Raw genomic sequence first — 57671 nt, 5'->3', positions numbered from 1 at the left:
TCGACGACCTCGCGGGCGGGCAGGGAGGCCACGGCCTCGTCCAGGCCCACGATCCGCCCCCGCCAGATGCCCAGTTCGCGGTCGGCCGGGCGGTCCGGATCCATGGTGACGATGTTCGCGTTCGTCAGCCTCGTGCACAGCATGGGCAGTCCGTCCGTTGCGGGAGGTCTCGACCGGGCGCCGGGCGGTCGTCCGGGGACGCCGGCCCGCGGTGGCGCCGGGCGGTCGTCCGGGTCAGGCGTCGGCGGCGACGGCGAGGGAACGGGGGCGCAGGTCGGTCCAGTTGGCCTCGATGAACTCCAGGCACGCCTCGCGTGTGGTCTCCGCGAGGGCCACCGTCCATCCGCCGGGCACCTCGGCGAAGGACGGCCAGAGGGAATGCTGGCCCTCGCCGTTCACCAGGACGAGGAAGCGGCCGTCGGCATCGTCGAAGGGGTTCGTGCTCATCGTGTGGTTCCTCCTGGAGCCCGGCGTACCGGTCCGTGCCTCGGGGCGCGCAGACGTGCACTCCCGAGGAGGGGGCCGTGTCCGGGGGATGGTGCATCGGGTAGGGGAGCGGCGAGAAGAGGGCCAACTACTTAGGTTAGGCTCGCCTAATTGGGAAGCTTAACGTTTCCCCCTCTCCCTCACAAGGAGGCACCGATGCGTGCAGACCCCTTCGTCGCGTTCGGTCTTCCGGGCCCGCCCGGCACCGACGGCTTCTGGGGGGCGGCTCCGGCTCCCGCCTACGCCCCTTCCGGCGACGGCGGTTGGGTCGCCCTGTTCCTGTGGCGCGGCAGCCCGGCGGCCGTCGAGTTCGAAAGCTGGTCCGAACCGGTGCAGCTGGTCCGGTGGCGCGACACGGACTGCTGGTACGCGGAGGTACGCATGCCCGCACGATTCCGGGTGACCTACCGGTTCCGCGCGGGAGACGGGTCGTACGCCGATCCGCTCAACCCGGTCGGAGCGGGCGGTGAACGGTCCATCGCGGCCACCCCGGACGCCCCGCCCCAGCCGCACTGGCCGTCCGTCGGCTCCGACGACGTGCTGCCCCTGCCGCGCACCCGCGTCCGCTGGACCAGCGAACGGCTCGGCGGACGACGCACCGTCCGGGTCCACCCGGTGGCCGGCGGCGGACCGGTGGTCCTGCTGCTCGACGGGGACGACTGGCTGCACCTGCACCCGGCCATGACCGCCTTCGACGCGGCCGCCGCCGCCGGCGACATGCCCCCGGCCACGCTGGTCTTCGTACCCGCCAAGGACCGCCTCGCCGAGTTCGGGTGCCGGCCGGAGCTGTGGGAGGCGATACGCGACGAACTGCTTCCCCTCGTCGCGGACTGCGGGGTGACGGCGGACCTGGACCGGTTGACGGTCGCCGGCCAGAGCCTCGGCGGGCTGAGCGCGCTCTACGCCGCGCTGGAGTTCCCGGACCTGGTGTCCCGCGTCGCCTGCCAGTCGGGGTCGTTCTGGTGGACGCCGGAGGCCGCGGCTTCGCCGGACCCCCTGGGCGGCCCGGTCGGCGGCGCCACCGCCACCCGCCTGCGGGAGCGCCCCGTCCCGCCCGGACTGAGGATCGCCTTCGACCTCGGCGAGCACGAGAACCGCATGCGTCCCCACTGCGAACTCGTCGAGGATCTCACCGAGAAGGCCGGTGCGACCGTGCGGATCTCCAGATCCGCATCGGACCACGACCGGGCGGGCTGGCGACAGGCCTTGCTCAGGGACATCGCCTGGGCACTTGCCTGACGCGACATAGGGGCCCGCGGCCCGGAGGATCGCCGGGCCCCGGGCCCCCTTTGACGTGTCGTCACCCGGTCATCTGGTCACGGCCAGGCAGTACGCCTCGTCGCCGGCCAGCAGCCCGCGGTGGGTGCCGTCGGCCGTGACGACGCCGTCGTCGAGGACGAGGACCCGGTCGGCGGCGTCGAGCAGGGCCGGACTGCTGGTGATGACGACGGTGGTACGGCCCCGCCGCAGCTTCGCGATGTTGCGCGCCACGAGCTGTTCGGTGACCGCGTCCACGGCCGTCGTCGGATCGCGCAGGACGAGCACGTCACTGTCGGCCGCCAGGGCCCGGGCCAGGGACAGCCGCTGACGCTGGCCTCCGGAGAGGTTCGCACCGCGGTCGCGGACCTCGTAGTCGAGTCCCTGCCGGTGCAGGGCGACCACGTCGGTCAGCATGGACGCCTCGACGGCCTCGGGCACCATCCGGCTCGTCCCCGACGGGTCGATGTTGGAGCGGAGCGTGCCGGCGAAGATCTCCCCGTCGTAGGGGTTCACCAGAAGGTGCTCGCGGACCGACTCGACCGAGAGCTCCGCGAGCCGCTTGCCGCCGACCCTCACCACTCCCTCGTAGGCGTCCGGGGGGACCGACAGGGCGAGGACCGACGCGAGTTCGGCCGCCGCCCCCGGCTGGTAGGCCGTGATCGCCGTGAACTCGCCGGCCGGAACGTGGAACTTCACCCCCTGCAGGGCCCCGTACCGGACGCAGTCGATCTCGAGGTCCCCGCCCGGGGCCGGACGCTCCGTCCCGGGGGCCGCCGCCGGCGCGGCGGACAGCACCAGGGCCATCCGCTCCGCCGAGGCGCGCGCCGTCATCACGTACTTCGGCATGTCCGAGAACAGCCTGAGCGGCTCCATGATGAACTGCGCCAGGCCCACGGCCATGACGAGCTCACCGATGCTGATCTGTCGGTCGAAGGCCAGCCAGCCGGCCGTCAGGGTCACCGAGGCCGCGAGGGCCGCGTTCAGTCCCAACGCGGTGCCCGCGTAGGCGCCGTTCACCCGGGCGACGGTGACCGCCTGCTCCTTCGCCTCCGTGCTGACCTTGCGATAGGACCGGAACGCCGCGTGATTGCCTCCGAAGCCGTGCAGCGGGCGCAGGCCGGCGATCAGGTCGGCGACCTTCGCCCCCGCGCGCGCCACCCGGGCCTGCTGCTCCTTGGTACTGCTGCCGATCCGCTTCGACATGACGCTGAGGACCGAGAGGATGGCGACGGTCCCCACCATGACCAGCAGTCCGAGCGGCAGGCTCGCCATGCTCAGCGCGACCGCCGCGATCAGCACCGAGACCATGGAGCTGATCAGCATCGGCACCACCTCGACGATGTCGGCGGTCTGGTCGGCGTCCTCGGTGGCGATGGTGAGCACCTCCCCGGACTTCAGGCCCGTGTCCCGGGCCACCGGCTGGAGGCCGCAGGCCGCGACCCGCACCCTCCAGCGATGGGCCTCGGTCGTGTTGGCCTTCTGCAGGATGCGCATGCCGAACCGCCACGACAGCGACACGATCGTGATGAGCACGGCCAGCGCCCCGATCGACAGGGCGAGCGAGGCCGGGCTCCGCTCCGTCATCGTGTGCTCGACGATCAGGCCGAGCGCGATCGGGAAGGCCGTCTCGCCCGCCTGGTACAGGCCCATGAGGACGGTGCCCCAGACCATGGCGCCGACGTTGCGGCGTACGGCCGTCCGGAGGATGTCGGATCCCGGTCGACGGGATCGCTGCGCGTCAGGAGTTGTCATCGATGTGGCCGGCAATCGCTTCCGGGGTCCGAAGGGTGAACAGATCACGGATCGTGATCACGGGGCCGAACTCCCGGCGCAGGAGTCCGACCAGTCGTACGGCCAGCATGGAGTGTCCCCCGAGGGAAAGGAAGTCGCCCACCGCGCTCACCTCGTCGTCGTCCAGGTCCAGGGTCTCCGCGAAGAACTCGCAGACCACGGTCTCGGTCTCGGTCTCCGGGCCGCGCTCACCCGAAGTGGTCAGCGCCCCCAGCGGCTTGGGCTCGGGGAGGGCCTTGGTGTCGGCCTTCCCGTTCACCGTGAGCGGGATGCGGTCGACCTGGGCGTAGTGCGTCGGACGCAGGAAGTCCGGCAGCCCGGCCCCCACCTCGGCGGCGACCGCCGCCAGGCCGGAGCCCTCCAGCACGAGATACGCGGCCAGCCGGTAGGCGCCGTCGACCTGAGGATCGGGCTGGGCGACGGCGGCGGTGAACCGCACCGCCGGGTGCGCCGTGAACGCGGCCTCGACCTCGCCCAGCTCGACCCGGTGCCCGCGGATCTTGACCTGCTGGTCGGTGCGGCCGAGGTACATCAGGTTCCCGTCGGGCCGGCGGACCACCAGGTCGCCGGTGCGGTACATGCGCTCGCCCGGCTCACCGAACGGGGACGCGACGAACCGGTCCGCGGTCTGGCCCGACTGGCCGAGGTAGCCGCGGGCGATGCCGACACCCGAGACGTAGAGCTCACCGGGAACTCCGTCCGGCACCGGCCGCAGCCACGGGTCCAGCACGAACACGTCGGTGTTGTCGATGGCCACGCCCACCACCGGGTCGAGGCAGTCGAACGTCCCGACGCCCAGGGTGTTGATGGTGTACTCGGTGGGTCCGTACAGGTTGTAGCCGACCGTTCCCTCGGTCTCGGCGAGCCGCTGCCACAGACCCGAGGTGACCGCCTCGCCGCCCAGCAGCACCAGCGCGGGGCGACGGGCCGGCTTGTCCAGCAGGCCCTCGGCCACCAGCTGCTGGGCGTACGTCGGCGTCACGTTGACGACGTCGATCCCGTGCTCCAGGCAGTACGCCACGAGCCGGGGCGCGTCGCGGCGCAGCTCCTCGTCGCAGACGTGCACCTCGTGGCCGTCGGCGAGCCACAGCAGCTCCTCCCACGACATGTCGAAGGCGAAGGACACGGTGTGGGCGATCCGGAAGACCCGGTTGCCGTGCGCGGCCAGGACCGGTGCGAAGATCCGGCGCTGGTGGTTGATCAGCATGTTGGTCAGGCCGGCGTACTCGGTGACGACGCCCTTGGGCCTGCCGGTCGAGCCGGACGTGTAGATCGTGTACGCGGGGTGGCGCAGCCGCCGCGGGTCGTCCGGGGAGAACGTCGTGAACGGCTCGGCCGCCGGCAGGGGGCGGTCCAGTTCGATCAGCTCACCGGTCAGCCGCGGCGACACGGCGCTGACGGTGAGGGTCACGTCCGGCCGGGCGTCCGCGACGATCGACGCGATCCGCTCGTCGGGGTGGTCCAGTTCCAGCGGCACGTACGCGGCTCCGGTGCGCAGCACGGCGAACAGGGCCACGATCGAGTCGAGCGACCGCGGGATCGCGAGACCGACGGTCCGCTCGGGGCCGATCCCGCGTCCGGCGAGCACGCCCGCCAGCGTCCGGCTGCGGTCCCGGAGTTCGGCGAAGGTCATGCTCCGGCCGTGGGAGACGAGCGCGGTCCGCTCCGGGGAACGGTCCGCCGCCAGGTCGAACCGATCGACCACGGTGTCCGTGCCGATGTCCGTCCGGACGCCGGGCTCGGGTACCGGGCCGAGGCCGCGCAGGGCGCCGACCGGGCCGGCCGAACCGGCGAGGTCCTCCAGTACGCGCACGTAGTCGCCGAGGAGGCGGCGGGCGCTGTCGCCGTCGCCGTGGCGGTGTTCCAGCTTCACCGTGAGCCGGTCGCCGGGCGTGACGACCCAGGTGAACGGGTAGTGGGTGGAGTCGTCGGACTTCACCGCCGTGATGCCGTGGCGGGCGTTCATCTCGGTGAACGCGTCCATGTCCAGGAAGTTCTGGAGCACGAACAGGTTGTCGAACAGGGTGTCGTGGCCGCTGGCCCGCTGGATCTCGCCGAGCCCCAGGTGTTCGTGCTCCATGGCCTCGACCCGCACGGCCTGCACGGCCGACAGGTAGTCCCGGACGGTGTCGTCCGGCCGCGCCCGGGTCCACATCGGGACGGTGTTGAGCAGCACGCCGACGATGTCGGACAGGCCCTCGCCCTCGCGGCCGGAGACGGTCATGCCGAACACCGCGTCGCTGCGGCCCGTGTGGGCGCCGAGGAAGAGGCCGAACGCGCCGGTCAGGACGGAGTTCAGGGTGACGCCGTGTGCCTTGGCCGCCTCCCGCAGCAGGTCCGACTGTTCTGCGGAGAGCGTGTGGACGAGCGCGGGCGGAAGGTCCTCCGTGAGCATCGGCGCAGGTCCGGCGAGCAGCGTCGGGCCCGGGAGACCGGCCAGCTGTCCGGCCCAGAAGCGCTCGGCGACCGCCGGGTCCTTCGCGGCGAGCGCCCGGGCGTGGTCCTCGAAGGAGGGCGTGGCCGGTCCGTTGTCCGGCTGCGCGCCGGCGAGGACGGCCTCGTACGCGGCGAACAGGTCGCGCAGCACGATCTCGCGGGACCAGCCGTCCCACAGCAGCAGGTGGTAGCTGAAGAGCAGGCCGTCCCGGCCGTCCGGCAGCCGGACCACGGTCAGCCGGATCAGCGGCGGTTCGCTCAGGTCGAACCCGGTGTTCCGGTCCCGGACGCGGAGCGCCTCCACCTCCGCGTCGCCGGACAGCTCGACCGTACGGACGCCGATCCGCCGGCCCGCCTTGAGGACCTGGACGGGGTTGCCGTCGTCGTCGGTGGTGAATCCCGCTCCGACGACGGGATGCCGGGCGATCACCGCGGCCATGGCCTCGGCCAGCGCGTCGGTGTCCAGACGGCGCTCGAAGGCGAACCAGTTCTGCGCGACGTAGTGTCCGCCCGTGCCCGCCATCTGGGCCTGGAAGAACAGGCCCCGCTGCAGCGGAGTGACCGGTGCCGTGCGCTCGGCCGTCACGGCGGCGTCGGCGATGGCCTCCAGGGCGCGCAGCCAGTGCCCGGTGATCTCGCCCGGGATCTCCTCGGCGAGGGTGAAGGCGGCGTGCAGGCTGCCGGTGGCCGCGTCGGTCCATGCGTTGACCTCCACGGCGTACGGGCTGCCCTGGTCTCCGCCGGTGATGTGCGGCACCCGGGACTCGCTGCCCCGGCCGAGGTAGTTGAACAGCACCTGCGGCTGTGCGGTCAGCAGCGGCGCCGTCTGCGGGTTGAGGTACCGCAGCCGGCCGTAGGCCACGTGCCCGGCCTCGTCGGGCTGCCGTTCGGCGACCTCGCGGGCGGCCGTGACGGGGTCGGTGTGCGGGGTGAGCCGGACGGGCGCGACGGCCGTGAACCAGCCGACCGTACGGGAGTAGTCGTGGTGCTCCCGTGCCGGGACGCGGCCGTGCCGTTCCAGCTCGATCGCGAGGTCGGTGGGCGACTCCTGGACCTGGGTGAGCGCGGTGCGCAGGGCGCCGCACAGCAGCTCGGTCAGGGCGACGCCGAGTGCGGCGGGAGCCGTGCGTGTCACCACGTCGCTCACGTCGGGCGGCAGCACCGCCGCGGTGTCGCGCGATCGGCCGACCGCGGGCAGCAGCGGGGGCGCCTGGAGGGTGTCGGTCCAGCGTCCGAGGTCACCGGCGCCGGCGGCGGCCTGGAGGGTGAGCGCCTCCGCGTACTCGGCGTAGGAGGTGGTGGCCGGTGCGAGGGCCTCCCCGCGCAGGGCGGCCGCCATGTCGTCCAGCAGGATCAGCCAGGACACGGCGTCGACCGCGAGGTGGTGCACGGTGATCACCAGGGTGCCGGTCGTGGCGAGCCAGGTGAACGCGATGACCTCACCGGACGCGGGGTCGAGCCGTCCGGCGGCCTCGTTCGCGGCGGCCGTCGCGTCGGACGTGCCGGCGCGGACGACCTGGGCCTCGCGGGCCGGTTCGGTCCGCAGGGTCCACACGCCGTGCTCGGTGTCCAGGCGCATCCGCAGGGCGGGGTGGGCGGCCAGGACGGCGTTCGCGGCGCGTTCGACGTCGGCGTACGCGGTGCCTTCGGCCACCTCCAGCGTCCGGGCCTGGGCGAACCGGGCCAGGGAAGCGCCCAGTGCGCGCTGGCGCAGGATGATCGGGGTGGGCACGACCGGGCCGTCCTCGCGGCGTGCCGGCGCGGTCGCCGGGCGGGCCGCGGCGGGCCGCGGCGCGAGCGTCCCCAGATGCTCGGCGAGCGCCCGCGGCGTCTTGCGCAGGAACACGTCGCGGGGGGCGATCGGCAGACCGAGTGCCCTGGCCCGGTTGACCACGGTGATCGCGATGATGCTGTCGCCGCCGGCGCCGAAGAAGTCGGTGTCGGCGTGAGCGTCCGGGTGGCCGAGCGTCTCGGCGAAGATGCCGATGAGCGAGGTCAGCACGGAGTCCGTGACAGGCACCGGGGTGTCGTCGCCCTGGGCGGCCCGCGTGATCAGGGCCTTGCGGTCGAGCTTGCCGTTGACGGTCAGCGGCAGGGCGTCCACCGTCAGGACCCGGCCCGGCACCATGTGTACGGGCAGCTTGGCGGCGAGGAGTACGGACAGGTCGCCGGGCACGCGGCCCACGACGTGCGCGACCAGGTGGTCGCCGCTGTCCGCGACGGTGACGGCCACGTCGACCACGCCGTCGAGGTCCCGGACCGCGGACTCGACCTCGCCGAGCTCGATGCGGAAGCCCTTGAGCTGGACCTGGTCGTCGGCGCGGCCGGTGAACTCCAGTTCGCCGTCGAGGGTCCGGCGGGCGAGGTCTCCCGTGTGGTACATGCGGGAGCCGTCGTTCGCGAACGGGTTCGCCACGAACCGGCCGGCGGTCAGGCCCGGACGGCCCAGGTAGCCGAGGGACACCTGGTCGCCCGCCACGTAGATGGCGCCCTCCCGGCCCGGCGGAACCGGCCGCAGCCGGTCGTCGAGGAGGTGGGTGACCAGGCCGGGGAGGGGGCCGCCGATGGGGCTGACGTCGGCGCCGGAGCCGAAGTCGTCGTGGGTCAGCACCCGGTGGGTCACGTGGACCGTGGTCTCGGTGATGCCGTACATGTTGACCAGCTCGGGCGAGGCGGCGCCGTGGCGCTCGACCCAGCCGCGCAGCCGTCCCAGGTCCAGCGCCTCGCCGCCGAAGACGACACGGCGCAGGGCGGGGAGGGGTTCGCCGGCGTGCCGGTCCGCTTCGACGAACTGGTAGAAGGCCGACGGGGTCTGGTTGAGCACGGTCACCCCGCGCTCCCTGACCAGCCGGTGGAAGTCCACCGGGGAACGGGTCAGCCCGTAGTCGGGAACGAGCAGTTCACCGCCGTGGGCCAGTGCGCCCCACAGCTCCCAGACCGCGAAGTCGAAGGAGTAGGAGTGGAACTGGACCCACACGTCGTGCGGTCCGAAGGCCATGTCCGGCTGGGTGTTGGCGAGCAGCGCCACCACGCTGGAGTGCGGGACGACGACGCCCTTGGGCTTGCCGGTCGAACCGGAGGTGTAGATCACGTAGGCGGGGTCGTGCCAGGTGACCGGGGCCGCGGCGGCCTCGGTGGCGTCGCGCGGCAGCTCGTCGCCCTGGACGAGGACGCGGGCGGCGACGCCGGCCCGGTCCAGCAGCGTCGCGAAGCGCTCCCGCTGGTGCGGGTCGACCAGGACGGCCTGCGGCGCGGCGTCCGCGAGCACGTACTCCAGCCGCTCGTCCGGGTAGGCCATGTCCAGCGGTACGTACGCGCCGCCCGCGCTGACGATCGCGACCAGGGCGATCACCTGCTCGATCGTACGGGGGACGGCGACGGCGACGCGCCGGCCCGGTCCGACCCCGGCCGCGCGCAGGGCGGCGGCCAGCTCGTCCTTGGCGGCGGCCAGTTCGCCGTAGGTCAGCGACCGAGTGCCGCCGTCGAGGGCGCACTGGGTGACGGCGGTGGCCGACGGGTCACGGCGCGCCGCGGCGTCGAACAGCTCGCCGAGGGTGGTCGGGGCGATCCCGGCCGGGCTCCGGGTGCCCTGGGGCACGAGCGTGCCGACGGGGGCGTCGGGGCTCTCCAGCAGGCCGGTGAGGGTGTGGGCGAAGCGGCGCAGGATGTCCTGGGCGCCGCTCTCCCGCAGCAGTTCGCCGTCGTAGATCAGGTTGAAGCGCGGGCGCCCGTCGAGGGACCGCTCCACGACCAGGGTGAGCGGGTAGTGCGGGGCTCCCTCGTTGACGAGGCCGGTGACGCGGAGGGAGTCGCCGGGACGGGCGAGTGCGGCGACGTCCGTGGCCACGTCGAACACCACGAGGGTGTCGAAGAGCGAACCGACGCCGGCCTGGCGGCCGATCCGGGCGAGCGAGACGTGCTGGTGCGGCAGGACGGCACCCTGGTGCTCGCGCACCGAGGTCAGCAGCTCGCGGGCCGTGGTCCCGGAGGTCCACCGGGCCCGCAGCGGAATGGTGTTGATGAACAGGCCGACCATGTCCCCGATGCCGGGCACGTCGGCGTCGCGGCCGGAGACGGTGGAGCCGAACACCACGTCCTCGGACCGCAGGACGTCGCCCAGGGTGAGCGCCCAGGCGCTGTGCACGGCCACGCTCAGGGTCACACCCGCCGACCTGACGGCCGCGTCGACGTCGTTCGTCGGCTCGACCGAGGTGTCGGCGAACCGGTCGGACGGGGTGTGGTCCGCGGCCACCAGTGAGGGGCCGGGCAGGCCGGCGAGCTCGGCGCCCCATACCCGGTCGCTCTCGTCGGCGTCGCGGCCGGCGAGCCAGCCCACGTAGTCGGAGAAGCCGCCCGGCGGGTAGACGGTGCCGGGCGCGTGGTACTCGGCGAGCAGCGCACGGAGCATCGGCGGGACCGACCAGCCGTCGGCGATGATGTGGTGCACGGTCTGCACCAGGACGTTCCGGCCGGACTCGGGGTCACGGAACAGCGTGAACCGCATCAGCGGTCCGGTGGCCAGGTCGAAGCCGGCCCGGCGGTCCCGCTCGGCGTGGTCGCGGATCTCCTCGTCGGTGATCCCGGGGCGGACGGTCGTGGTGAACGGCGCCACCGCGCCGCTCTCGAGGACGGAGACGACCCGGCCGTCGGCGAGGGCGGTGAACCGCGCGGCCAGATTGGGGTACAGGGCGAGCAGTCGGGTGGCGGCCGCCGCGAGCCGCTCGGCGTCGACGTCGCCCTCCAGGGTGAGCAGCTGCTGTTCGACGTAGCTGCCGGCGGAGTCCGCGTCGAACACCGAGTGGAAGTAGAGGCCTTCCTGGAGCGGGGTGAGGGGGAGGACGTCGCGCAGGGCGGGGCCGTCCAGGGCGTCGACGTCGGCCTGGGTCAGCCGCACGAGCGGGAAGTCGCTGGGGGAGTGACCGCCCTGGTCGAGCGCGGCGAGCCCGGTCAGTGCGCTCCGGAAGTATCCGCCGAGCGTCTCCACGTCCTCGTCGTCGAACATCCCGTCGGGCCAGGAGAGGGTGGTGACCAGCTCGTACGCGCCGGTGGCGGCGGGTTCGGCGATCGCGTTGAACTCCAGGGTGCGCGGCAGACGCATCCGCGGGTCGCGCTTCTCGCCCAGCTGCCCGGTGGTTCCCGAGAGCTGCCAGTCCCCCGAGGCGCCCGCGTCGAAGCGGCCCAGGTAGTTGAAGAGCACCTGGGGTACGGGGGCGGTGAAGGCGGAGTCGTGCAGGTATTGCAGGGCGCCGTAGGAGACACCGTTGCCCGGCACCCGGGCGAGGTCCTCCTTGACGGCCTTGAGCGCGGCGGCGAGGTAGTCCGGCGCGGTGAAATCGTCGGTCGTGCCGGGGTCCACGGTCACCGGGAACAGCGTCGTGAACCAGCCGACGGTCCGCGACAGGTCCGGCTCCAGGCCGACGGCGGCGGCCACGTGGCGGCCTTCGCGTCCGTGGCCCTCGAGCTCGATGTGCGCGAAGGTCTGCTCCTGGCCGCGGTCACGGCGCCAGCGGGCCAGAGCGACGGCCAGCGCGGTCAGCAGGACGTCGTTGACGCCCGCGTGGAACTTCGCGGGGACCTCGCTCAGCAGCGCGGCCGTGAGGTCCGGTCCGACGCTGAAGGTGCGCTGCCGCTCCCGCTCGACCGTGTCGGCCTCGGACAGCGTCCGCCTGCCCAGGGGTGCGTCGGGGCCGGGCAGGGGGCGTTCGAAGGAGGCACGGTCCTCGTCGAAGGCCGCGCTTTCGAGCAACTGCGTCCAGCGGCGGAACGACGTTCCCACCGGGGGAAGCCGGATCGCCTCGCCGGCGGAGTGCTGGCGCCACGCGGTGGCCAGGTCGTCCATCAGGACGCGCCAGGACACGCCGTCGACGACCACGTGGTGGACGACGACGACCAACTGGCGTGCCGCACGGCGCCAGACGGCCCGCAGCATCACGCCGTTGTCCGGGTCCAGCCCCTCCGTGGCGAGGGCCACGCACGCGTCGAGCGACTCGTCGCTCTCCTGCCGGCATGCAGTGGTTCCGCCGGCCTCCGGGATGTCGAAGCTCCAGCGGTCCCCGCGCACGAGCCTGGCGCGCAGCATGTCGTGCCGGGCCACGACGGCGGTGAGGACGGCGTCCAGGCCCTCGGCGGTGAGGTCCGCGGGGGTGTTCAGGACGACGGACTGCACGAAGCCGTCGATGGCGTCCGTGGTCCGCCCGAGCCACTGGACGATGGGCGAGCCGACGACGGACCCCGTCGCCACGTCGCCGTGGTCCACCCGGGTCGCGTCCTCGCGGCCGGCCACGGCGGCCAGTGCGCCCAGGACGCTGTGGGCGAAGATCTGCCCCGCGGTGACGTAGAGGCCCGCTTCGCGCAGCGCGCTCAGCAGCGAGATGGCGAGGATGCTGTCTCCGCCGAGCTGGAAGAAGTCCTGGTCGACGCCGACCTCGTCCAGCCGCAGGACCGAGGCGACGGCCGCGCACACGAGGCGCTCCTCGTCGGTGGAGGGCCGGACGAAGGAGCCCGTGACGATCTCGGGCTCGGGCAGCGCGCGCCGGTCGAGCTTGCCGTTGGGGGTGAGCGGGAACTCCCGCATCACGACGATGTGGGCGGGCACCATGTACTCCACCATGTGCCCGGTGGCCCAGACCTTGACCTCGTCCGCCCGCAGGTCGGCGGCTCCGGCCGCGGGGATCACGTACCCCACGAGGTAGGTGCCGCCCGCGCTGTTCTTCTTCGCGACGACGCAGGTGTGCCGTACCTCGGGATGCTCGGCCAGGCCGGCCTCGACGTCCTCGAGTTCGAGCCGCATGCCGCGGATCTTGATCTGGTTGTCGGCCCGGCCGAGGAAGTCCAGCGACCCGTCCGGGGCGAACCGCGCGAGGTCCCCGGTCCGGTAGAGCCGCGAACCGTCGTCCGAGAACGGGTTCGCCACGAACCGGGACGCGGTCAGGCCGGGCGCCCCCACGTACCCGCGGCCCAGGAGGAAGCCGCCGACGTACAGTTCGCCGCCGACCCCGACGGGGACCGGGCGCAGTTCGTCGTCCAGGACGTAGAGCCGGGTGTTGGGGTTGGCCTTGCCGATCGAGGTCGACAGGCGCTCCGCCTCACCGCGGTAGATGACGTGGGAGACGCCGATCGTGGTCTCGGCAGGGCCGTAGCCGTGGTACATCGGAACGCCGCCGAGCTTGGTGCGGAACCGCTCGTACAGCTCGGGGGTGAGCACCTCGCCGCCGCACCACACGTGCCGCAGGCTGTCGAGGCGTCCGGAGTCGCCGGCGATCTCCAGGAGGACGTCCAGCATGGACGAGACGAGGTAGGTGAAGGTGACGCGCTGCTCGGCGATCACGCTCAGGAGGTGGTGCGGGTCCCGTTCGCCGCCGGGGCGCAGGACCACCAGCCTGCCGCCGCACACCAGCGGCAGGAAGACCTCGTTGATGGATATGTCGAAGGACAGGGGCGCCTTGAAGAGCGAGGCGTCTCCGTCACCGAAGCCCAGGATCTCGTCGACCTGCCACAGCAGCCGCTCGCTGATCGCCTCGTGCCGGATCATGGCGCCCTTCGGGCGGCCGGTCGAGCCGGAGGTGAAGATGACGTAGGCCAGGGAGTCACCGTGGACGGTGACCCCGGTTCCCTCGACGGGGTGGCTGCCGTACTGCCAGTCGCCGAGGTCGACGGCGACGGCGGCCGGTTCGGCGGGGTCGTGCGCGCCGGACTCGTTGAGCTGGACCACGACCTGCGCGTCGTCGATGACGACGGCGCGGCGCGCGGCGGGCCACTGCGGATCGAGCGGCACGAACGCGCAGCCGGCCTGGAGGACGGCCAGCAGACCGATCACCATGTCGGCGGAGCGGCCCAGCGAGATGCCGACGACCTGCTCGGCGGTGAGCCCGCGTTCGATCAGGTGGTGGGCCAGCTGAGCCGACTTCTCCGCCGCCTCGCGGTAGGTGAGCGACCGGTGTTCGTCGACGATGGCGACCGTGTCCGGCCTGAGCCGCGCCTGCTCGCGGAACATCTCCACGATGGTCGGCCGGACCCGGTCGGCATCGGTGTCGTTCCACCGGGCCAGGGTCTTGAGTCGCTCCGCCACCCCGGACGGGCCGACGGTGCCGAGGGGCCGGTCCGGGAAGTCCGCCAGGTCGTCCAGCGCGAGCTGCGCTTCGGACGGCAGGACGCCCTCGGGCACGGTGATGCGCACGCCGCCCGAGGCGACTTCTGCGACCTCCCAACCGCACGGCGCGCCACCGCCGTTGTCGGCCCATCCGAGCACGTCCGCGAACATCACGCCGGGGGAGAGGTCGATGCCTTCGGGGCTCTGGCCCGTCGCCCAGTAGGACAGTCCGATGGCACAGGCCTCGGCGATGGTCCGGTCGGAGTGGTCACCGGTGCGCCGGCGTACGTCGGCCAGGCGCGTGGGGGAGATCAGCACGAGACGAGCGCTCGGTTCCGTCATTGAAGACTCAACACCCTTCTGAGGTACTAAGGGAAGCCTAGCCTAAGTAAGGGGACCCTAACTACCGTTCTTCCAGGCCTGCCAGAGTTTCGCGTAGCGACCGTCCAGGGCCACCAACTGCTCGTGGGTGCCCTGTTCCACGACGCGCCCCGCGTCGAGCACGGCGATCCGGTCCGCCGCCATCGCCTGCGTCAGCCGATGGGCCACGAACAGCGTGGTGCGTCCGGCGCAGGCGGCCTGGACGGCCCGCTCCAGTTCGGCGGCGCCCTCGCTGCCCGCCTCCGCGGTCGATTCGTCGAGCACCACCACCGGCGCGCGGCCCAACACCAGCCGTGCCAGGGCGATATGGGCCACCTTGGTGCCGTCCAGACGCTCACCGCCCTCTCCGACCGCGGTGTACAGCCCGTCGGGCAGCGACTCGACCCACCGATGGGCACCCACGGTGCGCAGCGCGTCCATCAGCTCGGAGTCGGTCGCCTCCGGCGCGGCCAGCCTCAGGTCGTCGGCGAGAGGCCCGGAGAACACATGAGTCTCCTGGGTCAGGACGCTCACCAGCGCCCTCGCCTCGACCTCGTCCAGATCGGCGAGCACGGTCGAGCCGACGCGTACCGACCCCACCTGGGGGGTCTCGATTCCGGCGATGAGGGCGGCCAGCGTCGTCTTGCCGGCGCCCGTCGCGCCCACGAGGGCCAGTGAACTGCCGGCGGGGATGGTCAGGCTGACGTCCTGGAGGACCGGCTCGTCGGCGCCGGGGTACGTGAACGTCAGACCGTCCACCGTCACCGGGTACGGGCTGCCGCCCTGCGGCGCGGCAGCCGAGTCGCCCACCAGTCGCTCCGCCGCGGGCTCCGCCAGTACACCGACGAGCCGCGTCAGGCTCGCACCCGACTTCTGGGCCTCGTCGAAGGTGAACATGATGGCGCCGAGCGGAGTGAACAGGCGATGGAAGACCAGCGGCGCCGCCGACACCTCGCCGAGGGTGGCGGACCCGGTCTCCAGCAGGACGTAGCCGACCAGGAGGATCAGGACCAGGCCGATGAACTCCGCGCGGTTCTCCCGGCCGACGAACCGGCCGAAGAAGTGGAAGACCTTGATGCCGAGGTCCCGCACCCGCCGCGAGTCGGCGTCGACCTTGTCCCGGAAGGCCTCTTCCAGGCGGTACGCCCGTACCGTGTCGATCCCGTTGAGACCGCTGATCAGGGCCTGGGCGCGGTCGGCCTGGGCGGCCCGCTGCTCGCGGTAGAGAGGGGCGGACCGGGGCAGGTACCAGCGCAGGGCCAGGGCGTAGGCGGGCAGCGCGCACGCTCCCGCCAGGCCGAGCCGCCAGTCGAGCCCGAACATGCCGATCGTGGCGACGGCCACCAGCACTCCCGCGGAGAACACCGTGGGAATGGCCGAACGGATGCCCCTGGACAGGACGGCGACGTCGTCGCCGACCCGGGAGAGCACGTCGCCGCGGCCCACCTGCTCGACGCGGGCACTGGGCATGCCCAGGACGGCCCGGACAGCGCCTTCGCGCAGCTGCGCGAGCAGTTCGGCACCGAGCCGCCCGATCAGGTACGTGGACAGCGCGGTGGCCGCCGCGCCGAGGAGCGCGGCGGCCACCATCAGCACCCCGGTCGAGACCAGGGCCGAGCGCGGTTCGCCTCCGACGACCCCGTCGACCACCTTGCCGATCAGGAGTACCGGGAGCATCTGCAGCGCCGCCCCGGCCACCGTGCTGAACACGGTGGCGGCCGTCAGCCACGGGGTCTCACGGCTGTGTGCCGCGACCCATCGGGCTGCCTCACGGCCGGTCGTCGTGCGCAGGGTGGCCGGGGCGAGGCGCGTTTCCGTGGTGCTCACACCTGGCCGACCGACTTGACGAGCTCGTCGATGGCGTACGGCAGGGAGAGCAGGGTGGCCTGCGAGATGGCCGCACCGGCCGCCGGGCCCTCGCTGTCGAGGAGGTACGAGACCTTGTTGTTCTTGGAGACCTTGAGGTTGGTGAAGAGGTCGAACCTCTTCAGCGCGTCCGTGTCCGCCTTGTCGTTGATGACGAACACGCGGTCGACGTCGACGAGGTCCATGCGCTCCGGGGAGAGCGCGGTGGAGAAGCCGCCGCCGGCGATCTTGTCGATCTCGGTCTGGCCCTTGAAGCCCATGCCCGTCAGGAGCTGGCCGCGCACGTCGGTGGTGGTGAAGGGATTGACCGCGTCCTTGTACCAGGACAGGGCGACGGCGGTCTGGCCGGCGAACTCCGGGTGCGCCTTCTTGACCGCGGCCAGCTTGTCGTCGATGCCCTGGATCATCTTCCGACCCTCGTCGGCCTTGCCGAGCGCCTTGGCGATCTGGAGGGCGTTGTCCTGCCACGGAGCGCTGAACGGCTCCTTCTCGGCCTTGGTGCGGCCCACCGTCGGGGCGATCTTCGACAGCTTGTCGTAGGCGGCCTTGTCGACCTCGGAGTAGACCGCGATGATCAGGTCGGGCCGCAGGGCGGCGATCTTCTCGTAATTGGGGCCCGCGTCACCGTTGTTCATGATGACCTCGGGCCTGTCGTCGCCCCACTTGTCCTTGACCCAGGGCCACTGGGTGTTGATGTCGGGGCTCTTGCCCGCCGGGTTCGGGTACTGGTCGACCATGCCGACCGGCTTGATGCCGAAGGCCAGGACGGACTGGTCGTCGGTGTAGCCGACGGTCACGACCCGCTGGGGGGCCTCCTTGACCGTGGTGGATCCGAACGCGTGCTCGACGGTCACCGGGAACGCGCCCGTGGCGGCAGGGGCGTTGGCGTTGTCGCTCTTCTTGTCCTTGTCCGCCGAGTCGGAACCGCACCCCGTCAGGAGGGCTACGCCGAGGGCGGCTACGGACACGGTCGCCGCCACTCGCCGCCAGGGCTTCATGCGCGTCGTTCGATCGAGGAGCATCCGGATTCCCTTGCTTTCGTGCTGTCCACTGCGGCCCTATGTAAGGACAGGCAAACCTTACCGTGGGCTAGTGAGGTAAGCCTAGCCTAAGTCGAATGGGCTCCCTCTCAACTGCCCGGAATCTGGACATGAGTTCGGCCGATCGGCACGATGAGCGGACGGTCGCCCACCGGGTCGTCGATCACCAGGGCGCGCAGGCCGAAGGCCTCGTGCAGCAACTCGGCGGTCACCACGTCGCGCGGGTGCCCCTGGGCCAGGACCGAACCCGCCTTCATCACGATCAGGTTGTCGCTGTAGCGGACGGCCAGATTGAGGTCGTGCAGCACCATGACCACCGTGCATCCCGACTCGTGCAGGTCGTCGACCAGGTCGAGCACGTCGATGGCGTGCGCCAGGTCCAGATACGTGGTGGGCTCGTCGAGCAGCAGCAGATCGGTGCCCTGCGCGAGGGTCATGGAGATCCAGACGCGTTGGCGCTGGCCGCCGGAGAGCGAGTCGACGGCGCGGTCGGCGAGGTCGGCGACCCCGGTCATGGCCAGCGCGCGCTCCACGACGGAGACGTCGTCCGAGGACCACTGCCGCAGCCAGCTCTGGTGGGGGTGCCGGCCCCTGGCGACGAGATCGGCCACGGTCAGGCCCTCCGGTGCGACCGGTGACTGCGGCAGCAGGCCGAGCTTCTTCGCCACGTCCCTGGTCCTGAGCCGGACGATGTCCTCGCCGTCCAGGACGACGGAACCCCGGGTCGGCCTGAGCAGCCGGGACAGGGTGCGCAACAGGGTCGACTTACCGCATCCGTTGGGGCCGATGATCGTGGTCACCACCCCCGGGGGGATCTCCACGTCGAGTTCGTCGATGACGGTCCGGTCGCCGTAGCCGACCGTGACGCCCCGGGCTGACAACCGCGGGACATCCGCCCCGGACTCGATCTCGGTGATGTACTGAGCGACCAAGGCTCCCCCTTAGTTAGGCTTGCCTAACCTTTCTATCATCTAGCGTCGATTCGCCCGCACCAGAAGGTAGATGAGGAAGGGACCGCCGAACGCGGCCGTGACCACACCCACCGGCAGAGTGATCGGCAGGGCGGTCCGCGCGACCAGGTCGGAGCCGATCAGCAGGAGGGCTCCCACCATGCCGGAGGCCACGAACGGGGGCGTCGGGAATTTCGTCAGACGCATCGCCACCTGTGGCGCCACCATGGCGACGAACGGGACGGGCCCGGCCGCTCCCACGGCCACTCCGGCCAGGAGGACCGCGCACAGCAGGAGGACCCCGCGCACCAGCGCGTACCGCACCCCCAGCCCCGCGGCCACGTCGTCCCCGAAATGGAGGGGCTTGAACTGGAAGGCGACGCACGCGACGACGGCTATGAGGACGAGAGTTCCCCAGAGCGCCACCCGCACCTCGTCCCAGGACCGGTTGTCCAACGAGCCGACCAGCCACGCCTGGGCCCGCGCCACGTCCCTGATGTCGGCGCCGGCCAGCAGCCAGGTTGTGATCGCCTCCATCGCGGCGCTCACCGAGATGCCGATGAGGACGAGCCGGAACCCGTCGATCCCGCGTCGCCACGCCAGGAAGTACACCAGCAGTCCCGTGCCGAGACCGCCCGCGAGCGCCGCCGCGGGCAGGCCGACGGAGCTGACGACCGCGGTGGCCGCCCCGCCCGACAGCGTCACCAGGGACACGGCGACCGCGCCGGCGCCGCTGGTGATCCCCAGGATGTCCGGGCTGGCCAGGGGGTTGCGGGCGATCGACTGGGTGAGCGCCCCCGACACGCCCAGCGCGATCCCCACGACGAGGCCGGCCAGGGCCCGCGGCATGCGCAGGTCCATGATCACGAACTCGTCGACCCGCTCACCCCAGCCCAGGATCGTGGCGATCACCTGGGGCAGGCCCATGGGGAAGTCACCCACGGCGATGGACAGGCAGAAGGCCAGGAATGCCGCCCCTGCCAGGAACAGCGTGACCAGCGCGATCCTGGGCCGCCATACGAAGGACACACGGCCGAGCCTCACGCCCGGCGCCATCGAACTCTTCGCCACTGTCACGTTCATGCGCTCTTGAACTTCCCTCGCCAGACCAGGACCGCGAAGAACGGGGCGCCGAGGAGGGCCACGAGGATGCCCGCCTCCAGCTCGCCCGGCCGCACCACCAGACGCCCGACGACGTCACAGACCAGAAGGACGACCGCGCCCAGCAGGCCGGCGTAGGGAACCAGCCAGCGGTAGTCGGGCCCGGCCAGGTACCGCGCCACGTGCGCCACCATGAGCCCGAGGAACGCGATGGGCCCGCACGCGGCCGTGGCCGCGCCCGCGAGCAGGGTGATGGCGACGATGCCGACGGTCCGGACCAGCGTGATGTTGACGCCCAGTCCCCTTGCCACGTCGTCACCCAGGTTGAGGAGGTTGACGGAGGGCAGGGTGGCCAGGGCCGGCACCAGACCGACCACGATGAAAGCGGTCACCGGCCAGATGACGCCGAAGGGGACGCCGGCCACCGAGCCGGCGTTCCAGAACCGCAGTGCGTTCAGTGCCGCCTTGTCCGACAGGGCGACCGCCGTCGTCATGGCCGCGAGGAACACCGTGACCCCCTGCCCGGCCAGGGCGAGCGTCAGCGGATTGCCGGCGCCCCGGCCGATGCTCGACAGGCCGAAGACGACGACACCGGCGAGCGCGGCGCCCAGGAAGGCGAACCAGACGTACTGGAACGGGTCGGTGAGCCCGAACAGGGAGATCGCCGCCACGACGGCGAAGGAGGCACCGGTGTTCACCCCCAGCAGACCGGTGTCCGCGATGGGGTTGCGGGTGTATCCCTGTATCAGGGCCCCGCCGACCCCCAGGGCGACGCCCGCCACGATCGCGAGCACCGTCCGGGGAACCCGTACGGTCTGCACGATGAGTCTGGTCTCGGTGAGCTTCTGATCGGGGTCGGGCCCCGCGAACAGCCCGTGCCAGACCTCGGCGGGACTCAACGCCCGCGCGCCGACGGCGACGGAGACCACCGCGGCCACCACGAGGACCGCGACGATGATGCCCAGACCCAGGATGCGTCGCCGCCGGGCCCCCGCGATCCGCGAAGGCGCCTGACGTTCGACTGTGGTCGCGCCCATGGCGCCGGAGGCCATCCCGGCGCAACTGCCGTCCCGCTCGGGTGAGTCGCGCTCGCCGAGGGGCGGGCCGCCGGTGTGACGCCGAGTGTCAGGAGGCACGGGCGTTCCTTTCGTGTGCGTGGCTGTACATGCCGCTGCCGTGCCCGTGGTGCATGCGCACCACGGGCACGGCAGCGAGCCGGAAGGGCTGCTAGCGGACGGCGCTCTCGGCGCCTTCCGGCACGGCCTGGGCCGACCCGGGGGAGCGCTCGAGGCCGCGGTCGAGGATCGAGTCCAGGATCTCCCCGACCCGTATCGCCGTGTTGGACAGCAGGGAGGAGGTGATGCCGTGGGTGTGCTCGGTTCCGCCCTGGAGGTAGATTCCGCAGCGGAGTTCTGGGTCGGTCGCCACGCGGTAGTCGCGCTCGACACGGACCCGGCCCCGGTCGTCGCGGTGGCACCGGTCCGCCACCTCGCCGAGCAGGCCCAGGCCGTCGGCCTGCATGTACCCCGTGGCGCAGACGACGACGTCGGCGTCCAGGAGACGCTCCTCGCCGGTGATCAGGGACGTGACCGTCGCGCGGACGCCATCGGGCGTCTCCTCGACGGCGGTGAGGCGCGAGACGTTGAGGAAGTGCAGGCGCTCGGTGCCGAGCACCTTCTCCTGGTACGCCTGCCGGTACAGGTCGTCGATGAGGTCGATGTCCACCACGGAGTAGTTGGTGTTGCCGTGGTAGTCCATCAGCCGGTGCTTGACGTCCTCGGGCGCCGTGAAGTACTCGTCGACGGCCTGGGGGTCGAAGATGCGGTTGGCGAAGCTGCTGTCGTCGGCGGGGCTGTAGCCGTAGCGGGAGAAGACCGCGCAGACCTCGGCATCCGGGAAGCGGCGGTGCAGGTAGGCCACGTTCTCGGCGGCGCTCTGGCCGGCGCCCACGACGACGAAGCGGGTGGGCTCCGCGCCCTCCAGGCCGTCGACCTTCGCCAACAGGTCGGAGTTGTGCCAGACGTGGTCGGTCCGCTCGATGCCCTCGGGCATGACCGGACGCAGTCCGGTGCCGATGACGACGTTGCGCGCCCGGTGGACGACGACCTCGTCCCCGGACCTGGCCGTCACGTCGAGGTACTCCACCACGCCGTCGCGCACGACGGGTTCGACGGCGACGACCTGGTGGCCGTACGACACCATGTCGTCGACCTTCGCGGCGGCCCACTCGAAGTAGTCGTGGAACTCCACCCGGAGCGGGAAGAGGTTCTTGTGGTTGACGAAGTCGATCAGGCGCCCCCTGCTCTGCAGGTAGCAGAGGAAGCTGTACTCGCTCGTGGGGTTCCGCAGTGTCACCAGGTCCTTCATGAAGGACACCTGCATCGTCGCGTCGTCGATGAGCATCCCGCGGTGCCATCCGAAGCCGGGCTGCCGCTCGAAGAAGTGGGCGGTGACCGCCTCGTGCCTTCCCACACGTGCGTTGTGCTCGCTCAGCGCGATCGCCATGGCGACGTTCGACGGCCCGAAGCCGATACCGATCAGGTCGTGGATCAGTGGGGTGTCGCCAGGAAGAGCCTGTGACATGTCACTCCCATTCGTGCTGGACGGTCGCCTGTCGGGCGTCCTGTCGTGGGGTGGGGAAAAGGGGGAGTCCAGGCGCACCGGTGATCGGCAGCCGAGCGGAACTTAGGTAAAGCTAACCTGACCCAGTCGAGGCTGTCGACAGGACGAAGTGGGCAAATCGAGCCACCCTCCGCTCAAGCGGCCCTGAAATCAGGGTCGTTGCGTTGTTAGGTAAGCCTTGCTTTACTTGCGTCTGTCATTTCGCTCTTCCGAGGAGGAACCCCCATGCGGGTCGTCATGTTCGGCTATCAGACCTGGGGCCATCGCACCCTGAAGGCGCTCCTGGACTCCGAGCACGACGTCGTGATGGTCGTGACGCATCCCAAGAGTGAGCATGCCTACGAGAAGATCTGGAGCGACTCGGTCGCCGAACTCGCCGAGGAGAACGGCGTCCCGGTCGTCATCCGCAACCGTCCCGACGACGAGGAGCTGTTCCAGCGGCTCAAGGAGGCCGATCCGGACATCATCGTCGCCAACAACTGGCGGACCTGGATCCCGCCGCGCATCTACGCCCTGCCGAAGCACGGCACCCTCAACGTCCACGATTCGCTGCTGCCCAAGTACGCGGGCTTCTCGCCGCTGATCTGGGCCCTCATCAACGGCGAGTCCGAAGTCGGCGTCACCGCGCACATGATGGACGAGGTGCTCGACGCCGGCGACATCGTCGACCAGCGCGCGGTCGCCGTCGGCCCGACCGACACCACCACCGACCTGTTCCACAAGACGGTCGACCTGATCGCTCCCGTGACCATCGGCGCCCTCGACCGGATCGCCGCCGGCGAGACCGAGTTCACCCGGCAGGACCGGTCCCAGGCCAGCTTCTTCCACAAGCGGGCCGACGAGGACATCCGGATCGACTGGGACTGGCCCGCCGACGTCCTGGAGCGTCTGGTGCGCGCCCAGTCGGCCCCGTACCCGGCCGCCTTCACCTTCCACAAGGGCAAGCGCCTGGAGGTGCTCTCCGCCGTCGTGTCCGAGGGCCGGTACGGCGGCACGCCCGGCCGCATCTTCTACCGCGAGGGCGACGGCGTGGTGATCGTCGCCGGTGCCGACGCCCGTACGGGCCGCAATCACGGCCTGGCCGTCACCCGGGTGCGGACGGAGGACGGCCGGGAACTGCCTGCGACGGAGTACTTCTCGTCCATGGGGGGCTACCTCACCGACCGCCCCTGAGGTCGGAGCGGCGCGGGCCGGGGTCCGAGCTCCGGACGGTCCCGCACGGGCCGGCGCCCACCGCCGTGCGGATCCTCGATGCGCACGGCGTGGGGTGTACATGCTAATGAGGGTAGGCTAACCTAACTTCCGTGCGATTGTTAGGAACAACCATGGACCAGTCCTTCTCCGCCACGGCCCGAGACGCGTCCGGATCGGCCTTCGCCATCGTCGGCATATCCAGCCTCCCGACGGACTGGGTGCAGGTCTTCAAGGCCCTGGCGGGCACCGAGTTGACGCTCGACGCCCCTCCCGCAGGGGTGCCTGAGGCAGACGCCGGCTCGTCCCGCTCGCCGTCGGCGCGGGGCGGAGGGGGCGGCGAACCGGTCGGACTGCTCTCGGAAAGCATGACGCCGCCCAGCGTCCTCGGCCTCAACGCCTACCTGCTCTACGCCATCGGCAAGACCGCACGGCGCAGGCTCTCGGACAAACTCACCGCCAGGGGGCTGCGGTTGTGGCACCTGACGGTCATGGCGATGCTCAACGACCTGGGCCCTCAGATGAAGACCGGGCTCGCGAAGCGGCTCGACATGAATCAGAGCGACCTCAGGAAGATCGTGGACGACCTGATCAAGGCCGGCCACGCCGAGTCCTCCCGGGACCCCGGCAACCGTCGCCGCGTCATGGTCCGGCTCACGCCCGCCGGCAAGACGGCACTGGCCGAGTGCAATGCCGACATCGCCACGACGGACGAAGACTTCCTGGCACCCCTCGACGCCGAGGAGCGCGACCTGCTCGGCTCCCTGCTGCGGCGCGTGCACAGCCGATCCGGGTAGGCCCTCGCGGCGGCCGTCATGACCCTTCCCGCAGCGGTACGCCATTGGCGCGCAGCACATCGCGGACGTGGAGGATGAGCGGGAACACCTCGTGATTCCGGTCCTCACCCTGTTCGTCCCAGGCACGCTGCTCGGCCTCGACAGCCATCCTGTCCTCGGCGAACACCCGCTCGGTGAAGCGACGGATGAAGGGCCAGGCGACATGGATGAGGCCCGGCACCGGTGGCCGCGCGATCGTGAGGAGACCGTACGTGTGGTTCCTGCGCTGCTCGGCATCCTCGGGTACATAGGCGACCCAGAGGGAGAAGGCGGGCTGCTCGTCCTTCACCGGAGCGGCTTGCAGGGTCTGATACGGGTACTCGGTCCGTACCGTGATGACGTCGGGGGACGAGCTCCCCCCGAACCCCTCGGCCGACAGCAGGCCGGCGCCCCGGTCCTTCTTGCCGCCTCCGGGGACGAACAGGTAGCGGGCCTCGACGAAGTGCGGCCCCGTCTCGTAGCCGAGCAGCTCCGGCTTGATCCTGCCGAGAACGCCCCGGTGCAGGAACTGATGGTTCATGTCGAGGAGGTTCTCGTGCATGAAGGAGTAGTGGCAGCGCACGGTCCGCGAGAACGTCATGGTCCTGTGCGTCGGTGCCGCGAACTGCGGCAGGTCGGGCAGGGGCGTGGACTCCGCCCTCTCCGCGTCTCCGGGGAAGACGAACACGAACCCGTACCTCTCCCGGACCGGAAAGGCCCGCACGCCAGGAGGCGGCCGGTCGACGCCTTTGGGTAGATACGGGATCTGCGAGAGGCGACCGTTCCCCCGGTACGCCCACGCGTGGTAACAGCAGCGGAGCGTCTCGCCCTCCACGACGCCCATGCTCAGGGGCACCTGCCGGTGGGCGCAACGGTCCTCCAGCGCGAAGACCGTACCGCTCTCGGTCCGGTACAGCGCGATCCGCTCACCCGCGAACACGGCGGCGAAAGTCCTGCCGCGGGGGACGTCCTTGGACCGGGCCACGGGGTACCAGAAGTCCGGATGGATCCCGACCCGCCGCAGGTCCGTCCCCGAGGTGCTCTGAGGGTGCCGCTGTCCGGAGTGAGCCTCCGTCATCTGACCTCCACGGTCCGAAAGCCGGTGCCTGTACGCATGAGACGGATGCTCCGTATGAGATGTCGGGCCGCTGATTCTTCCGATAATGCAGCATTTCACCGCACATCAGACGCACGCGCGCCGGTCGAGGCGCTGTTCACCCGGACAGGCCGCGCCGGCCATACCGCTCCCCGAACGGCCCACGGCGTCGGAGACTGGTGGAGAGACGAGCGGAGGTCCGTGGGTGGCTGAGCGGGACGAGCGGATGAGATCGGTGGTGGAGCTCGCGCAGGAGCTGATCCGCCGATCGAGTCGCGGCGGGGTCGACGACTACGGTCCGGTTCTGGGCGTCCTGGAGGACTGGCTCACCACCAGGAAACTGCCGCACCGTCGCCTGCGCGACGCCGACGGGGTGGTGGTCGGGCTCCTGGTCGAGGTCTCCGGAGACCGGCCCGGGCCGTGGTGGACTCTCGACGCGTGTGTCGACACCGCCCCCTACGGCGACACCACACGCTGGTCGTTCCCCCCCACCTCCGGGCAGGAACGCGACGGTTGGCTGCTCGGCCGGGGCGCGGCGGATTCGAAGCTCGCCGCCGCCATGTTCTGCCACCTCGCCGCCCACCTCGTCCCCCGCGCCCAGGAGTTCGCCGGCGGCCTCGCCGTGCTCCTCGACGTCGACGAGCACACCGGGAACTTCGGCGGCGCCCGCGCCTACCTCGCCGACCCCCATGCGGCGCGCCCGGCCGGGGTGATCATCGGCTATCCCGGGATGGACGAGGTCGTCGTCGGCGGCCGCGGCCTGTGGCGGGCGACGATCGCCGTGCACGCGCCGTCCGGGCACTCGGGCTCCAGCCGCTCCGTCACCGGCGCGATCTCCCGGGCCGCCCGCCTGGTGCACCTGCTCGACACGGCGGAGCTCCCCGGCCCCGACGCCTCGGGCTTCCCGCTGGGACCGAAGCTGACCGTCACGGCCTTCCACGGCGGCGAGGGGTTCTCCGCCACCCCTGACCGGGTCGACATCAACGTCGATGTCCGTACGACCCCGTCCTTCGGAGCGCCCGACGCCGAGTCACTCGTCCGCAAGGCGGTCGCGGAGCTCGACGCCGAGCTGCCCGTCCCGACGCCGACCGCGATCGCGGAGGTGGCGGCCTGGCCGGCGTTCCGTCTCGACGAGGGCGAGCAGCCGGCTGCCGCACTCCTGTCCGCTGCGCGCGAGTCGGACCTCGACGTACGGGCGAAGACGGCGGGCCCGTCCAACATCGGCAACCTCCTCGCCGGTCACGGCATCCCTGCGACGGCCGGGTTCGGGGTCCCGTACGAAGGCCTGCACGGCATCGACGAGCGCGCGTCCCTGGCCGAACTCCCGACGGTCTACGCCGTCCACGAGCGAGCCGTCCTGCGGCTGTTGGGCCTCCGGTGACGGACGCTCCGTGGTTGCGTGCTCCACGAGAGACTCCAGCTCTGCGAGACCCGCCCGCTCCAGGGTCACTTGGGGCGACTCGGGCGGGTCGCCCCTCGTGTGCTGCCGTCAACTCCGCAGGTGGGAGGCTCCGTTGAGGTCCAGGATCGTGCCGGAGGACCATTCGGCGGCGGGGGAGGCGAGCCAGAGCACGGCCGCCGCGATCTCCTCGGCCGAACCCACCCGGCCGAAGGGGCTCTGTTCCAGGATCGCCTTGCCCTCGGGCCCCTCCAGGCGAGGTGCGACGCGCTCCGTGGCGAAGAATCCGGGCGCGACCGAGGCGACGCCGATGCCGTAGGGAGCGAGCGAGACGGCGAGCGACTGGCCCAGCGCGTGCACGGCGGCCTTCGTCGCCCCGTATGCCGGATGGTCGGGCTCGCCGCGGAAGGCGCCGCGGGAGCCGATGTTCACGATCCGGCCTCCCGCGCCCTGCTCGATCATGAGCCGGCCGGCGAGATGGCTCAGGTTCGCCGTGGCGAGCAGGTTCACCGCGACGTGTTGCTGCCAGACCGCCACCCATTCCTCGTACGGGGTCTCCGCCAGGGGGTGGCGGATGTTCACCGCCGCGTTGTTCACCAGGACGTCGATCCCGCCGAGCCCCTCCGCCGCCATGTCCACGACGGCGGCCGCCTCCGCCGGGTTCGAGAGGTCCCCGCCGACCAGTACATGACCCGTGCCGGTCAGCGACTCGAAGGTCGCGCGCGCCTCGTCGACGCGTGAGCCGAAGTGGACGGCGACCCGGTCGCCGTTGGTCGCGAACGCCTGGGCCACCGCGCGCCCGAGGCCACGCGACGCGCCACTGACGAGGACGCGCCTGCCTGTTGCGGGCAGAGTCATGAGGATTCCTTTCGAACGGCGATCAAGAGGAGACCGTAACGCCCCTTCCGCCCCGTCCTGAGCATCCGGCCGGAGCTCCCGTACGACGGTCACGACGCGGTTCGGCCGTCCGCGCGGGGCGTCGGTCCCGCTGCCGCAGGAGATGCGCGGGACGTGCGTGCCGGTGTCGATGTCGGAGGCGACGGAAACCGGCCGTCCGGCGGTTTCGGCGATCGCGGTTCGGAGGGTCGCGTGCGCGATAGAACGTCAGGTCACCGAGTCCGCCCCCGAGCGGCCGTGGGAAGGGTGGGCCTTCTGGGGCTGGAGTGACGGTCAGTTGCTGCGGGCCGTGATGTCGCCGTAGGAGGTGGTGGCGTGGAGGGAGAGGGGGGCGTCGGCGCCCTGGGTGTTGGTGAGGGTGTTCGTGATGCGGCCGTAGGCGGTGCCGGCGTCGAGGGTCGCGGAGGTGCCGCGGGTGGTGCCGACGGTGATGTCGCCGTGTTCGGTGCGCAGGGTGACGGTGCCGCGCTGGGCCTCGGCGATCTGGAGGGTGCCCTTCAGGGTGCTGATCTCGGCCGAGCCGCCGAGGCGTCCGACGGTGATGTCGCCGGCCTGCACGGTGAGGTGGGCACCGGCGGTCTCGTCGAGCTTGACGGTGGCCTGCGCGGCCTCGAAGGTGACGTCTCCGAGGCGCCCGACGCCACGCAGTTCCGCGAGGGCGGCCTTGGCCTCGACGCGGGAGCCGGCGGGCAGCTGGACGGTGATCTCGACGGAGCCGGAATCGCCGAAGAGCCGGTTCCTGGGGGCCGGGGCAGCGATCCGCAGGACGCCGTCGGTGAAGTCGACCTCGACCTGCTCGGCGGCCTTCGCATCGCGGCTCTTGGAGGCGTTGGCGGGCCGGACCTCGACCGTGGTGTTGTCGCGGTCGGCGGCGATGAGCCGGATGTGACCGGAGGGGATGTCGAGGAGGGCGGTGATCGCGGCGGTGGTGGCGAACTTCTGCATCGTTCTTCTCCCTACATCTGCGGCGGACTCTCTGGCGGCCCGTCGTTTCCGATAGAGGAAAAGCTACGTTGCGTTCGATGGCGTGGCAACTTCGATGCTGCGCGAATGGTCGATAAGTGCAGGTCAAAGGCAAGATTTCATTGCAATGGTTGCGGGTTTAATGCAACGTTCTGCGGTCAATCCATTGCAATGGGATGAAAGTGAACGCGATGGTCCGGTCCGGAAGAGCTTTCCCCTCCGAGAGAGCGGGCGGCCTCAGCGCGGTGCCGGTCGGACCGTTCGGCTCCAGACGCCCTTCCAGCGCTCCTCCCGAGCCAGGAGCACCGACCTCTCGGTGGCGGTCTTCTCCGCGCCGAGGCTCACCCCGCACCTGGCGCACAGGCGGTACAGAAAGTGCCCGGAGCTCCAACGAACCGCGCTTCCACTCCCGTCGCAGGCAGGGCAGGAGGGGGACTCCGATCCGGGCGGGACGACGGAACGCAGTACGCGCCCCACCACCTCCGGCAGGGGGTCGGTGGGGTGGAACTCGGGATCGGGGCAGTAGGCCAGGCTGCCTTGCTCTCCGCGCCCCTGGTCCCACCAGCTGCCGTCAGGCCGGGGGTGGCGAAGGCCGAGTGCCTTCTCCTGGCGGCGGCGTGCCACGAAGGCCGCCTCGCCCGCCAGCCACAGTCGGCGGGCCGCGTGGAGTTCCTCCACGGCGCGGACCAGTGAGGCCGGATCCTGCCCCAGATCGGCGGGAATGCGTGCGCTGCGGCACAGGTGGTGGTAGGTGGCGCGGAACCCGTAGGGGGCGAAGGCGACGACACACGTCCGGAACGCGGCATGACGAGCACGAACGGAAAGGCCCGCGTCGTGAACCCGTCGGCGATGCGTCTCGAAGCTGGCCACCCGCGCGAGCCTACGGGCCCGTCCACCAGCCCCGCACCCGACTTTCGGCGACACGCGGGCGCGCCGGCCTCCGGCCGACGATCCCACAGACTGCGGTCCATCAGTGTGATCCTGTTGAGCGGAAAGGCACGGCAGCGCATCCCTCGGCCAGGGTTCCCGCGAAGCATGCTCAGACGTTCGGAGACCGCCCACGGCCGGCACAGGCAGGAGGGTGGCCCGTACGTGTGAATCCGAGGAAACGGAATACTCCATGGTCACGCCTTCGGCATCATCAGACGTCCTCCGCTGCCTGGTCACCGGTGCCAGCGGTTACATCGGCGGCCGGCTCGTCCCCGAGCTGCTGAGCCAGGGACATCAGGTCCGCTGCCTCGCCCGGACGCCGTCCCACCTCGAAGACCTGCCCTGGGCCGAGCGGACGGAGGTCGTCCAGGGTGACGTCACCGATGCCGACAGCCTCAGGCCCGCGATGCGCGACATCGACGTCGCCTACTACCTCGTCCATTCCATGTCCTCGGCGGCGGACTTCGAGCGTGCCGACCGCCTCGCCGCCCGCATCTTCGCCGCCGAGGCCCGCGCTGCCGGCGTGAAGCGGATCGTGTACCTGGGCGGCCTCACCCCTCCGGACATCCCCGTGGAGCAGCTCTCCCCGCACCTGCGCTCACGGACCGAAGTCGGCCGCATCCTGCTGGACTCCGGCGTACCCACCACCGTGCTGCGCGCAGCGGTCGTCATCGGGTCGGGCTCGGCGTCCTTCGAGATGGTCCGCTACCTGACGGAACGCCTGCCGGTGATGGTCACCCCCAGCTGGGTCGGTACCCGGATCCAGCCCATCGCCGTGCGGGACGTACTGCGTTACCTGGCCGGCAGCGCACGGATGCCGGCCGATGTCAGCCGGACCTTCGACATCGGCGGCCCCGACCTCCTCACCTACCGGGAGATGATGGTCCGCTACGCGGCCGTCGCGCAGCTGCCCAGGAGGCTCATCCTCCCCGTCCCCATGCTCACCCCTCGCCTCTCCAGCCACTGGATCGGGCTGGTCACGCCCGTGCCCGCCTCCTTGGCCCGCCCGCTGGCGGAGTCCCTGCGCTACGAGGTCGTGTGTTCCGAGAACGACATCAAGCGGTACGTCCCCGATGAGCCGGGTTCGCCGATGGGCTTCGACGAGGCCCTGGAGCTCGCGCTGCGGCGCGTACGCGACGCTCAGGTCGACACCCGCTGGTCCTCGGCGTCCCTGCCCGGCGCGCCCAGCGACCCGCTGCCGACCGACCCCGACTGGGCCGGCGGCAGCCTGTACACCGACGCACGCTCCCGCACCGTCGATGCCGGCCCGGACGCGCTGTGGCGTGTCATCGAAGGTGTGGGGGGCGAGAACGGCTGGTACTCCTTCCCCCTGGCCTGGGCTGTGCGCGGATGGCTGGACCGCCTCGTGGGGGGCGTGGGCCTGCGTCGCGGCAGGCGTGACGCCGCACGGCTGAGGGTCGGTGACGCCCTGGACTTCTGGCGGGTCGAGGAGATCGAACGCGGGCGGTTGCTCCGTCTGAGGGCCGAGATGCGCCTGCCCGGTCTCGCGTGGCTGGAGATGATGGCGGATCGCGACGACGACGGGCGCACGCGCTACCGCCAGCGCGCACTGTTCCACCCCCGTGGCCTGGCCGGCCAGGTGTACTGGTGGAGCGTCGCGCCCTTCCACGCGGTGGTCTTCGGTGGGATGGCGAGGAACATCGCACGGACCGCCGAGAAGTCCGTCGAGAGCGGGCGCACGCGGTAGGACCGAGGCCGCGGCGCGCGCGGTAGGACCGAGCCGGCCGGGCCCCGTACGACAGGGGTCAGCCCGATGTCTCCATCACCCGGCGCAGCGCCTGGAAGCCACGGCGGATGTGGCTCTTCACGGTCCCGAGAGGGAGCCCCGTCTCCCGGGAGATCTGCACCTGCGTCATGTCGCCGTAGACGGACATGCCCACCAGACGTCGCTGCACGGGGGACAGGAACATCAGTTTCTGCAGCACCAGGACGCGGTTGAGGGCCGCCTCGCTCTCGTCGCCGCTGTGGCGCCGGACGGATTCCTCCTGTGACCGGGCGACAGCTCGTTCGGTGTCCGCCCGTCGGGTACGCGTGGCCAGAGTGTCGACGACGACATGGCGGGTGATGCCCACGATCCAGCCGGTGAGTGTGCCGCGCTCGCTCCGGTACCCCGAGCGTCCGCGCCACGCGGCGAGGAAGACCTGCTGCGTGACGTCCTCCGCGTCCTGGACGTTCCCGAGGGAACGCCAGGCCAGCGTGTACACCAAGGGACTCAGTTGCCTGTACGCCGCGGCGAGGGCGTCCTCGTCCCCCGCGGCGAAGCGGGCCGCGATCTCCTCCGGCGGCGGGCCCGTGCCCGATCCGGCGGACGAGCTCCTCTGTACTGCATGATCGGCGCTCGTAGGTGAGCTGTGCCGAGCGGCGTTCATGGCCGGCTCCTCAGTCGGATGGGCACCTACCAGCACGAACTTCCACCCCGGAGCCGTATCGAGACAACGTGCATCGAAGGTGCATTGAAAAGGCGCCTCGCCGGGTCACTGATTCCTGCCCCTCGTTCGGCCGATTCGGGCGCATCCGTTCAGCCCGCGGCCGCGGAAGACACTCCTAGCTCAGTGGTCGGCCGGCTGGGCTTGCCTCGTCGGCTCGGCGGCCGGTTTCCAGGAGTGCGTCATGAGTGTTTCCGTGGTCTTGTTCACTTCGGACCTTCGGGTGCATGATCATCCGCCTTTGCGGGCCGCCGTGGAGGGCGCGCACGAGGTCGTTCCGCTGTTCATCCGGGATCCCGCCGTCGACCGGGCGGGTTTCGCGGCCCCCAACAGACTGGCCTTTCTCGCGGACTGCCTCGCCGATCTGGACCGGGCCCTCCAGGACAGGGGCGGTCGGCTCGTGGTGCGCGGCGGCGACACGGTCGCCGAGGTGTGCGCGGTGGTCCGGCAGGCCCAGGCCGACGAGGTGCATGTCGCGGCAGGCTGCTCCGCCTTCGCCCAAGCACGGCAGGAGCGGCTCCGGCGCGCGCTGGAGGCGGACGGCTGCCGCTTCTACGTGCACGATGCGGTGATCACGGCCGTGCCGCCCGGCGACCTCACTCCGCAGGGCTCCGACCACTACGCCATGTTCACCCCCTTCTACCGGCGTTGGTGTGCGGAACCCCTGCGCAAGCCGTTCATGGCTCCCCGCGAGGTGAAGGTGCCGCACACCGTGCGTTCCGAGGACCTTCCCGCACGCTCCGCGGTGGAGGGAGTGTCCCCGGGGCTGGCTGCCGGAGGCGAGAGCGAGGGCCGGAGACGGCTGGCGTCCTGGCTGTCGCGGCACGGCGACTCCTACGGCGAAGGGCATGACGACCTCGCCGGCGACGCGACGTCGCGGCTCTCGCCCCATCTGCACTTCGGGGCGGTCTCGCCCGTCGAGGCGGTGCAGCGAGCGAGAGCGCGCGGGGGAGCGGGAGCCGAGGCGTTCATCCGGCAGCTGTGCTGGCGCGACTTCTTCCATCAGGTGCTGGCCGCCCGCCCCGAGGCGGCGACGGAGGAGTACCGCTCCCGGCGCGACGACTGGCGGCGGGACGAGGACGCGGAGGCCGATCTCCAGGCGTGGCGCGAGGGACGAACCGGGTACCCGATCGTGGACGCGGCCATGCGGCAGCTCGCCCATGAGGGATGGATGCACAACCGGGGGCGCCTCGTCACTGCCTCGTTCCTGACCAAGACCCTCTACATCGACTGGCGTGAGGGCGCCCGCCACTTCCTCAGTCTCCTGGTGGACGGCGATGTGGCGAACAACCAGCTGAACTGGCAGTGGATGGCGGGCACGGGCAACGACACGCGACCCAACCGCGTCCTGAACCCGGTGCGGCAGGGACTTCGCTACGACCCGGACGGCCGCTTCGTCCGCCGGTGGGTCCCGGAGCTCGACGGCCTGCAGGCGCCCGCCGTGCACGAGCCGTGGACGCTCACCGGCTTGGACCGCGCCCGGTACGACTATCCCGATCCGCTCATCGTGCTTGCGGACGGCTTGGCGCGTTTCCGTCAGGCCCGGGAAGCCGGCTGAGCGGTCGCGCGACGCCGCCGTACACGGCAGAGCGACCCCTGGGCGGTCTTTCGACGCGCAAACGATGCGAGTTGTGAGGCCTTGTCGGCCCGGAAGAACCTTGAGGGGCAGGGGCGGGGGAAGCGAAGCCACAGCGGCGTCGGCGTCGCCCCGCCTCGGTCGTCGAGAGACCCCGCGGGCCGAGGCCCGTGGAGGGAGGGGTGGAGACATGAACCGCCGCAACATCGCCGTGGTGGGGGCTGGAGTCGCCGGGCTGACGGCCGCCCACATTCTGGCCCGCGCGCACGACGTCACCCTGTACGAGGCCGACGAACGCCTCGGAGGCCATGCCCACACCCATGAACTGCCCCTGCGCGAGGGCGGCGTCGTCCGCGTCGACACGGGCTTCATCGTCCACAACGAACGGACCTACCCGCACCTCCTGAGACTCTTCCGTGAGCTGGGCGTGGCAACCCAGGACGCGGAGATGAGCATGTCCGTCCGCTGCGACGGCTGCGGACTGGAGTACGCCGGCGCCCGGGGCCCGGGAGGTCTCCTGGGCGGCGGGAACCTGCGGCGCGCATCCCCTCTGCGGATGCTCGCGGCCGTCCCACGATTTCACCGGGCCGCACGTCGCCTGCTGGAATCCGACGACAGGACGACGACGTTCGGCGACTTCCTCCGAAGGCACCGCTTCACGCCCTACTTCGTCGGCCACTTCGCGATTCCGCTGGTCTCGGCCGTATGGTCCTGCGCGCCGGACACCGCGCTCAGGTATCCCGCGGCGTACCTCTTCCAGTTCCTGCACCACCACGGACTGCTGGCCGTCACCGGGTCCCCGCAGTGGAAGACGGTCACCGGGGGCTCCGCCGCCTACGTCGAACGCGCGGCCAAGGGACTCACCGCCGTCCGGACGGCGACACCGGTCCGTACCGTCGTACGAGGCGCCGACCACGCGCGCGTCGTCACCGAGGACGGCGAGTCGACCACGCACTCCGCGGTCGTCCTGGCCCTCCACCCCGACCAGGCCCTGCGACTGCTCGCCGACCCGACCGGGCAGGAACGGCGCGTCCTCGGAGCGTTCACCTACTCCCGCAACCCGACGGTGCTGCATCGAGACACCTCCCTGCTGCCCCGACGCCTCCACGCGAGGGCCTCCTGGAACTACTGGCTTCCCTCCTGCACCGCCCGCCCCGGAGCGGTCCAGGTCAGCTACGACATGAACCGCCTGCAACGGCTGACCTGCGACGAGCCCCACATCGTGACGCTCAACCCCGGCGAACGGGTCGACGCATCCACGGTGCTGGCCCGGATGACCTACGAGCATCCCGTGTACACACCCGAATCCGTCGCCGCCCAGGGCATGCTCCCGGAGCTCAACACCCCGGTCACGGCCTACGCGGGCGCCTACCACGGCTGGGGTTTCCACGAGGACGGCTGCCGCTCCGGAGCCGAGGCGGCCCGGTCTCTCGGGGTGAACTGGTGACCAGCAAGCGGGCCGCGACCGCGACCGGACCGGACGTCATCACCCGCCCCGCCACGCCCGGAGAGGGCGGCACCCTCCCTCGCGTCCCCGCCCTCTACCTGAGCGAGGTCGTGCACACACGGGTCACCCCCGTGCGGTACGGGTTCCGGCATCGCACGTACTTCTGGCTGGTCGACATCGACGACCTGCCCGACCTCCCCCGCCTCCAGCGTCCCCTCGCCCGCTTCGACCCCCGCGACCACTTCGGCGGCACCGCACCCACCCTGCGCGCCGGCCTGGACCGCTTCCTCACGGCCAACGGTGTGCCCGACGCCGACGGCCCGGCGCTGATGCTCGGCCACGCGCGGGTCCTGGGCCACGTCTTCAACCCACTCACCCTGTACTGGTGCCACAACAGCGCCGGTCGCCTCGTCTGCGTCGTCGCGGAGGTGCACAACACCTACGGTCAACGCCACTGCTACCTCCTGCGGCCCGACCCGCAGGGCCGTGACGAGATCCCCAAGGACTTCTTCGTCTCGCCGTTCCTCGACGTCGAGGGCTCCTACCGCATGCGTCTCCCGCTGCCCGGCGACCGTCTGGACCTCACCGTCCAGCTCCGCCAGGCGCGAGGATCCCGCCCCCTGACCGCCACCGTCCGGGGCACCCGCCGTCCGGCAGGGACGCGGACGCTCCTCGCCGCGGCATCGCGTCACCCGTGGTCGACCGCCGCGGTCTCGCTCGGAATACGCCTCCACGGAATCCGCCTCTACCTCAAGGGACTGCCGGTCCGCCCCCGGCCCACCCCTCCCACTCAAGAAGGAATGCTGTGACTCTCCTGCCGCCCGCGGTCGTCCCACCCGACGGCGCCACCCGCCTCTATCCGGTCGACGCCGAACGATGGCCGGACGTCGCCCGACGTCCCCGCGCCTCCGCCCCGCGCACGGCCGTCGCGCGCACCGTCGTGGAGCGCGCCCTCACCCGGCTGCCGGTCCGGATCGTCACGCCGTACAACGCCCGAGCCGCGACAGAGGAGGCGCAGGGCCCGGGGACCGCGCCGACGCTGACACTCCACGACCCCCAGGCCTTCTACCGAAGGATCGGCGCGGACGGCCTCATCGGCTTCGGCGAGTCCTACATGGCCGACGAGTGGGACAGCGAGGACCTCGTCGCACTGCTCACGGTCCTCGCGCGGCACGTCGACGACCTGGTCCCGGCGCCGCTGCGCCGTCTGCGGGGCGCGTGGGTGCACCGCAGACCCCGGCACGACCGCAACTCGCTCGACGGAGCACGCCAGAACATCCGCCGCCACTACGACCTCTCCAACGACTTCTTCGCGCTCTTCCTCGACCCCAGCCTCACCTACTCGTCCGCCGTCTTCGACGCCCTGCCGGCGAGCGGCGCGAGCCTCACCGCCGCCCAGCACCGCAAGATCGACCAGCTCCTCGACCTGGCCCGGGTCGGTCCGGGAACCCAGCTCCTGGAGATCGGCACAGGCTGGGGCGAACTCGCCCTGCGCGCCGCCGCCCGCGGGGCCCGCGTCCGCACCGTCACCCTCTCCGCGGAGCAGCAGAAGTCGGCGGCGGAGCGGATCCGGGCCGCCGGATGCGCCGACCGCGTCGACGTCGAACTGCGCGACTACCGCCAGATCACCGGCCGCTACGACGCCGTGGTGAGCGTGGAGATGATCGAGGCGGTCGGCGCCGAGTACTGGCCCGCCTACTTCGCCGCCCTGCGACGGCTCCTGGCTCCCGGCGGCCGCGCCGTACTCCAGGCCATCACCATGCCGCACGACAGGATGCTCGCCACATCCCGCACCCACACCTGGATCAGCAAGTACGTCTTCCCCGGCGGACTCGTCCCCTCCCCGGAAGCCATCGGCCGGCACAGCGCGGAGGCCGGACTCCGCATCGTCCACGACCAGGGATACGGCCGGCACTACGCCGAGACGCTCCGGCTCTGGCGCGAGAAGTTCCTGGAGGAGGGCGAGGCCGTCGAGGCACTCGGCTTCGACCGCGTCTTCCGCCGGATGTGGGAGCTCTACCTCGCCTATTCGGAGGCCGGATTCCGGGCCCAGTACCTTGACGTCCGCCAACTCGTGCTCACCGAGGACGGCCGGCAGGAGACGGAGAGATGACTCTGAACCCGGTACGGGGAAAGGCGAGCGCGTGACGGTCATCGACACGCACGCCCTCGCGCTCGTCCTGACCGCCTCGGCCGGCACGGCGATGACGGTCATGCTGATCGCCTTCGCCATCGGCCGTGCCAAAGGCCTGCACCGGATCGTCGACATCGCGTGGGGCATCGCCTTCGCCGCCGTCGCCTCGGTCTCCTGGCTCCTCTCCGACGGATACGGTGACGACGGCCGCAGGGCCGCCGTCGCGCTCGCCACGCTCGTGTGGGGGACGAGGCTCTCCGTCCACATCGCACGGCGGAGTCGTGGCCACGGAGAGGACCCGAGGTACGCGCGGATGCTCGCCCGAGCCACCGGCAATCGCAGCCTCTACGCCCTGCGCAAGGTCTACCTCCTCCAAGGCGCCCTCGTCTGGCTCGTCTCCCTGCCCGTCCAGGTGGCCCCCCTCCTGCCGGAGCCCCTCGACGCGACGGCGGCCGTCGGGCTCGCGCTGTGGGCGGCCGGGGTGTTCTTCGAAGCGACGGGAGACCATCAGCTCGCCCGATTCAAGGCCGACCCCGCGCACAAGGGCCGCATCATGGACCAGGGACTGTGGAGCTGGACCCGCCACCCCAACTACTTCGGCGACTTCCTCGTCTGGTGGGGCCTGTACCTCACCGCGTGCGCCACCTGGCAGACCGCCGCGCTCACGGTGATCTCCCCCGTGGTGATGAGCGGCCTGCTCATCTTCGGAAGCGGCAAGAGACTGCTGGAGAACCACATGGCACAACGCCCCGGTTACGCCGCCTACCGCGCACGAACGAGCGGCTTCTTCCCGCGTCCCCCACGCAGACCCGCCGGCGCGCCGCAGCCCCGGAACTGATGCCGGGGAGCGCGGCGTTCACACCTCGGTGGCGTGGACGGGGTCCCGGTAGACGGTGGAGATCACGTCGAGCGCCTCGCGCAGCCCTCCGGGCCGCAACAGACCGTCGCCGGGCGGCGGGCCCGCCCACCCGGGGCCCGCCAAGAGGACGAGCGGTGCCGTCCGGGCACCTCTCAGCCCGAACGACGTACCGGCCACGTGCCGGGCCAGCGCGTGACTCGCCGTCGAGCGCGCCTGGGACCACAGCACGACCACGGCAGGACCGGAGCGGCGCACCGCGGCATCGAGGGCTTCGGCGGGAACCGCGCCGCCGAACATCCGTACAGGCAGGCCTCGTTCGGCCAGTCCCGCGGCAAGCGCCTCCAGAGGCAGCGTGTGGGCCTCCGACGGCACGCACGCCAGTACGACGGGAGGCCTCTTCGCCGTCGAGGCCTTCGCGACCGCCGCCCGCCGCAGGGCGGTCGACACCTGCCACGAAAGGAGGTGCTCGACCTCGACGTACCGGTCGTCCGAGGACTCCCACTTGCGCCCCACGGCATGGAGGGTCGGCACCATGACCTCCTCCCAGGCCGCGACCAACCCGTGCTCATCGATGACCTGCTGCAACAGGGCCTCCATGGAGGGGGCGTCGAGCCGAACCGCCGCACGGGCCAGACCCCGGCACTCCTGCCGGACATCACCGAGGGGCAACCCGTTGCCCGAGCCCGGCTCACGCCCCTCACCCTGCGACACCTCATCCGCCTCGGCGACGGAAGGGGCTGGTGTCTCCTCGCGGAGCGCGTCGGGCTGCTGTCCGAGCACCACCCGCGCGGCCTCACCGGGAGGCACTCCGGTCGCCGTCAGACGACACATCTCCTCGAGCAGCGCGATGTCCTGCGGCATCCACCGCCTGTGCCGGCCGCTCGCGCGCACCGCGGGGCCGATCCCGTACCGCTGCTCCCAGGAACGGACCGTGGTCGGAGACACGCCCAGGCGCCGGGCGACGGCGCCGGTGGTGACCCCGTGGGTCGCTTCGGACATACCCTCACTCTACGACGCACGAACGCTGCGAGCGGGCTGGGACGTCGGCACGCGGACCCGGTCACGGTCGCGTCCGCTCCCCGCGCTCACCCGCTTCCCTCGACCGAGCGGGCCGTCCAGCCCGGCATCGAGGAACCGCCCGGGAGGTGTCCGGTGAGCCGGAACGGCTCCGACGCGTCGGTGCCCACGGCGAGGACCTGTCCCCGCACGCCGGCCTTGACCGCCCCCTCCGCGCCGATGCCCAGGACGCGCCGACTGCCCGCGGCCAGGAGGTACCGCTTCCCGGTGGGCGCCGACCAGTACGTCCCGGCGAGGACGTCCTGACCGAAGCGTCCGCAGGCGGCGGTGGCCCGCACCGTCGTGACGGGGACGGCGCGGCCGGGCACCTCCACGGTGACGTCCGCCCGGCCCGTCCCCTCCCAGGTGTCGGCCCGGGAGCAGATCCACAGCGCGCGTCCCGCGTGTTCGGGAAGCGTCTGGGCGGCGAACTCCCACCTGTTGACCGAGCGGACTCCGCTGTCACGCAGGAGCGGGAGCGAGCACGCCGAGTGCGACCAGGCGGCCAGTCCCAGCGGCCCCGTGGCTTCGTGCGGGCGGCGTGCCGGGCTTCCGGGAGAGGGGAGGGGCGTCCAGGTCAGGTGGGCCGGGCTGAGTCCGCCCAGATCGACGAGGAGGAAGGCGTGGTCCTCGACGATGCGCGTCGACGAGCGCAACTGCAGCGCGGTCACGCCGGGGCAGCCCCCCGGGCCGGACCGCGACCCGGGGTCCGTCACGGGCTCGGTGGCTCCGTCGGCCGTGACGCGTAGGGGCCGCGCGGCGGCACCGGGCTTCCCGAGGTCGCGCACCCCCGCCTCCGTGATCCACGGGGCGAGGAGGTACCGCGTCCGGCCCCCGGCCCGCGCGAGGACCACGGCGGCCGCGGTCGTGACATCACTGTCGTCGGCCCGCGTCTCCACGAGCGAGGTACGGGGGAGACCGGCGCCCGACTCGGTGTAGCGGACGAGCGTCCGGCCCGTGTGCAGCAGGACGACGTTCCGTCCGTCGACGGCGCCCGCGTACAGCAGCGAAGGCGGTTCGGACACGGCCGCACCGGGTGAATCGCCCTTCCACGCGGCGGACGCTCTCCGGAGCAAGTCCTCGTCGGTGGCCCGGTCGCCTCGGGCCGGCCAGGCCGTGAAGTCGACCCGCGAGGTGTCGGCCCACCGCTCGGCCGGGACACGTACCGGCACGACGTCCTCGGGTGCGGCGGACACCACCGGCCGCGGGGGAGGCTCGGGCTCCCTGCCCAGGGCTACGGCGGTCCCGGCGAGCAGCACCAGGACGCCGGTGAGAGCGGCGAGCCGGACGCGCCTGCGACGGCCCAGGAGATCGGTGGGCCGCAGATGGACCGTGCAGGGATCGAACTCCGGCCCCCGCAGCAACTCGGCGGCGTCGGGCGGGCAGTTCGCGCGCAGCCGCGCCGCGCTGTCCACGGCCTGCCCGGGAGCGGCGACGCCGGCCGCGTGAAGCAGGGCGATGACGGACGAGGGAGCGAGACCCTCGAGTGCCGTCAGGGCGAGGGCGGCTCGGGTCGCGGGCTCCGCCGCGGCGAGCGCGCGGTCGAGGGCGAGTTCGTCCGTACCCCCGGCCCGGGGAAAGACGCGCAGGCCGAGCGCCTTGGGCAGGGCCACCCCCGTCGACACCGTGAGAGGCGGCCGCAGGGCCCCGCGGACGACACGGGCGCGGAGCCAGTCGTGGGCGGAAGGCTCAGGCGCCTCGGCCGTACGGGGCGGGGGGACGGCAGGGGCGGCACCGCCGCTGTCCGTACCGGCGCGGGCTCCTCGGCTCCTGGCGAGGCTGCGCTGCACCAGAGCGTGGGCCGCCAGCACCCGGCGATGGCGGCCGAGTGCCGGGGACAGGATGAGATGGGCCAGCCGGACGAGCGCGGGGTAGTGCTCGACCAGTGCCGCCTCGGCCGCGTCCCGGGAAGGCGACCGCGGGGCGGGTATGGAGGCGGGGCGGTCGGGAGCGCCGTTCGTCTGAGGGATACGCATACTGAGGAAACGACCCTGCGTGGACGACGTCACCCCGGATCTCTGACCGAGCCCGGCCCGCGCAGCCACGAGTCGAGCGCCGCGTAGTCGTCGTCGGTGAGGCCGACGCGGGCATCGACCCGGTGGAGCAGGGCGCGCCCCGGATGGTGGGCAGCGACCCAGGCCCGATCAGTATCGGTGACCTCGTCATCGACCCAGACGAAGGGGCGCCCCGCCGCCCGTGCCACGAGGGTACGGGTCTTCCAGTGCAGCCCGTCGCGTGCGTCCCGCTCATCGGCCTCCGACGGTTCCGGCCAGACCACCACGTCCAGCTGCGGCAGACCGATCAGCGGAGCGATGCACGCATTGGCCTCATCCATCCATGTCGTGGCCCAGACGACTTCGCACGCGAGCGCGGCCAGCTTCGCCCCGTGCTCCGGATCGATCCTGGCCAGGAGCGGATTCGCCCCGGCCTCACACAGATCGAGACCTGTCTCGTAGGTCCGATACCGCTGCGGCTCCCCACCGAACGGGATCAGCGGTCCATCGACATCGAGAAACAGCAGCGGAAGCAGCGGAAGCCGCACAGAGCCAGTCACAGCGGCTCAGGTTAGCGGCGGACACCGCGATCGCCTGCCCCGCTGAGCCGCTCCATCCAGTGCGCGGACCTGCCGTGCCGTCACGACACATAAGACGCGAGGCCTTTGCGTCGGTGTGAGTGCGGATGGGAAGGCCGTTGCCCGCCGTTGAGCCCCCGTGAGAGCATCATGGTCAACAGTCCGATTTCGAGCAATCCAGCCGCAATACGCCCGAAATCCATCAAGGTCCGCGAAGGGCAGGTGCCGTTTGATGAAAGCAGCAGAGCCGACCGAAGCCTGCATCGAGGACGCGAGCAATATCTTGGTCGCGCCTTCGACTTCGCAGCACCATCACGCGATCAGGGGCTTCTTCGGTTCCGTCATCACGCCCGAGGACCTTGCTTCCGGTGCGCCCGACCTCGCGCAGAAGACCGTCTACCTGTGTGGCGACATATCCAGGATCAAGGGCCGTCAACTGGATTCCGCTGCAAGGGTGTTCGTCATCCGCGAGCTCTCGCATGGCTACAGCGAGGGCGACGGCGCCCCTTGGACTCTCGTCGACGTCGGCCGAGTTCCCCTCCGCGTACACGGCGCCGGCGTGTACTACCGCCGCTTCTTCGCACTCGACGCCGATCACTTCGGACGGATCCGTGCGGAGCACGCCTTCCAGTCCCTGACGGAGTCCACCAAGCCCGGAACCGCCCATCGCAGCGGAATCTATCTGACGCCCGTCACGCAAGACGGTGACGAACTGCACTTCCGCCTGCTCCGGTGCTCGACGAATCTCTCGGGGCCGACCGAGAGCTTTCGCCCGACCGACACCGGCATCGTCGAGGCTCTGAACCGCGAGGCAGCCACCGTCTTCCGGCACCAGGCACCGCTCAATCACGTCCTCGCCCAGATCTACCACAACACCCGTGCCACGGCGGAGCGCAAGCAGTCCAAGGCCAAGATCTCGGCCCATGCCGACAAGACCAAGGACATGCCCGTCAACGGCATCATGGCCTTCTGCACCTTCTACGACGGGCTCGACAAGCTCCAGCCCCGGGCCGAAGACGCCTTCGACTACGGCGTGAAGGGCGCCAGCGCGCTGACCACACTCCGCTTTCGCCTCAAGGAGCCGATCGAAGAGCACGACGGCGTCGAGCTCCCCTCACAGTTCACGCTGACTCTCTATCCCGGCTCCGTCTTCTTCATGCCGCTGTCCACCAACCGCCTGTACACCCACGAGATCCGGCCCTCGACGCTGGACGCCGCGTCGCTCCCGACCCGCCTCGGGTACGTCGTGCGCTGTTCGAACGCCGAAGCGGTGCACAAGAACGGCCACACGTTCCTCAAAGTGGCCGAAGAGCTGGTGGAGCTGGAGCCGCCCACACCGGCCGGCATGGACGAGCTGCGCAGGCTGTACGCCGAGGAGAACAGGACCTCGTCCTTCATCGACTACGGCGAAGAGGTCCTCTTCAGCATGAACACGGGAGACTACGTTGCCCCTCGGGTCTAGGATCTCGGACGAGATCCTCTCGTGCACGCTGCCGACCGACGAGGACCTCTTTGCGGAGCTGTCCGCATCGGCCCTTCTGGAAGACGTCGGGAAGGGCCGGCGAGGCGCCGTGCTGACCAGGATCGACGAGGCGGGTGGTGTGCCCCTCGTCCGTACGACCACCCGATACGACAGTCCGCCGCAGCGTTTCCGGGCCGTACACGAACGGCTGGCGCAACGGATTCAAGAACGTGCGGCGCTCTCGGTCGGATTCAACAACGCTCTCATCGAGAGCTACACGAACGCCTACACCACCATGGGAAGTCATTCCGACCAGGCCCTCGATCTGGCCGACGAGTCGTTCATCGCCGTCTTCTCCTGTTACCAGCACCCCGAAGCGGGCCCGCCGAGGAAGCTGGTCTTCGAATCGAAGGAGGGCGAGGGCGAGAGGTTCGAGATCCCCCTCGCCCACAACAGTGTCGTCGCGTTCTCGGTCGGCTCGAATCGGCGACTCAAGCACAAGATCGTGCTGGACAGACCTGTCCAGGCGGCAGACAACCAGTGGCTGGGTGTCACCCTTCGGACATCAAAGACCTTGGTCCGGTTCCGTGACGGCCATGCGTATCTCCCGCAGGGCGTGCGCCTCACGTCGGCCGACGATGAGCAGAGGCGAGAGTTCTACCGACTGCGACGCCGCGAGAACAATGAAACGGACTTCAGCTACCCCCTGCTGGCGTACACCGTCAGCGAGAGCGATCTGATGCCGCCCGTCTGACCAAGAGGGCTTGCGAACAGCCCTCTTGGTTCACTTCTTCTTCGCCGCGTCTTTCTTCCTTCCCGAAGGGGTCTCGCCCGAAGCCTTCTTCGCGGCTGCCTTCTTCGCGGTGGCCTTCTTGGCCGTGGCTGCCTTCGGTGTGGTCTTCTTCGCCGGGGCGGCTTTCTTCGCCGTCGTCTTCTTTGCCGGAGCGGACTTCTTCGTCGGCGCGGTCTTCTTCGCCGCGGTGGTCGATGTCGCCGAGGCCGACTTCTTCGCCCCGGCCGGCTTCTTCGCGCCGTCCTTCTTCTTCCCGGCCTTCTTCGCTGCGGCCGGCTTGCTCTCCACGGGGGGAGAGCCGACGCTCACCGCACTGTCGACGATTGCTTCGAGAACCGCGTCCAGCGCTTCCTCTGCCTGCCTCCGACTGCCGAGCCGCTCGGCCACCGCGGTGACGAGGGCAGACCGACCCTCGAAGCTGACGCCCGTCCAAGGCCCGACGTCGCCCGTCGCATTCGGCCCCGTCCAGGGAGGGACATCCGTGGGGTCCTGCTTCCGGTCCTTGCTCATCGCCATTCGTCCGATCGACTCGTCTAGGGTTGCGCCACGAGGGCGCCGGTGAGGACGGCGGCCATCTCGAGTCCCAGGGCGAGAACGCCGCCCCGGAACCAGTTGGCCTTCCTGTTGATGATCTGGTCGTTGTCCTGCAGCGCCTGCAGATGGCCACGGACGATGCCTCGGTGGAGGCTCTTCTCCTCCTCGCCGGCGACCTCTTCCTCAAGAAGGACTCCGACGGGGTGCGCAGCCGCGTACGACCACCCCTTCACCGGCCACAGCACCACGAGAGCGCAGACCAGGACGACCACCAGGCTCGCCATCATCCAGATGAGATAGCCGAGAGGCGGTGGATGGTCCTTGGCGATGAATCCGACGTTCGAGGAGAACGCGGCGATCAAGGCGGCAACCGTGAACAGCGCGGTGGCTCGGTTGCGATAGTTGGCCAGCGTGGTGTCCTGCAAGGCCATGATCTTGATGACGGACTCGTAGGCGATCTTGAGTTTCGCCGCGCTGGCCGAGTCCGCCGCCGCCTTGGCCCGGGTCAGTACCTCGCACCATGTGCGTACCTCAACAGAGCCCATGGGCCTCTCCCAGTCGGCAGGCGAGATCAGACCACGAAGCATCTCTGAGGCCTCACAGAAGAAGCCTTCCGACACGTCCCGCTGCTCCATGCGCACACGAGGAGTCACACCGCGGGGTGAGTGGCGTGCCCTTCAGGCCGATCGGCGTGTCAGCCACCCAGAGTGATCAGGGCCGCGATCGCCGGACCGAAGGCGCCGCCCAGCTGGTAGCAGAGGTTGAACAGGCCGATCGCCGTGGGGCGCTGGCCGGCCGGAGCCGCCTGGGTGGCGTAGACCGCGAGCGTGGCCTGGCCCGCGCTGGTCGTGAAGACGGCCAGGGTCGCGACGGGCAGGAGCAGCGGCGCCCAGGGGGTCAGCAGGGCGGCGAGGGGGGCCAGTGCTCCGACCGCGAGCAGGATCGTCAGGACCCGGGGGCGGCCCAGCCGGGCCGAGGACGCGGCCAGCACCATGGAGAGCGCGGACCCCAGGAGGAGGGCGACCAGCTGGCCGGTGCCGATCGTGGAGGTCGACCAATCGGTGCGGTCGCGCAGCAGCTGCGGGACGGTGAAGAGCAGCGTGAAGTACGAGGTCGCGAAGGTGCAGGCGAGGAGTGCGGAGAGGACGAAGGCCCGGGTGCGCAGCAGGGCGGCGGGGACGAAGCCCGTGGGGTGGGAACGGACGTGCAGGGCGAGGAGAGCGGCCGTCAGTACCGAGGCGGCCAGTGCCGGGAGGGGGTGGCGGGGGATGAGTACCAGGGCCGTCGCCGTCAGGACCAGCAGGGCGGCGCCCCGGCCGTCGAAGGGGGTGCTCTGCCGGGGCGCGGACAGGTCGGCGCGGCGCATGACCGCGGGCAGGGCCAGGAGGGCGACGGCCCCGACGGCGAGGGAAGCCCGCCAGGAGGCCGCGCCCGCGATGGCCGAGCCGAGCAGCGGTCCGACGGCGCCCAGGGTCCCGAAGCCCGCCGTGATGACCCCCATGCGGCGGACCGAGCCCGCCAGGCTCATCGCCGCGGTGATCAGGCCCGCGCCGCCCGCCGCCTGGGCCGCCCGGCCCGCCATGGCCAGCGGCAGCCAGGGCGTCACGGCGATGACGGCGGTGCCGGCGACGATCAGGGCCGCGCTCAGGCGGAGGGTGGTGCCGAGGCCGCGGCGGCGCAGCAGGCCCGCCATCAACGGGGTGCCGACGGCCATGGCCCAGGCGAAGACGGTGACGAGCCAGGTCGCGGTGGCCGTACGGATGCCGAGCGAGCCGGCCATGTCGGGAAGGATCAGGACCGGGCTGTTGGCGCTCGCGGCGACCGGCGTGGCGAGTAACGCCAGCCATATGGCAGGGACGTGGCGGGGGGCCGCGGTGGCGGGGGCCTGCGCCTGCGCGGCGGGGCGGGGGAGGTGGCGGGAGAGCAGGGACATGGCGGGCTCCAGAAGAAGACGGGGGCGGCGTGGAGGGCTCGGGAAACCGGAAGGTCAGGAGGGCGGAAGGCCGGGCGAGCGGCTCAGACCGTGGTGACGACCTCGTGGTAGGCCAGCCGCGGCGAGCGCGGGTACCAGGCGTCGGCTCCGGGGCGGCCGATGTTGACGACCATCAGAGGCGTGTGGTCGTCGTCCAGGAACTCCTTCCGCACACCCGCGAAGTCGAAGCCGGTCATGGGCCCCGCTGCCAGTCCGGCCGCGCGCACGCCCAGGATGAAGTACCCCGCCTGGAGCGCCGCGTTGAGCAGTGCGGACTCCTCGCGGACCGGGCGGTCGGCGAAGAAGAGCTCCTTGGCCCGGGGGAAGTGCGGGAGCAGTGCGGGGAGTTCCTCGTGGAACTCGTTGTCGGCGGACAGGATCGCGGTCAGCGGCGCGGTGGCGGTCTTGCGCCGGTTCCCCTCGTCCATGAGGTCCACAAGGCGCTCGCGGGCCTCGTCGGACCGGATGAGGGCCACCCGGAGCGGCGACTGGTTGAAGGCGGTCGGAGCGTACTTGACCAGGTCGTAGATCGCTCGGACCTGATCCTCGGTCACCGGCTCGGTGGTGAAGGTGTTGGCGGTGCGGGCCTGGCGGAAGAGGAGGTCCTGGGCGGCGGGGTGGAGGGCGAGCTCGGACATCGGCGTGCTCCTGTCGTTCAGCCTTGATAATCTCAACGTTGAGATAAAAACAGCTCGACTCTCTCAACGTCAAGTGTCTTAACGTTGAGAAGATGTCCATTGAGAGGAGTGGCGGCGATGAGTGATGCCGTGGACGCGATCATCGGGCAGTGGTCCGAGGAACGCCCCGACGTGGTGGAGGACCTCTGGCCGGTGCAGCTCTTCGGGCGGATCCAGCGGCTGGCCCGGGTGATCGACAAGTCCGCGAAGGCCGCGGCCGCGGCGCACGGCGTGGAGCACGGCGAGTTCGACGTGCTCACCACGCTGCAGCGCTCCGGGCCGCCCTACACCCTCACCGCCGGGGCCTTCATCAAGGCGTCCATGGTGACCTCCGGTGCGATCACCAACCGCATCGACAAGATGGAGGCCAAGGGCCTGGTCGAGCGCGTACGCGAAGGCGACGACCGGCGCACCATCAAGATCCGCCTCACCGAACACGGCCACGAGGTCACCCGGGCCGCCTTCGCCGACCATCTGGCGAACTACGCACAGCTGCTCGCCGACGTGGACCGCGACGTGGTCGACAAGACCGCCGAGGGCCTGCGCCACGTACTGGAGACGCTCGGCGACACGACCATCAAATGACGACAGCCCGACCGGTACCCCGGCCGGGCTCTTCGCCTGCTCCGTGTCGCCACGCGCACCGCGCGGCGACACGGAACGCCGACCAGTGCTTCAGGCCGAGGACGATCAGACGCATGGTGTCCGTGCCGGCGTACGTCGCGAACAGGCCCGCGCCCGCGGCCATGGCGTCGGGCAGGACGGTCGTCTCCGGCAGGGATGTGGCGGCGCCCGTGGCGGCGGAGACGGAGACCGGAGTCAGGGGAGGTTCCTCCCCCGCGAGCCCGTAGGCGGTGCCGTCGTCCCCGACGGCCTTGAGGGTGATCTTCTCGGCGTCCTGGCCGTCGTCGGCGCAGGTGCCCTTGCCGGTCCGCAGGTCGAAGACATTGCCCCCCTTGACCAGGAACCGGTCGTTGGGGGACAGGGCCGGCTTCACTCCGGCGCCGGACCTCGGACCCTGGACGCGGATCGCGTACTCGGTGTCCGTGGTCCGGCACGGGGCTGTGGCCCGGACGGCGCCGGTCGACAGGTCGTGGACGGCGGAGAGGCCGTCGCCGGCCGTGAGCCAGTTGGCGATGGCGTAGTTGCCGGCGGCACCGACGATGCGGCCGTTGGGCGTCTCCGTCATGCCCGAGCCCACGCTCTCCTGCTTGAGGACGGCCTCCACGCCGGGCGGAGCCACGCGCGTGCTCTGGCAGCCGCCGTCGGCGCCGAAGCCGCCGTCACCCCCGAAGCGGTCGTCGCCGTTCGTCACGAGCCCCTTGGCGCTCTGGAACGACATCAGGTAGTCGGGGTCCGTCGACTCGCCGTTGAGGCTGACCTTCGCGTCGCCGGTGTCGCTGACCTTGCCGTCGACGGTCACCAGAATGCTGTCGCCGCCGTACGAGGTGACGACCAGGCCCCCCGGTCCGGGCAGGACACTGGGCCGGTCGAACTCGCCGTCAGGGGCCTCCGCGTTCCCCGCGCCGGCCGGGGCGAGGTCCTTGCCCGAGGCGTCGGCCGGGTAGAACGCGACGCCGACCACCTCCTTGTACTCATGGAGCTCGTCCCTGCGCGCCTCGCCCCGCGCCCACACCGCGAAGTACTCGCGGTCCCGGCCGGAGATCAGGGCGATCTGCGGGACGGCCAGTGCGCCGTGCTGCTCGTCCGCCTGTTCCTCGGTGAGCTTGGGCCCTTGCCACGGCTTGCTCGTCGACAGCACCTTGCCGGACACGGCTTCGCGCACGGTCAGGACGTATCCCGGCCCGGTCCCCCCGAAGGTCCTTGTGTCTTAGGGAGACTGACGTGTCGTCATCCCACGAAAGGCGATCTGTAAACGATCAAGCAAAGTCGGGAGCTTGGCAGCGCGCTGCAGGCGGGACACCCGGGGCGTTCCGTCGGCGCAGGGGACGGGACGATGCCGCCGGTTGACTTGGAGCGCGCTCCAACACCTAGCGTCCTGGTTGATGATTCCGAATTCAGGAGGCAGCACCATGACCGACGTTCCCACCCGACACCTGGGCAGCCTGGCCGTCTCCGCGCAGGGCCTCGGATGCATGGGGATGAGCCACGGCTACGGCGCGTCGGACGACGCCCAGTCCATCGCGACCCTGCACCACGCGCTCGACCTCGGCGTGACCCTCCTGGACACCGCCGACTTCTACGGCGCCGGCCACAACGAGGAGTTGATCGGGCGGGCGGTCGCCGGGCGCCGCGACCAGGTCGTGCTGGCGACGAAGTTCGGCTTCGCCAACCGCCTGGGCGAGCCCGTCCGGGTCCGCGGCGACGCCGCCTACGTGCGGCAGGCATGCGAGGCGTCACTGCGCCGGCTCGGGGTGGACCACATCGACCTCTACTACCAGCACCGGGTCGATCCGCAGGTGCCGATCGAGGAGACCGTCGGCGCGATGGCCGAACTCGTGCAGGCCGGGAAGGTCCGCCACCTCGGGCTTTCCGAGGCCGGCGCGCACACCCTGCGACGGGCGCACGCGGTCCACCCGATCACCGCGCTGCAGAGCGAGTGGTCGCTGTGGACCCGTGACCTCGAGGCCGAGATCGCCCCGGTCTGCCGAGAGCTCGGCATCGGCCTGGTCCCGTTCTCCCCGCTCGGCCGCGGTTTCCTCACCGGCCGGTACAGCTCGGTCGACGAGCTGTCGGAGACCGACATGCGGCGCGGCCAGCCGCGCTTCGCCGACGGCAACCTCGAACGGAACCTGGCGATCGTCGCGCAGCTGAACGAGCTCGCCGAGGCGAAGGGAGTCACCACCGGCCAGCTCGCCCTGGCCTGGGTGCAGCACCGTGGCGACGACGTGGTCCCGATCCCCGGCACCCGGCGGCAGCGCTACCTGGAGGAGAACCTCGCGGCCCTGGCCATCGAGCTGTCCGCCGAGGAGCTCGCCGCCATCGAGGCCGCCGCCCCGGCCGAGGAGATCGCGGGCACCCGCTACGACGCGACCAGCCTCACCTTCGTCGACAACTGAGCCCGTCGCGGCAGACCACCGAGGGTCCGTCCGACCGACGTCGCGCCCGCCCTCCCGCTCCACACGCGACCGGCCCGGCCGGTCAGGGGAGCGGAGTGCGGTGCAGGGCGATGAGGAGGCGCCAGACGCGGTGCGCGATCTCGGAGGGAGAGGCGTCGATGAGGCCGTGCAACCAGTCGGCGAGCACTCCGGCGAAGGTCGCGGCCACCGCCGAGGCGACCAGGTCCGGATCCGGGGCGCCGACCAGGGCCCGCTCGGAACGGCTGCGGGCCCGCAGGTCCTGGTGGAGGACGAGGCCGAGGGGGCCGCTGCCTCCGGGGCGCAGCAGCTCACGGTAGAGCGCGGCGTGCGGGGCGATGCGCTCGAAGAACGCGAGCAAGGCGGGGGGCGGGCTCTCGGGGTCCGGTGTACCGCGCCACGCGTGCAGGGCGTCCACGGCTTCGCGGACGATGTCGGCGCAGGCGTCGACGGCGAGCGCCTCCAGGTCGGCGTAGTGGAGGTAGAACGTGGCCCGGCCGACGCCCGCCCTGCGCACCAGGGCGGCGACGCTCACCTCGGCCAGCGGGCGCCGGGCGCATTCCTCCAGGAGTGCCTGGCCCAGCTTGGCCCGAGTCCGCGCCGTACGGGGATCCGGATCCACGGTCGTCACCGAGCGAGCAGAACGGCGGCGAGAGCCAGCGCCCCCGGGGTCGCCTGGGCCAGGAGAATGCGCCGATTGGCGGTGAAGCCGCCGTACAGGCCGGCGATCACGACGCACACCAGGAAGAAGACCTGGACCCGGAACCCGGTGGGGTCGTCCGCGATCAGGGACCAGATCAGCCCGGCGGCCAGGAAGCCGTTGTAGAGGCCCTGATTCGCGGCGAGCGGCGCGGTGGCGCGGGCCAGGGTCGCGTCGAAGCCCGAGAGCTTGCGACCCGGACCCCGCTCCCACAGGAACATCTCCAGCACCAGGATGTAGACGTGAAGGGCGGCTACCAGCCCCACCAGCACGTTCGCGGTCGTCTCCACCGGAACTCACACTCCTCTAGATCATGGACAGGTGTCCAGAATACATGGACACCTGTCCATGATGGGAGGGCTACGACCGGCGCGGAAACCCGATGGCCCCCTGCGGTGTGAACGGGAGACTCGCCCCATGACCACAGACTTCAGCGTGCGCCCCGCCCGCCCCGCCGACGCGGGCCGCCTGGCCGCACTCCGATGGACGTTCAAGCAGGAGGACCACGAAGGACGACCGCCGTCGGAGCGCAGCGCCCCGCTCTATCAGCGCCTCGGGTTCCAGCCCCCGGAGGAACTGCTGGAACTTCCTCTCGGCACCTGACGAGGTCCGCTTCCGGTACTCGGCCTGGTGCCGCATCGTGCCCAACACCCCGTCTGTGGTGCGAGAACCCTCGGAGACAAGGCGGGCGACGGAACCGGCGAGTCCATCGCACCCGGGCATGATGGAGCGGTGATCGGATACTGGAATCCTCTCCCCACGGCTCGACAGGTGATCGACAGCATCGGGGAGCATGCGGAGCAGCTCTTCACGGGCGTGTGGGAGCAACGCAACTGGCGCAACGTTCCCGGCCCTTTCTACGCCGGCGAGACCGACAGCATGGCCATGGGACGTCTGGACGCTCCCGGTCACATCGCCTATGACGACGACCTCGGCGGCGGCTACGGCTCCGAGTTCATCTACCGGCAACCGGTCGACGCGCAGGAGACCGCGGACCTGATCCACGGCTGCCAGCTGGAGTTGTACCGAGGCTACAACTGGGACGGGGACGACCACTGGACGGCGGAAGCCGTCCGCGACTGGTGGCGCGACCGGAACCGTGTCCGTGAATGGGCCGTCGCCATAGCCGCCGACTGGGGCGCGGACGCCCACCCCCACTGGGGCTTCAGCGCCGACCCGATCTACCTGGGCCACTATCACGATGCGGCCCAAGGGCATCGTGACTTCATCGCCTACATCGATGACGGACTGGATACGTACCTGCGCGGCTACCTCTTCTGGCTCGAACAGCGCCGCGAGCCGCGCGACGGCGAAGCCCTTCCCTGCCTCTAGTAACCCCGGACCACCCGATCCGACGGGCCCCGCCCACACCGCCGTGGAGTGCGACCTCATGGTCCAGCTCCGCACCATCGAAGGCCAGGCGGGCGGGCGCCGCACGCTCTGACACCCCGACCACATGCAACGCAGCGACCGCACAGGAGCACCCATGGAACCGCAGGTAGTGGACCGCCCCGACACGTCCCGGTACGAGATCCTCGCCGGGGACGACGGCACCGAGACCGCGGGCTTCGCCGAGTACCACCTCTCGGAGGACGAGATCGCCTTCATCCACACCGAGACCGATCCCCGGTTCGCGGGCCGCGGCCTGGGCAGCCTGCTCGCCCGGGGAGCCCTCGACGACGCCCGCGCACGCGGGCTGCGCGTCCTGCCGTACTGCCCCTTCATCCGGGGGTGGATCCGCAAGCACCCCGAGTACACCGACCTGGTGCCCGAGACGCGCCGCGCGCGCTTCGGCCTGTGAACGGCCGCGCGGGATCCGGCTCGTGAACGGCCGAGTGCCGGGGCCGAACTGATCCGGGACGCGGTCCGGTCCACCGTCCGCCGACCCGCGGCCCGGCCCGGGGGCCGCGGCGCCGGGCCCACCCCTTCCGGGGTGTGGCCCGGGCAGCCGTTGACGCCCCTGGCCTGCGGTTTCATCTGACAGACCGTATTCTTTCCTCGGGGCGGGAGGAAAGAGGAGTGGGTGTACGGGGAGAAGTCGTTCGGGTCCGTTCTGCGTGATCTGCGCGGGCGAGGCCGTCTGACGATGGAGGAGTTGTCCGAGGCGTCGGGAGTGAGTGTCCGCGCCATCGGCGACATGGAAAGGGGGCGGAGCCGGGTTCCGCAGCGACGGACGGTGGTGGCGCTCGCGGAGGGCCTCGGGCTCGCGGACGCGGAGCGGGAGGCCCTGCTGGCCGTGGGGCGCGCGGCACGGCCGACGCGCGCGGTGGCGATGGCGGGGACGGCCGTACCCCCGAGATCCGTGGGGGACTTCACAGGGCGCGAACAGCAGCTGGCTCTCCTGCGGGAGGCGGCGCAACGGGCCCGCACCGGTGGTGAGGTGTCGGCGTGGGTCGTCTCCGGCCCTCCCGGCTGCGGGAAGACCACACTGGCGCTGAAGGCGGCGGCGGACCTGGCCGAGGAGTTCCCCGACGGGCGTTTCGTGGTCGACCTGCACGGGGTGGACGGCCCCGTGGACACCGGCGAGGCGCTGGTGAAGCTGCTGAAGGCCCTCGGCGTGTCGGACCGCCGGCTGGCGCAGGAGGACGAGCAGGGGCGCGCGGGGCTGCTGCGCGCGCTGCTGGGTGACCGCCGGTGCCTGGTGGTCCTGGACAACGCACGCGACGAAGGGCAGGTCCGTGCGCTGCTGCCCGCGGGCGGGCGGAGCCTGGTGCTCGTGACCAGCCGACGGCCGCTGACCGGCCTTGAGGACGTCGACCGCCTGGCGCTGTCGGAGATGGCGCAGGACGAGGCGGTCGAACTGCTGCGCCGCATCCTGGGCGAGGAGCGGGCGGACGCGGAAGCCGGGGCCGTGGTGCGCGTGGTGGAGCTGTGCGGACGCCTGCCGCTGGCCCTGCGGGTGGCGGGCAACTGGCTGACGGTCCGTTCCGGGTGGACGGTCGGCCATCTGGTCCGGCGCCTGGCCGACGAGGAACGACGGCTCGGCGCGCTCGCCGCCGGGGACGTCCGCGTGGAGGCGGCGTTCGAACTGTCCTACCGTCAGCTGACGGCCCAGGCCGCGCGGATGCTCCGGCTGCTGAGCCTGGTTCCTGGGCCGGACATGACCGCCGCCTACGGCGCGGCCCTGACCGGAACCGGTGTCTTCGACGCCGAGGACGTCATGGAGGAGCTGGTCGAGGCCGGGCTCCTGCAGGCCGCCTTCACCGGCCGCTACCAGCTGCACGACCTGCTGCGGCTGTTCGCCCGCGCCCGGTTGTCCCGCGAGGATGAACCCGCCGAGCGGGAAGAGGCCGACGACCGCCTGCGCACCTGGCTGCTGGAGACGGCTGTGGTCGCGGGCCGCTGGTACAAGCCGAAGTACGGCGCGCCGCCGTCCACATGGCGGGGCCTGGTCCCGCTGGAGAGCGCGGAGGAGGGCCGTGCGTGGCTCCAGAGCGAAGCCCCCTCCTGGCTCGCCGCGCTGCGGAGCGCCGCCCACCGGGGCGAGCACGCCCGGGTCGTCGAGACCGCCTCCGCCATGGAATGGTTCTGCGACCTGTGGGTCCACTGGGGACACTGGCCCGAAGTCTTCCGCCTGGCCGGCGAGGCCGCCACAGCCCTCGACGACCCGTACATGTGTGCCTTCCACCTCAACTGCCACTCCTGGTCCCTGACCAACTGCGAGCGGCGCTACGGCGAGGCCATCGAACGGGCCGAGGAAGCACTCGAACACGCCCGCCGCGCTCAGGACGTCCACCAGCAGGTGTCGGCGCTGGTCCACGCGGCGAGCGCGTACCGGCTGCTCGGTGACGTCCCGATGGTCGCGGACCGGTCCGCCGCCGCCGTCGACCTGTCGGAACGCGCCGGTCACCAGGAGGTCTGGCCCCAGGCCATGCGCCTCTACGGAAGCTCCCTGCGGCTGCTCGGCCGTGCCGACGAGGCCCTGACCCAGCACCAGCGCATCATCGCCTTCCTCGACGCTCCCGACTGCCCGGTGAGCGGGCACGTCGCCGGCATCTACCGCGCCCACACGACCCAGGCACTCGGCCTCGACTGCGCCGCGCTGGGGCGGTGGCGGGAGGCCGCCGACCACCATCGCAGCGCCCAGGTCCAGTCGAGCCGCATAGGCGTGTTCCACAGAGAGGCCGAACAGCTGCTGCATCTGGCGGAGGCCCTCGTGGAACTGGGCGAGACCGAGGAGGCCCGCTCCTGCCTGCGCCAGGCCCTCGCCCTCGGCGACGCGGCCGACGACAAGGAGCTGACGGCCGCGCGGAAGCTCCTGGACTCGCTCCCCGCGGAGTGACGGAGCAGGTCAGCCGCGATGCCGGTGGAGGGCGACGTGCACGGTGTCGAGGGCCTGGACGAGGGCGGCGCGGGCGGCGTCCGTGTCGCGGAGCGGATCGAGCACCATGAAGCCGTGGATCGTCCCGTGGTAGCGCATGGAGACCACCGGGACGCCGGCCGCACGCAGCTTCGTCGCGTACGCCTCGCCCTCGTCGCGCACCACGTCGGCCTCGCTGGTGACGACCAGCGCCGGAGGGAGACCGGTGAGCTGCTCCAGGGACGCCCGCAGCGGTGACGCCGTGATCTGGCTCCGCTGCCGTACGTCGGGCAGGTACTGGTCCCAGAACCAGCGCATGGTCTCGCGGCCGAGGAAGTAGCCGTCGGCGAACTCCTCGTACGAGGGGGTGTCGCAGCCGGCGTCGGTGACGGGGCAGAGCAGCACCTGCTGCAGCAGCCGCACCCCTCCGCGCTCCTTGGCGAGCAGGGTCAGCGCCGCCACCAGATTGCCGCCCGCCGAGTCGCCCACGGCGGCCATCCGGCTGCCGTCCAGGCCGATCTCGCCGCCGCGCTCACAGATCCACCGCGCGACCGCGTAGCACTGCTCGACGGCGATCGGATACCGCGCCTCGGGGGCGCGCTCGTACTCGACGAAGACCACGGCCGCGTCTGCGCCGAGGGCGAACGCGCGCACCAGACGCTCGTGCGTGCCGGCGTCGCCCAGGGCCCACCCGAGCCCGTGCAGGAACAGCACGACGGGGATCTCCCCGACGCTGTCGGCGGGCCTGACCACCTGCACCCGCACGTGACCGGTCGGCCCGCCCGGCAGCGCGAACCACTCCGCGGAGGTCGCCTCCTCGTCGAGGACGTCGCGGGCGTCCGTCCCCTGGAGGCACGCGAGGCCTCGACGGGCCCGTTCCGGATCCGGGTCGTGCGCCGACGGCGGGCAGGTGTGCCGGGCCACGAAGGCCCGGGTGGGGTGGTCGAGGACCGGGTGCCGTGTGGACGAAGGGACGAAGTCGGTCACACACGGTCTCCTGCCGGGAGGGCCTGAAGCGAAAGGGTGGTTCGGTGCACCGGGTCCCCCGGTCGAACGGCGGAGCGCGGTACGACGCGGCTGACCGGCCGGGCAGTGCCCGGGCACGTACGGGGCGACCGGGGCGACCGGCGCGGCTCCGAACGGGGACCTTACCCGCTGGACGGCGGGAGGTCAGCCCCCTTGCCGATCGGCTCCGTGGACATCGGCGGCCCGCTCCGGGCCGGACCCGGGCTCCGGGGCGACCACCGCGGGGTGTGCGGGCGCGTCCTCGGAGGTGCGCAGACTGCGCCATTCACGGGGAGACACGCCGTAGGCGGCGCGGAAGGCCCGGCTGAAGTGCGCGGGATTGACGAAGCCCCACCTCTGGGCCACGGCGGACACGGTGGGTGCCGTCCTGCCCCGGCGGGCCAGCTCACGGCCGCACTCCTCCAGGCGCCGTTGCCGGATGAGCGCGCCGACCGTGGTTCCCTCGCCCTCGAACAGCCGGTGCAGGTACCGGACCGAGATCCGGTGCGACCGGGCGATCCGCTCCGGCGACAGATCCGGGTCGCCCAGGTTCCGGTTGATGTGGTCGCGGACGCGCACCACCAGATGGCTCCTTGCGTCCGTGTCCGTGCCGCCCGGGTGGGCCCGCTCCGTGATCAGGGTGGCGAACAGGTCGACGACGTTCCCGGCCAGCCGGTTCGCGACGGCCGGAGGGTATCCGCCGGACGGGGAGGCGGCCGAGGAGGAGGCCAGACCGGCCAGGAACGGGCGCAGCATCGCGCCCAGGCCGTCCCCCGTGCCTATGGCGTTGCCCGTGACCTGCCGGATGTCGCTGTCCGGCACACCCAGCGCGTGGCGCGGGAGCTGGAAGACGTGCGTGGCGAACCGCTGCGGATAGTCGAAGGAGTACGGCCGGGTCGTGTCGTACACCACCAGGTCGCCCTCGCCCACCTCGGCCCGTCGGCCGTCCTGGACGAAGGTGGCCGTGCCGGACACCTGCACACCGACCGTCACCAGCGCCTCGGGCGACCGGGCGATGAGCTCCGGCGTCCGGCTGACCCGCTCCGCGTCGGCCTCCATGGTGGAGACCTGCAGACACCCGAGGCGGTCGGTGGCGATCCGGCCGGCGAACGGCCCGGCGCCCCGAGGAGCGACCGTCATCGGCACCAGGGTCCTGCTCACCGCGTCGTTCCAGAACGCGACCTTGTCCCGGTCCGGCACGGAGGCGGTCGTCAACACCAAGCTCACATTGCTCTCCGCTCAGGGGAAGTGACTCCGGGGGCCACGGGCGCCGGGCCCGGGTTCCACCCGCACCGACCAGCCAAGCAGCGGACCGTTTCTGCCTCCAGGCAGAACCACAGGCAGGAATGGCATCGCAGGGCGCAGGTCGCGGACACCGGAGGAACTACCGGCGCGTGGAGCCGAAGGGGCCGGTTCGCTGCACTCCTGGGCAAGACGCCGTGCGTGGCACGACAAGTGCGGAGCTTCCCCGGACGTAGCGTGACGGCATTCCGTGCCGCGCAAAGGCACGGGCCAGCCACATCGCATCGAGGGGACCACCCATGCCGTACATCACCGTGGGCCAGGAGAACACCACCGCCATCGACCTCTACTACGAGGACCACGGCGCCGGGCAGCCCGTGGTCCTCATCCACGGCTTCCCGCTCGACGGCCACTCCTGGGAGCGCCAGAGCGCCGCGCTGCTCGGCGCCGGCTACCGCGTGATCACGTACGACCGCCGCGGCTTCGGACAGTCCTCCCAGCCGACGACCGGCTACGACTACGACACCTTCGCCGCCGACCTGAACACGGTGATGGAGACCCTCGA

Annotated in this window: 44 protein-coding genes and 1 pseudogene (1 of these 45 running past the window's edge); 19 read left to right on the top strand and 26 right to left on the bottom strand. The window is 71.3% G+C overall.

The features are described from left to right. A pseudogene (locus IE237_RS28735) lies at nucleotides 1-143 on the bottom strand (amidohydrolase); it reaches 1041 nt to the left of the window's first position. Between the two features lie 91 nt (nucleotides 144-234). Beyond that, complete coding sequence (locus IE237_RS28730) at nucleotides 235-447, bottom strand: MbtH family protein (protein ID WP_189805029.1); 213 nt, start codon at nucleotides 445-447, stop codon at nucleotides 235-237. 195 nt (nucleotides 448-642) lie between these two features. On the opposite strand from IE237_RS28730, the gene IE237_RS28725 reads away from it, so the two are divergent. Then, nucleotides 643-1725, top strand: coding sequence for an alpha/beta fold hydrolase (locus IE237_RS28725; protein ID WP_189805028.1), 1083 nt, complete (start codon nucleotides 643-645; stop codon nucleotides 1723-1725). A 69-nt stretch (nucleotides 1726-1794) separates the two neighbouring features. Here the strand turns inward: IE237_RS28725 and IE237_RS28720 are convergent, their stop codons facing one another. The 8 genes from IE237_RS28720 to IE237_RS28685 form a co-directional block, all read right to left on the bottom strand. Then, nucleotides 1795-3498, bottom strand: coding sequence for an ABC transporter ATP-binding protein (locus IE237_RS28720; RefSeq protein ID WP_189805027.1), 1704 nt, complete (start codon nucleotides 3496-3498; stop codon nucleotides 1795-1797). Further along, the gene (locus tag IE237_RS28715) at nucleotides 3485-14404 is read right to left on the bottom strand and encodes a non-ribosomal peptide synthetase (protein WP_189805026.1); all 10920 of its coding nucleotides are present in this window, start codon (nucleotides 14402-14404) and stop codon (nucleotides 3485-3487) included. Before IE237_RS28715 ends, IE237_RS28720 begins: the two co-directional genes overlap by 14 nt. A 57-nt stretch (nucleotides 14405-14461) precedes the next feature. After that, nucleotides 14462-16249 carry an ABC transporter ATP-binding protein gene (locus IE237_RS28710; protein ID WP_189805025.1) on the bottom strand — a complete coding sequence of 596 codons (1788 nt, stop codon included), beginning with the start codon at nucleotides 16247-16249 and terminating at the stop codon, nucleotides 14462-14464. Then, nucleotides 16246-17310, bottom strand: a complete 1065-nt coding sequence (locus tag IE237_RS28705; RefSeq protein ID WP_189805024.1) for an ABC transporter substrate-binding protein — start codon at nucleotides 17308-17310, stop codon at nucleotides 16246-16248. Before IE237_RS28705 ends, IE237_RS28710 begins: the two co-directional genes overlap by 4 nt. Nucleotides 17311-17417: 107 nt before the next feature. After that, the gene (locus IE237_RS28700; RefSeq protein ID WP_189805023.1) at nucleotides 17418-18260 is read right to left on the bottom strand and encodes an ABC transporter ATP-binding protein; all 843 of its coding nucleotides are present in this window, start codon (nucleotides 18258-18260) and stop codon (nucleotides 17418-17420) included. Between the two features lie 39 nt (nucleotides 18261-18299). Further along, nucleotides 18300-19361: a FecCD family ABC transporter permease gene (locus IE237_RS28695; RefSeq protein ID WP_189805022.1), complete on the bottom strand. Its 1062-nt coding sequence runs from the start codon at nucleotides 19359-19361 to the stop codon at nucleotides 18300-18302. Next, nucleotides 19358-20416, bottom strand: coding sequence for a FecCD family ABC transporter permease (locus IE237_RS28690; RefSeq protein ID WP_189805160.1), 1059 nt, complete (start codon nucleotides 20414-20416; stop codon nucleotides 19358-19360). Before IE237_RS28690 ends, IE237_RS28695 begins: the two co-directional genes overlap by 4 nt. A 190-nt stretch (nucleotides 20417-20606) precedes the next feature. Next, a complete protein-coding gene (locus IE237_RS28685; protein ID WP_189805021.1) occupies nucleotides 20607-21962 on the bottom strand; it encodes a lysine N(6)-hydroxylase/L-ornithine N(5)-oxygenase family protein in 1356 nt (451 codons plus the stop codon). Between the two features lie 264 nt (nucleotides 21963-22226). On the opposite strand from IE237_RS28685, the gene IE237_RS28680 reads away from it, so the two are divergent. Then, nucleotides 22227-23174: a methionyl-tRNA formyltransferase gene (locus IE237_RS28680; RefSeq protein WP_189805020.1), complete on the top strand. Its 948-nt coding sequence runs from the start codon at nucleotides 22227-22229 to the stop codon at nucleotides 23172-23174. 152 nt (nucleotides 23175-23326) lie between these two features. Next, nucleotides 23327-23989 carry a MarR family winged helix-turn-helix transcriptional regulator gene (locus IE237_RS28675; RefSeq protein ID WP_189805019.1) on the top strand — a complete coding sequence of 221 codons (663 nt, stop codon included), beginning with the start codon at nucleotides 23327-23329 and terminating at the stop codon, nucleotides 23987-23989. A gap of 16 nt (nucleotides 23990-24005) precedes the next feature. On the opposite strand, the gene IE237_RS28670 is transcribed toward IE237_RS28675, so the two are convergent. Next, on the bottom strand, nucleotides 24006-25085 hold the full coding sequence (locus IE237_RS28670; protein WP_189805018.1) for a Rieske 2Fe-2S domain-containing protein: 1080 nt from the start codon (nucleotides 25083-25085) through the stop codon (nucleotides 24006-24008). Between the two features lie 244 nt (nucleotides 25086-25329). On the opposite strand from IE237_RS28670, the gene IE237_RS28665 reads away from it, so the two are divergent. Further along, a complete protein-coding gene (locus IE237_RS28665; RefSeq protein ID WP_189805159.1) occupies nucleotides 25330-26484 on the top strand; it encodes a M20 family metallopeptidase in 1155 nt (384 codons plus the stop codon). Between the two features lie 108 nt (nucleotides 26485-26592). On the opposite strand, the gene IE237_RS28660 is transcribed toward IE237_RS28665, so the two are convergent. Together IE237_RS28660 and IE237_RS28655 are read right to left on the bottom strand one after the other, a co-directional pair. Next, a complete protein-coding gene (locus tag IE237_RS28660) occupies nucleotides 26593-27360 on the bottom strand; it encodes an SDR family NAD(P)-dependent oxidoreductase (protein WP_189805017.1) in 768 nt (255 codons plus the stop codon). Between the two features lie 312 nt (nucleotides 27361-27672). Next, nucleotides 27673-28344, bottom strand: a complete 672-nt coding sequence (locus IE237_RS28655) for a DUF4097 family beta strand repeat-containing protein (RefSeq protein WP_189805016.1) — start codon at nucleotides 28342-28344, stop codon at nucleotides 27673-27675. 1138 nt (nucleotides 28345-29482) lie between these two features. On the opposite strand from IE237_RS28655, the gene IE237_RS28650 reads away from it, so the two are divergent. Then, nucleotides 29483-31000, top strand: a complete 1518-nt coding sequence (locus IE237_RS28650) for an SDR family oxidoreductase (protein WP_189805015.1) — start codon at nucleotides 29483-29485, stop codon at nucleotides 30998-31000. A gap of 58 nt (nucleotides 31001-31058) precedes the next feature. Here IE237_RS28650 and IE237_RS28645 read toward each other — a convergent pair whose 3' ends face one another. Beyond that, nucleotides 31059-31682, bottom strand: coding sequence for an RNA polymerase sigma factor (locus IE237_RS28645; protein ID WP_189805014.1), 624 nt, complete (start codon nucleotides 31680-31682; stop codon nucleotides 31059-31061). Between the two features lie 241 nt (nucleotides 31683-31923). On the opposite strand from IE237_RS28645, the gene IE237_RS28640 reads away from it, so the two are divergent. The 5 genes from IE237_RS28640 to IE237_RS28620 all read left to right on the top strand — a co-directional run bounded on the left by IE237_RS28640 (nucleotide 31924) and on the right by IE237_RS28620 (nucleotide 37734). Further along, a complete protein-coding gene (locus IE237_RS28640) occupies nucleotides 31924-33297 on the top strand; it encodes a cryptochrome/photolyase family protein (RefSeq protein ID WP_189805013.1) in 1374 nt (457 codons plus the stop codon). Between the two features lie 208 nt (nucleotides 33298-33505). Continuing rightward, nucleotides 33506-34762: an NAD(P)/FAD-dependent oxidoreductase gene (locus IE237_RS28635; RefSeq protein WP_189805012.1), complete on the top strand. Its 1257-nt coding sequence runs from the start codon at nucleotides 33506-33508 to the stop codon at nucleotides 34760-34762. A 38-nt stretch (nucleotides 34763-34800) separates the two neighbouring features. After that, entirely contained in the window at nucleotides 34801-35571 is a 771-nt protein-coding gene (locus IE237_RS28630) for a DUF1365 domain-containing protein (protein ID WP_370468312.1), read from the top strand. Further along, on the top strand, nucleotides 35568-36875 hold the full coding sequence (locus IE237_RS28625) for an SAM-dependent methyltransferase (protein ID WP_370468303.1): 1308 nt from the start codon (nucleotides 35568-35570) through the stop codon (nucleotides 36873-36875). Before IE237_RS28630 ends, IE237_RS28625 begins: the two co-directional genes overlap by 4 nt. Nucleotides 36876-36966: 91 nt before the next feature. Further along, a complete protein-coding gene (locus IE237_RS28620) occupies nucleotides 36967-37734 on the top strand; it encodes a DUF1295 domain-containing protein (RefSeq protein WP_189805157.1) in 768 nt (255 codons plus the stop codon). 18 nt (nucleotides 37735-37752) lie between these two features. On the opposite strand, the gene IE237_RS28615 is transcribed toward IE237_RS28620, so the two are convergent. The 3 genes from IE237_RS28615 to IE237_RS28605 all read right to left on the bottom strand — a co-directional run bounded on the left by IE237_RS28615 (nucleotide 37753) and on the right by IE237_RS28605 (nucleotide 41365). Continuing rightward, on the bottom strand, nucleotides 37753-38754 hold the full coding sequence (locus IE237_RS28615) for a MerR family transcriptional regulator (protein WP_189805010.1): 1002 nt from the start codon (nucleotides 38752-38754) through the stop codon (nucleotides 37753-37755). An 86-nt stretch (nucleotides 38755-38840) separates the two neighbouring features. Continuing rightward, nucleotides 38841-40787 (bottom strand): hypothetical protein, encoded by a 1947-nt coding sequence (locus IE237_RS28610; protein WP_189805009.1) that lies wholly within the window; start codon nucleotides 40785-40787, stop codon nucleotides 38841-38843. A gap of 29 nt (nucleotides 40788-40816) precedes the next feature. After that, nucleotides 40817-41365 (bottom strand): HAD domain-containing protein, encoded by a 549-nt coding sequence (locus IE237_RS28605; RefSeq protein ID WP_189805008.1) that lies wholly within the window; start codon nucleotides 41363-41365, stop codon nucleotides 40817-40819. 250 nt (nucleotides 41366-41615) lie between these two features. On the opposite strand from IE237_RS28605, the gene IE237_RS28600 reads away from it, so the two are divergent. Both IE237_RS28600 and IE237_RS28595 read left to right on the top strand, forming a co-directional pair. Then, nucleotides 41616-42845: a hypothetical protein gene (locus tag IE237_RS28600; RefSeq protein WP_189805007.1), complete on the top strand. Its 1230-nt coding sequence runs from the start codon at nucleotides 41616-41618 to the stop codon at nucleotides 42843-42845. Further along, a complete protein-coding gene (locus IE237_RS28595) occupies nucleotides 42829-43599 on the top strand; it encodes an alpha-ketoglutarate-dependent dioxygenase AlkB (protein ID WP_189805006.1) in 771 nt (256 codons plus the stop codon). Before IE237_RS28600 ends, IE237_RS28595 begins: the two co-directional genes overlap by 17 nt. 30 nt (nucleotides 43600-43629) lie before the next feature. Here IE237_RS28595 and IE237_RS28590 read toward each other — a convergent pair whose 3' ends face one another. The 4 genes from IE237_RS28590 to IE237_RS28575 all read right to left on the bottom strand — a co-directional run bounded on the left by IE237_RS28590 (nucleotide 43630) and on the right by IE237_RS28575 (nucleotide 46782). After that, nucleotides 43630-44154, bottom strand: coding sequence for a hypothetical protein (locus tag IE237_RS28590; RefSeq protein ID WP_308433122.1), 525 nt, complete (start codon nucleotides 44152-44154; stop codon nucleotides 43630-43632). Between the two features lie 17 nt (nucleotides 44155-44171). Further along, nucleotides 44172-44807, bottom strand: a complete 636-nt coding sequence (locus IE237_RS28585) for a Pycsar system effector family protein (RefSeq protein ID WP_502267028.1) — start codon at nucleotides 44805-44807, stop codon at nucleotides 44172-44174. 59 nt (nucleotides 44808-44866) lie between these two features. Further along, on the bottom strand, nucleotides 44867-46105 hold the full coding sequence (locus IE237_RS28580) for an MFS transporter (RefSeq protein ID WP_189805004.1): 1239 nt from the start codon (nucleotides 46103-46105) through the stop codon (nucleotides 44867-44869). 83 nt (nucleotides 46106-46188) lie between these two features. Beyond that, on the bottom strand, nucleotides 46189-46782 hold the full coding sequence (locus IE237_RS28575; protein ID WP_189805003.1) for a malonic semialdehyde reductase: 594 nt from the start codon (nucleotides 46780-46782) through the stop codon (nucleotides 46189-46191). Nucleotides 46783-46899: 117 nt separating this feature from the next. Here IE237_RS28575 and IE237_RS28570 point away from each other — a divergent pair, with 117 nt between their 5' ends. Then, nucleotides 46900-47406, top strand: coding sequence for a MarR family winged helix-turn-helix transcriptional regulator (locus IE237_RS28570; RefSeq protein ID WP_189805002.1), 507 nt, complete (start codon nucleotides 46900-46902; stop codon nucleotides 47404-47406). On the opposite strand, the gene IE237_RS28565 is transcribed toward IE237_RS28570, so the two are convergent. After that, nucleotides 47399-48607, bottom strand: a complete 1209-nt coding sequence (locus IE237_RS28565) for a hypothetical protein (protein WP_189805001.1) — start codon at nucleotides 48605-48607, stop codon at nucleotides 47399-47401. The two genes, IE237_RS28570 and IE237_RS28565, sit on opposite strands and share 8 nt — an antisense overlap. 247 nt (nucleotides 48608-48854) lie before the next feature. Between IE237_RS28565 and IE237_RS28560 the strand changes: the two genes are divergently transcribed. Next, nucleotides 48855-49841 carry an aldo/keto reductase gene (locus tag IE237_RS28560; protein WP_189805000.1) on the top strand — a complete coding sequence of 329 codons (987 nt, stop codon included), beginning with the start codon at nucleotides 48855-48857 and terminating at the stop codon, nucleotides 49839-49841. Between the two features lie 82 nt (nucleotides 49842-49923). Here the strand turns inward: IE237_RS28560 and IE237_RS28555 are convergent, their stop codons facing one another. Both IE237_RS28555 and IE237_RS28550 read right to left on the bottom strand, forming a co-directional pair. Then, nucleotides 49924-50481, bottom strand: a complete 558-nt coding sequence (locus IE237_RS28555) for a TetR/AcrR family transcriptional regulator (protein WP_189805155.1) — start codon at nucleotides 50479-50481, stop codon at nucleotides 49924-49926. Nucleotides 50482-50486: 5 nt separating this feature from the next. Further along, on the bottom strand, nucleotides 50487-50849 hold the full coding sequence (locus IE237_RS28550) for a DUF1304 domain-containing protein (RefSeq protein ID WP_189804999.1): 363 nt from the start codon (nucleotides 50847-50849) through the stop codon (nucleotides 50487-50489). A 127-nt stretch (nucleotides 50850-50976) separates the two neighbouring features. On the opposite strand from IE237_RS28550, the gene IE237_RS28545 reads away from it, so the two are divergent. From IE237_RS28545 to IE237_RS28530, 4 genes are all read left to right on the top strand, one after another. Continuing rightward, nucleotides 50977-51162, top strand: coding sequence for a hypothetical protein (locus IE237_RS28545; RefSeq protein ID WP_189804998.1), 186 nt, complete (start codon nucleotides 50977-50979; stop codon nucleotides 51160-51162). 168 nt (nucleotides 51163-51330) lie between these two features. Next, nucleotides 51331-51891 (top strand): hypothetical protein, encoded by a 561-nt coding sequence (locus IE237_RS28540; protein ID WP_229842943.1) that lies wholly within the window; start codon nucleotides 51331-51333, stop codon nucleotides 51889-51891. A gap of 154 nt (nucleotides 51892-52045) precedes the next feature. Beyond that, complete coding sequence (locus IE237_RS28535) at nucleotides 52046-52360, top strand: GNAT family N-acetyltransferase (RefSeq protein WP_189804997.1); 315 nt, start codon at nucleotides 52046-52048, stop codon at nucleotides 52358-52360. 222 nt (nucleotides 52361-52582) lie between these two features. Then, a complete protein-coding gene (locus tag IE237_RS28530; protein WP_189804996.1) occupies nucleotides 52583-54841 on the top strand; it encodes an ATP-binding protein in 2259 nt (752 codons plus the stop codon). A gap of 9 nt (nucleotides 54842-54850) precedes the next feature. On the opposite strand, the gene IE237_RS28525 is transcribed toward IE237_RS28530, so the two are convergent. Both IE237_RS28525 and IE237_RS28520 read right to left on the bottom strand, forming a co-directional pair. Further along, nucleotides 54851-55846, bottom strand: a complete 996-nt coding sequence (locus IE237_RS28525; RefSeq protein WP_229842942.1) for an alpha/beta hydrolase — start codon at nucleotides 55844-55846, stop codon at nucleotides 54851-54853. 183 nt (nucleotides 55847-56029) lie between these two features. After that, entirely contained in the window at nucleotides 56030-57091 is a 1062-nt protein-coding gene (locus IE237_RS28520) for an AraC-like ligand-binding domain-containing protein (protein WP_189804995.1), read from the bottom strand. Nucleotides 57092-57405: 314 nt separating this feature from the next. Here IE237_RS28520 and IE237_RS28515 point away from each other — a divergent pair. Then, a partial coding sequence (locus IE237_RS28515) for an alpha/beta fold hydrolase (protein ID WP_189804994.1) occupies nucleotides 57406-57671 on the top strand: 266 nt, incomplete at its 3' end.

This window comes from Streptomyces tanashiensis, assembly GCF_014648895.1.
GTDB lineage: Bacteria > Actinomycetota > Actinomycetes > Streptomycetales > Streptomycetaceae > Streptomyces > Streptomyces tanashiensis.
The sequence above is the reverse complement of the archived record's forward strand: the minus strand, read 5'-3'. Positions and strand labels throughout refer to the sequence as shown.

Coding starts and splice junctions, on each gene's coding strand:
- IE237_RS28590 (WP_308433122.1), bottom strand. CDS start 44,154: ATGGCGATGAGCAAGGACCGGAAGCAGGACCCCACGGATGTCCCTCCC.
- IE237_RS28715 (WP_189805026.1), bottom strand. CDS start 14,404: ATGACGGAACCGAGCGCTCGTCTCGTGCTGATCTCCCCCACGCGCCTG.
- IE237_RS28535 (WP_189804997.1), top strand. CDS start 52,046: ATGGAACCGCAGGTAGTGGACCGCCCCGACACGTCCCGGTACGAGATC.
- IE237_RS28680 (WP_189805020.1), top strand. CDS start 22,227: ATGCGGGTCGTCATGTTCGGCTATCAGACCTGGGGCCATCGCACCCTG.
- IE237_RS28725 (WP_189805028.1), top strand. CDS start 643: ATGCGTGCAGACCCCTTCGTCGCGTTCGGTCTTCCGGGCCCGCCCGGC.
- IE237_RS28600 (WP_189805007.1), top strand. CDS start 41,616: ATGAAAGCAGCAGAGCCGACCGAAGCCTGCATCGAGGACGCGAGCAAT.
- IE237_RS28635 (WP_189805012.1), top strand. CDS start 33,506: ATGAACCGCCGCAACATCGCCGTGGTGGGGGCTGGAGTCGCCGGGCTG.
- IE237_RS28720 (WP_189805027.1), bottom strand. CDS start 3,498: ATGACAACTCCTGACGCGCAGCGATCCCGTCGACCGGGATCCGACATC.
- IE237_RS28575 (WP_189805003.1), bottom strand. CDS start 46,782: ATGTCCGAGCTCGCCCTCCACCCCGCCGCCCAGGACCTCCTCTTCCGC.
- IE237_RS28560 (WP_189805000.1), top strand. CDS start 48,855: ATGACCGACGTTCCCACCCGACACCTGGGCAGCCTGGCCGTCTCCGCG.
- IE237_RS28580 (WP_189805004.1), bottom strand. CDS start 46,105: ATGTCCCTGCTCTCCCGCCACCTCCCCCGCCCCGCCGCGCAGGCGCAG.
- IE237_RS28545 (WP_189804998.1), top strand. CDS start 50,977: ATGACCACAGACTTCAGCGTGCGCCCCGCCCGCCCCGCCGACGCGGGC.
- IE237_RS28645 (WP_189805014.1), bottom strand. CDS start 31,682: ATGAACGCCGCTCGGCACAGCTCACCTACGAGCGCCGATCATGCAGTA.
- IE237_RS28650 (WP_189805015.1), top strand. CDS start 29,483: ATGGTCACGCCTTCGGCATCATCAGACGTCCTCCGCTGCCTGGTCACC.
- IE237_RS28675 (WP_189805019.1), top strand. CDS start 23,327: ATGGACCAGTCCTTCTCCGCCACGGCCCGAGACGCGTCCGGATCGGCC.
- IE237_RS28690 (WP_189805160.1), bottom strand. CDS start 20,416: ATGGGCGCGACCACAGTCGAACGTCAGGCGCCTTCGCGGATCGCGGGG.
- IE237_RS28620 (WP_189805157.1), top strand. CDS start 36,967: ATGACGGTCATGCTGATCGCCTTCGCCATCGGCCGTGCCAAAGGCCTG.
- IE237_RS28585 (WP_502267028.1), bottom strand. CDS start 44,807: ATGGAGCAGCGGGACGTGTCGGAAGGCTTCTTCTGTGAGGCCTCAGAG.
- IE237_RS28615 (WP_189805010.1), bottom strand. CDS start 38,754: ATGTCCGAAGCGACCCACGGGGTCACCACCGGCGCCGTCGCCCGGCGC.
- IE237_RS28705 (WP_189805024.1), bottom strand. CDS start 17,310: ATGCTCCTCGATCGAACGACGCGCATGAAGCCCTGGCGGCGAGTGGCG.
- IE237_RS28570 (WP_189805002.1), top strand. CDS start 46,900: ATGAGTGATGCCGTGGACGCGATCATCGGGCAGTGGTCCGAGGAACGC.
- IE237_RS28685 (WP_189805021.1), bottom strand. CDS start 21,962: ATGTCACAGGCTCTTCCTGGCGACACCCCACTGATCCACGACCTGATC.
- IE237_RS28640 (WP_189805013.1), top strand. CDS start 31,924: ATGAGTGTTTCCGTGGTCTTGTTCACTTCGGACCTTCGGGTGCATGAT.
- IE237_RS28665 (WP_189805159.1), top strand. CDS start 25,330: ATGAGATCGGTGGTGGAGCTCGCGCAGGAGCTGATCCGCCGATCGAGT.
- IE237_RS28670 (WP_189805018.1), bottom strand. CDS start 25,085: ATGACGGAGGCTCACTCCGGACAGCGGCACCCTCAGAGCACCTCGGGG.
- IE237_RS28655 (WP_189805016.1), bottom strand. CDS start 28,344: ATGCAGAAGTTCGCCACCACCGCCGCGATCACCGCCCTCCTCGACATC.
- IE237_RS28730 (WP_189805029.1), bottom strand. CDS start 447: ATGAGCACGAACCCCTTCGACGATGCCGACGGCCGCTTCCTCGTCCTG.
- IE237_RS28610 (WP_189805009.1), bottom strand. CDS start 40,787: ATGCGTATCCCTCAGACGAACGGCGCTCCCGACCGCCCCGCCTCCATA.
- IE237_RS28695 (WP_189805022.1), bottom strand. CDS start 19,361: ATGAACGTGACAGTGGCGAAGAGTTCGATGGCGCCGGGCGTGAGGCTC.
- IE237_RS28660 (WP_189805017.1), bottom strand. CDS start 27,360: ATGACTCTGCCCGCAACAGGCAGGCGCGTCCTCGTCAGTGGCGCGTCG.